The organism is Clostridium hominis (assembly GCF_014287825.1).
Taxonomy (GTDB): Bacteria; Bacillota; Clostridia; order Clostridiales; family Clostridiaceae; genus Clostridium; species Clostridium hominis.
Window position 1 is genome coordinate 57672 of record NZ_JACOOO010000016.1, and the last position, 57671, is coordinate 115342.

Annotated in this window: 51 protein-coding genes, 1 pseudogene and 1 other annotated feature (2 of these 53 cut by a window edge); of the genes and pseudogenes, 9 read left to right on the plus strand and 43 right to left on the minus strand. The window is 28.9% G+C overall.

The features are described from left to right. The 3 genes from H8S20_RS08500 to gdhA form a co-directional block, all read right to left on the minus strand. Positions 1 to 994 carry the 5' portion of a DNA topoisomerase IV subunit A gene (locus H8S20_RS08500; RefSeq protein ID WP_186859851.1) on the minus strand. Its footprint begins 1922 nt before the window's first position, so only the first 994 of its 2916 coding nucleotides appear in the window; its start codon is at positions 992 to 994; its stop codon lies off the left edge, out of view. A gap of 22 nt (positions 995 to 1016) precedes the next feature. Continuing rightward, positions 1017 to 2966 carry a DNA gyrase/topoisomerase IV subunit B gene (locus tag H8S20_RS08505; protein WP_032117676.1) on the minus strand — a complete coding sequence of 650 codons (1950 nt, stop codon included), beginning with the start codon at positions 2964 to 2966 and terminating at the stop codon, positions 1017 to 1019. A gap of 370 nt (positions 2967 to 3336) precedes the next feature. Next, the gene (gdhA, locus tag H8S20_RS08510) at positions 3337 to 4683 is read right to left on the minus strand and encodes an NADP-specific glutamate dehydrogenase (RefSeq protein WP_186859852.1); all 1347 of its coding nucleotides are present in this window, start codon (positions 4681 to 4683) and stop codon (positions 3337 to 3339) included. Positions 4684 to 4926: 243 nt separating this feature from the next. Between gdhA and uvsE the strand changes: the two genes are divergently transcribed. Next, positions 4927 to 6165, plus strand: coding sequence for a UV DNA damage repair endonuclease UvsE (uvsE, locus tag H8S20_RS08515; protein WP_186859853.1), 1239 nt, complete (start codon positions 4927 to 4929; stop codon positions 6163 to 6165). 276 nt (positions 6166 to 6441) lie between these two features. Here uvsE and H8S20_RS08520 read toward each other — a convergent pair whose 3' ends face one another. From H8S20_RS08520 to H8S20_RS08535, 4 genes are read right to left on the minus strand one after another with little or no spacing between them, the layout of a single operon-like run. Beyond that, positions 6442 to 7056, minus strand: a complete 615-nt coding sequence (locus tag H8S20_RS08520; RefSeq protein WP_186859854.1) for a DUF2238 domain-containing protein — start codon at positions 7054 to 7056, stop codon at positions 6442 to 6444. A 41-nt stretch (positions 7057 to 7097) separates the two neighbouring features. Continuing rightward, positions 7098 to 8078: a rhomboid family intramembrane serine protease gene (locus H8S20_RS08525; RefSeq protein ID WP_186859855.1), complete on the minus strand. Its 981-nt coding sequence runs from the start codon at positions 8076 to 8078 to the stop codon at positions 7098 to 7100. 1 nt (position 8079) lies between these two features. Next, positions 8080 to 9891, minus strand: a complete 1812-nt coding sequence (pepF, locus tag H8S20_RS08530) for an oligoendopeptidase F (RefSeq protein WP_243177585.1) — start codon at positions 9889 to 9891, stop codon at positions 8080 to 8082. A 16-nt stretch (positions 9892 to 9907) separates the two neighbouring features. After that, positions 9908 to 10306 carry a DUF6762 family protein gene (locus H8S20_RS08535; RefSeq protein ID WP_032117671.1) on the minus strand — a complete coding sequence of 133 codons (399 nt, stop codon included), beginning with the start codon at positions 10304 to 10306 and terminating at the stop codon, positions 9908 to 9910. A gap of 148 nt (positions 10307 to 10454) precedes the next feature. Between H8S20_RS08535 and H8S20_RS08540 the strand changes: the two genes are divergently transcribed. After that, positions 10455 to 10868 (plus strand): hypothetical protein, encoded by a 414-nt coding sequence (locus H8S20_RS08540; RefSeq protein ID WP_032117670.1) that lies wholly within the window; start codon positions 10455 to 10457, stop codon positions 10866 to 10868. Between the two features lie 50 nt (positions 10869 to 10918). Here H8S20_RS08540 and H8S20_RS08545 read toward each other — a convergent pair whose 3' ends face one another. The 5 genes from H8S20_RS08545 to H8S20_RS08565 form a co-directional block, all read right to left on the minus strand. Next, positions 10919 to 11191 carry a hypothetical protein gene (locus H8S20_RS08545; protein ID WP_032117669.1) on the minus strand — a complete coding sequence of 91 codons (273 nt, stop codon included), beginning with the start codon at positions 11189 to 11191 and terminating at the stop codon, positions 10919 to 10921. Beyond that, on the minus strand, positions 11188 to 12459 hold the full coding sequence (locus H8S20_RS08550) for a sensor histidine kinase (protein ID WP_186859856.1): 1272 nt from the start codon (positions 12457 to 12459) through the stop codon (positions 11188 to 11190). Before H8S20_RS08550 ends, H8S20_RS08545 begins: the two co-directional genes overlap by 4 nt. A 4-nt stretch (positions 12460 to 12463) precedes the next feature. Next, on the minus strand, positions 12464 to 13165 hold the full coding sequence (locus H8S20_RS08555) for a response regulator transcription factor (protein ID WP_032117668.1): 702 nt from the start codon (positions 13163 to 13165) through the stop codon (positions 12464 to 12466). 121 nt (positions 13166 to 13286) lie between these two features. Then, positions 13287 to 15794 (minus strand): ABC transporter permease, encoded by a 2508-nt coding sequence (locus H8S20_RS08560; RefSeq protein WP_186859857.1) that lies wholly within the window; start codon positions 15792 to 15794, stop codon positions 13287 to 13289. Next, entirely contained in the window at positions 15794 to 16474 is a 681-nt protein-coding gene (locus H8S20_RS08565; RefSeq protein WP_186859858.1) for an ABC transporter ATP-binding protein, read from the minus strand. Before H8S20_RS08565 ends, H8S20_RS08560 begins: the two co-directional genes overlap by 1 nt. A gap of 187 nt (positions 16475 to 16661) precedes the next feature. Between H8S20_RS08565 and H8S20_RS08570 the strand changes: the two genes are divergently transcribed. Then, positions 16662 to 17339 (plus strand): DUF5680 domain-containing protein, encoded by a 678-nt coding sequence (locus tag H8S20_RS08570; RefSeq protein WP_186859859.1) that lies wholly within the window; start codon positions 16662 to 16664, stop codon positions 17337 to 17339. Positions 17340 to 17543: 204 nt separating this feature from the next. Here the strand turns inward: H8S20_RS08570 and H8S20_RS08575 are convergent, their stop codons facing one another. Next, positions 17544 to 17810, minus strand: a complete 267-nt coding sequence (locus tag H8S20_RS08575) for a hypothetical protein (RefSeq protein ID WP_141395434.1) — start codon at positions 17808 to 17810, stop codon at positions 17544 to 17546. A gap of 345 nt (positions 17811 to 18155) precedes the next feature. Between H8S20_RS08575 and H8S20_RS08580 the strand changes: the two genes are divergently transcribed. Beyond that, a complete protein-coding gene (locus H8S20_RS08580; RefSeq protein WP_032117663.1) occupies positions 18156 to 18500 on the plus strand; it encodes a PadR family transcriptional regulator in 345 nt (114 codons plus the stop codon). Beyond that, complete coding sequence (locus tag H8S20_RS08585; RefSeq protein ID WP_186859860.1) at positions 18488 to 19798, plus strand: FtsW/RodA/SpoVE family cell cycle protein; 1311 nt, start codon at positions 18488 to 18490, stop codon at positions 19796 to 19798. Before H8S20_RS08580 ends, H8S20_RS08585 begins: the two co-directional genes overlap by 13 nt. Positions 19799 to 19869: 71 nt before the next feature. Here the strand turns inward: H8S20_RS08585 and H8S20_RS08590 are convergent, their stop codons facing one another. The 3 genes from H8S20_RS08590 to H8S20_RS08600 form a co-directional block, all read right to left on the minus strand. Then, positions 19870 to 21300, minus strand: a complete 1431-nt coding sequence (locus H8S20_RS08590; RefSeq protein ID WP_186859861.1) for a DUF4179 domain-containing protein — start codon at positions 21298 to 21300, stop codon at positions 19870 to 19872. A 5-nt stretch (positions 21301 to 21305) separates the two neighbouring features. Beyond that, positions 21306 to 21833: an RNA polymerase sigma factor gene (locus H8S20_RS08595; protein WP_186859862.1), complete on the minus strand. Its 528-nt coding sequence runs from the start codon at positions 21831 to 21833 to the stop codon at positions 21306 to 21308. Between the two features lie 160 nt (positions 21834 to 21993). Then, complete coding sequence (locus tag H8S20_RS08600; protein ID WP_032117659.1) at positions 21994 to 22551, minus strand: manganese efflux pump MntP; 558 nt, start codon at positions 22549 to 22551, stop codon at positions 21994 to 21996. 223 nt (positions 22552 to 22774) lie between these two features. Here H8S20_RS08600 and H8S20_RS08605 point away from each other — a divergent pair, with 223 nt between their 5' ends. Next, on the plus strand, positions 22775 to 23992 hold the full coding sequence (locus H8S20_RS08605; protein ID WP_032117658.1) for a 6-phosphofructokinase: 1218 nt from the start codon (positions 22775 to 22777) through the stop codon (positions 23990 to 23992). A 54-nt stretch (positions 23993 to 24046) separates the two neighbouring features. Here the strand turns inward: H8S20_RS08605 and H8S20_RS08610 are convergent, their stop codons facing one another. Then, entirely contained in the window at positions 24047 to 25351 is a 1305-nt protein-coding gene (locus H8S20_RS08610; RefSeq protein ID WP_032117657.1) for an aminotransferase class V-fold PLP-dependent enzyme, read from the minus strand. Positions 25352 to 25499: 148 nt separating this feature from the next. On the opposite strand from H8S20_RS08610, the gene H8S20_RS08615 reads away from it, so the two are divergent. Continuing rightward, positions 25500 to 26150, plus strand: coding sequence for a hypothetical protein (locus H8S20_RS08615; protein WP_186859863.1), 651 nt, complete (start codon positions 25500 to 25502; stop codon positions 26148 to 26150). A 4-nt stretch (positions 26151 to 26154) separates the two neighbouring features. Next, positions 26155 to 26769, plus strand: coding sequence for a DUF4397 domain-containing protein (locus H8S20_RS08620; protein ID WP_032117656.1), 615 nt, complete (start codon positions 26155 to 26157; stop codon positions 26767 to 26769). A 155-nt stretch (positions 26770 to 26924) separates the two neighbouring features. Here the strand turns inward: H8S20_RS08620 and H8S20_RS08625 are convergent, their stop codons facing one another. Further along, positions 26925 to 27377: a helix-turn-helix domain-containing protein gene (locus tag H8S20_RS08625; RefSeq protein ID WP_032117655.1), complete on the minus strand. Its 453-nt coding sequence runs from the start codon at positions 27375 to 27377 to the stop codon at positions 26925 to 26927. Between the two features lie 238 nt (positions 27378 to 27615). Between H8S20_RS08625 and abc-f the strand changes: the two genes are divergently transcribed. After that, a complete protein-coding gene (gene abc-f, locus H8S20_RS08630) occupies positions 27616 to 29532 on the plus strand; it encodes a ribosomal protection-like ABC-F family protein (protein WP_186859864.1) in 1917 nt (638 codons plus the stop codon). A 34-nt stretch (positions 29533 to 29566) separates the two neighbouring features. Here the strand turns inward: abc-f and tyrS are convergent, their stop codons facing one another. The 25 genes and pseudogenes from tyrS to H8S20_RS08755 form a co-directional block, all read right to left on the minus strand. Next, a complete protein-coding gene (gene tyrS, locus H8S20_RS08635; protein WP_186859865.1) occupies positions 29567 to 30760 on the minus strand; it encodes a tyrosine--tRNA ligase in 1194 nt (397 codons plus the stop codon). 263 nt (positions 30761 to 31023) lie between these two features. Continuing rightward, positions 31024 to 31289, minus strand: a binding site (T-box leader). Between the two features lie 115 nt (positions 31290 to 31404). Continuing rightward, positions 31405 to 33456: an FtsX-like permease family protein gene (locus tag H8S20_RS08640; RefSeq protein ID WP_186859866.1), complete on the minus strand. Its 2052-nt coding sequence runs from the start codon at positions 33454 to 33456 to the stop codon at positions 31405 to 31407. Then, positions 33446 to 34213 (minus strand): ABC transporter ATP-binding protein, encoded by a 768-nt coding sequence (locus tag H8S20_RS08645; protein WP_186859867.1) that lies wholly within the window; start codon positions 34211 to 34213, stop codon positions 33446 to 33448. The genes H8S20_RS08640 and H8S20_RS08645 overlap by 11 nt, the downstream gene beginning before the upstream one ends. Positions 34214 to 34366: 153 nt before the next feature. Continuing rightward, a complete protein-coding gene (locus H8S20_RS08650) occupies positions 34367 to 35389 on the minus strand; it encodes a sensor histidine kinase (RefSeq protein WP_186859868.1) in 1023 nt (340 codons plus the stop codon). After that, complete coding sequence (locus H8S20_RS08655) at positions 35386 to 36054, minus strand: response regulator transcription factor (RefSeq protein WP_186859869.1); 669 nt, start codon at positions 36052 to 36054, stop codon at positions 35386 to 35388. The genes H8S20_RS08650 and H8S20_RS08655 overlap by 4 nt, the downstream gene beginning before the upstream one ends. Before the next feature lie 267 nt (positions 36055 to 36321). After that, positions 36322 to 36969: a hypothetical protein gene (locus H8S20_RS08660; RefSeq protein ID WP_186859870.1), complete on the minus strand. Its 648-nt coding sequence runs from the start codon at positions 36967 to 36969 to the stop codon at positions 36322 to 36324. Positions 36970 to 36998: 29 nt separating this feature from the next. Continuing rightward, entirely contained in the window at positions 36999 to 37859 is an 861-nt protein-coding gene (locus H8S20_RS08665; protein WP_186859871.1) for an SDR family oxidoreductase, read from the minus strand. Positions 37860 to 37895: 36 nt separating this feature from the next. Then, complete coding sequence (locus H8S20_RS08670) at positions 37896 to 38747, minus strand: NAD(P)-dependent oxidoreductase (RefSeq protein WP_186859872.1); 852 nt, start codon at positions 38745 to 38747, stop codon at positions 37896 to 37898. 382 nt (positions 38748 to 39129) lie between these two features. Beyond that, positions 39130 to 40365 (minus strand): Gfo/Idh/MocA family protein, encoded by a 1236-nt coding sequence (locus H8S20_RS08675; RefSeq protein ID WP_186859873.1) that lies wholly within the window; start codon positions 40363 to 40365, stop codon positions 39130 to 39132. Positions 40366 to 40497: 132 nt separating this feature from the next. Next, positions 40498 to 41379, minus strand: a complete 882-nt coding sequence (locus tag H8S20_RS08680; protein WP_042281298.1) for a GGDEF domain-containing protein — start codon at positions 41377 to 41379, stop codon at positions 40498 to 40500. 187 nt (positions 41380 to 41566) lie between these two features. Then, positions 41567 to 42253, minus strand: a complete 687-nt coding sequence (locus H8S20_RS08685; protein WP_186859874.1) for a pseudouridine synthase — start codon at positions 42251 to 42253, stop codon at positions 41567 to 41569. Further along, a complete protein-coding gene (locus H8S20_RS08690) occupies positions 42240 to 43706 on the minus strand; it encodes an aminotransferase-like domain-containing protein (RefSeq protein WP_366456025.1) in 1467 nt (488 codons plus the stop codon). The genes H8S20_RS08685 and H8S20_RS08690 overlap by 14 nt, the downstream gene beginning before the upstream one ends. Before the next feature lie 14 nt (positions 43707 to 43720). Continuing rightward, a complete protein-coding gene (locus tag H8S20_RS08695) occupies positions 43721 to 44620 on the minus strand; it encodes a D-alanine--D-alanine ligase (RefSeq protein ID WP_186859876.1) in 900 nt (299 codons plus the stop codon). A gap of 944 nt (positions 44621 to 45564) precedes the next feature. Beyond that, on the minus strand, positions 45565 to 45729 hold the full coding sequence (locus H8S20_RS20860; RefSeq protein WP_436231595.1) for a GrpB family protein: 165 nt from the start codon (positions 45727 to 45729) through the stop codon (positions 45565 to 45567). 3 nt (positions 45730 to 45732) lie between these two features. Further along, positions 45733 to 46236, minus strand: a complete 504-nt coding sequence (locus H8S20_RS08705; RefSeq protein WP_186859877.1) for a GNAT family N-acetyltransferase — start codon at positions 46234 to 46236, stop codon at positions 45733 to 45735. A gap of 224 nt (positions 46237 to 46460) precedes the next feature. Continuing rightward, on the minus strand, positions 46461 to 46919 hold the full coding sequence (locus H8S20_RS08710) for a hypothetical protein (RefSeq protein WP_186859878.1): 459 nt from the start codon (positions 46917 to 46919) through the stop codon (positions 46461 to 46463). Positions 46920 to 47142: 223 nt separating this feature from the next. After that, positions 47143 to 47646, minus strand: a complete 504-nt coding sequence (locus tag H8S20_RS08715; RefSeq protein WP_032117637.1) for a hypothetical protein — start codon at positions 47644 to 47646, stop codon at positions 47143 to 47145. Positions 47647 to 48005: 359 nt separating this feature from the next. Beyond that, positions 48006 to 48683: pseudogene (locus tag H8S20_RS08720) on the minus strand (S8 family serine peptidase); the annotation flags it as partial. A gap of 83 nt (positions 48684 to 48766) precedes the next feature. After that, positions 48767 to 49579: an alpha/beta fold hydrolase gene (locus H8S20_RS08725; protein WP_186859880.1), complete on the minus strand. Its 813-nt coding sequence runs from the start codon at positions 49577 to 49579 to the stop codon at positions 48767 to 48769. A gap of 258 nt (positions 49580 to 49837) precedes the next feature. Continuing rightward, positions 49838 to 50071: a hypothetical protein gene (locus tag H8S20_RS08730; protein ID WP_186859881.1), complete on the minus strand. Its 234-nt coding sequence runs from the start codon at positions 50069 to 50071 to the stop codon at positions 49838 to 49840. Positions 50072 to 50367: 296 nt separating this feature from the next. Then, complete coding sequence (locus H8S20_RS08735; RefSeq protein WP_186860050.1) at positions 50368 to 51585, minus strand: L-cysteine desulfidase family protein; 1218 nt, start codon at positions 51583 to 51585, stop codon at positions 50368 to 50370. 225 nt (positions 51586 to 51810) lie between these two features. Continuing rightward, entirely contained in the window at positions 51811 to 53028 is a 1218-nt protein-coding gene (gene pepT, locus H8S20_RS08740) for a peptidase T (RefSeq protein WP_186859882.1), read from the minus strand. Between the two features lie 263 nt (positions 53029 to 53291). Then, on the minus strand, positions 53292 to 55277 hold the full coding sequence (locus tag H8S20_RS08745) for an alpha-amylase family protein (protein WP_186859883.1): 1986 nt from the start codon (positions 55275 to 55277) through the stop codon (positions 53292 to 53294). A 13-nt stretch (positions 55278 to 55290) separates the two neighbouring features. Next, positions 55291 to 56643, minus strand: coding sequence for a GH1 family beta-glucosidase (locus tag H8S20_RS08750; RefSeq protein ID WP_032117631.1), 1353 nt, complete (start codon positions 56641 to 56643; stop codon positions 55291 to 55293). An 88-nt stretch (positions 56644 to 56731) separates the two neighbouring features. Beyond that, a protein-coding gene (locus tag H8S20_RS08755) for a PTS sugar transporter subunit IIC (protein ID WP_186859884.1) crosses the window boundary here: on the minus strand, positions 56732 to 57671 show its 3' portion. It continues 476 nt past the right edge of the window; only the last 940 of its 1416 coding nucleotides appear in the window; its start codon lies beyond the right edge, outside the window — the gene reads right to left on this strand; its stop codon occupies positions 56732 to 56734.

Sequence of the window (57671 nt, forward strand, 5' to 3'; positions counted from 1 at the left end):
GATACTTTAATATTTTATCTGCTGTTTCTCTGTCTGCTACTTTTTTAAGTTCAACAACAGCTCTAACACCGGTTCTATCTGACTCATCTCTTATATCTGCAATAGCTTCTAATGCTTTTTGATGCTTTTTATCTCCAGTCATTTCAGATATTGTTTGAAGTATCTTTGATTTATTTCTTCTATAAGGGAATTCTGTTATAACTATTCCCCATCTACCATTCTCTAACTTTTCTATATCAGTCTTAGCTCTTAATGTAACTTTTCCCTCACCAGTTTCATAAGCAGATAGTAGAGAATTTTTTCCTATTAATACTCCACCTGTTGGAAGGTCTGGTGCTTTTATATACTCCATTAAGTCTTTTGTAGTTATCTCTGGGTTATCAATATATGCAAGTACACCATCTGTTACTTCCCCTAAATTATGTGGTGGGATATTTGTTGCTAATCCAACCGCTATCCCAAATGTACCATTAACTAAAAGATTTGGATATCTAGCTGGTAACACTTTAGGCTCCATTTCAGAATCAGAATAGTTTGGAACCATATCAACGGTGTTCTTATCTATATCTCTTAGCATTTCCATAGCTATCTTAGAAAGTCTAGCTTCTGTATAACGCATTGCCGCAGCTCCATCACCATCCATAGAACCAAAGTTTCCATGTCCATCAAATAAAGGCTCTCTTGTAGAAAAGTTTTGAGCCATTAATACCATAGCATCATAAACTGATGAATCTCCATGTGGATGGAATTTACCTAGTACGTCCCCTACTATTCTTGCAGATTTATAATATGGTCTATCTGGAAAAGCCTTTAGCATATATGCGCCATAAAGTATTCTTCTATGTACAGGCTTTAAACCATCTCTAACATCTGGTAACGCTCTATCCTTAGCAACTTCTACTGCATAAGGAAGATAGTTATCAGGCATAGCCTCTTCAAGAGGTACTCTTAAAATATTATTATCTCTTGGAATATTGTGTTCCTTTTTAGCCATTAAAAATCTCCTTTCGTACTATTTAAAATTCCGCATACTTATACATATAATTTTTTCTTGGTTCAACTACATCTCCCATTAATAGAGATACCATCTTTTCGGCCTTAGCGGCATCTTCTATGGTCACTTGGAAAAGAGTTCTAGTCTCAGGATTTAATGTTGTATCCCAAAGTTGATCTGGATTCATTTCTCCAAGTCCTTTATATCTTTGAATCAACGCACCTTTACCAATTTCTTTTTTAACACTTTCTAACTCATCATCACTATAGGCATATTTATGAACTTCTTTGCCCTTAACAGTTTTATAAACCTTGTATAATGGTGGTTGTGCTAAATAAAGATGTCCATTTTGTATAAGAGGTCTCATATATCTATAAATGTATGTCATCCATAATGTTCTTATATGATATCCATCAACATCGGCATCACTCATGATTATTATTTTGTCATACTTTAAATCTTCTTCTCTATAGTTATCTAAGGTTCCTGTCCCTACCGCAATGTTAAATATCTTCAGTTCTTCAGAAGCTAATACATTTTCAAGCTTTTGCTTTTCAGTATTCATTATCTTACCTTTTGATGGCATTATAGTTTGGAATCTTCTATCTCTGGCTTGCTTTGCAGAACCTCCCGCAGAATCTCCCTCAACCACGATAAACTCATTAACTGTATTATCCTTCAATGTACATACAGCAACTTTACCGGCTAACGGTGCAGTACCTTTACCTATTTTCTTCTTTTCAGCTTCATTTATCTTTTTTATCTTTTCTCTTCTTTGAGCTGTAGCTAATGCATTATTTATAATTGTTGTTGCAAGCTCTTTATTATCTTCTATCCATTCACCAAGTCTAGTATAGGCTAATTCATTCATCATTGTATAAGCTTCTGAACTTCCTAACTTAGTCTTAGTTTGTCCTTCAAAGATAGGATTAGTAATTTTAATTCTAACTATAGCAGTCATACCTTCTCTAAGGTCATCACCTTCAAAATCCTTATCCTTTTCTTTTACAAGGCCTAGTTTTCTTGCCCACTCTTTAAAAGCTCTTGTCATACCTGTTTTAAATCCAGCTTCATGAGTTCCTGCCTCAGTAGTTGGAATATTATTAACATAACTTGCTATATATTCTGTAGTTGAATCTGTAAATTGAATACATACCTCACCAAACATTTGAATATTATCTACAGTTCTTTCGCCTTCAAATATGATTGGATTTTGGTGCAACACTGATTTACTTTCATTTAGATATTCAATGAAATCTAGCAATCCTCTTTCAGAATAATATTCTTTAACTACTTCTTCATCTTTTCTTCTATCTATAAGCTCTAAGCGTATCCCCTTATTTTGGAATGCTAATTCCTTTAATCTTTCATCTATAATATCAAACTTAAAATCTGTAGTTGAAAAAATTTCATTATCAGGTTTAAATGTTACTCTAGTTCCTGTAGTTTTAGTTTTTCCTACTACCTCTAAAGTTGTCACTGGAGTCCCTGGCATATCTTTCTTAAGGCTCTTATCATATGCAAACTCAAACCTTTGTTTATATATATTTCCATTTTGGTGCACTTCAACTTCTAACCACTTAGATAATGCATTAACTACAGCAGCACCAACACCGTGTAGTCCGCCAGATGTTTTATAATTCTTATTATTAAACTTCCCACCTGTATGCAATTCTGTGAATACCATTTCAACTCCCGATTTCTTTTTCGTTGGGTGCATTCCTGTTGGTATCCCTCTTCCATTATCTATAACAGTTATACTTTTATCTTTATTAATAATTATTGTTGCTTTATCCCCATAACCATTTGAAATTTCATCAATGGAGTTATCTAAAATTTCCCATATACAATGATGTAATCCCTTAGTTCCAGTAGAACCAATGTACATACCTGGTCTTACTCTAACTGGCTCAAGCTTTTCTAAAGACGTCAGATCAGTTACATCATATCTATTATCTATATTATTACTCATATAAACCTCCAAGAAAAATCTATATAAAACCTACCTTTTTTCAAAGTTAATTTTTATCACATCTTTTAATTTTACATAAACATACTTTCGATTGCAAATTTATTTCTAAAAATGTTCAAAAACCAGCTCAAAGCTGGTAGAATTTTTAACATTCATTTACATACTTATCTTATCCCCTATTTCATAAATTAGCAAAGTTTTTTTCACAACAAAGTTGTTAAGTTAAGCTTATATAGTATAAATTTAACTTTAACCTATCATAATAATCTTATAATTTTTCAATTCACTCAATGATCTTTCACCTGACATAATCACCTTTCAACAAAATCAAAAAGTCAACGTCCATATAAAACGTTGACTTTTTATTCTTCTATACTATTCCTTGAGCCATCATTGCTTCTGCAACTTTATTGAATCCAGCAATATTTGATCCCATTAATATATTACCTTCTTCTCCATACTCTTTTGCTGCTTTTGCAGATTGGCTATATATATTAACCATTATATCTTTTAATTTATTATCAACTTCTTCAAATGTCCATGATAGTCTCATGCTATTTTGTGACATTTCTAATGCTGAACAAGCAACTCCACCAGCGTTTGCAGCTTTTGCAGGCCCAAATAATACACCATTTCCTTGGAACACTTTTATAGCTTCTAAGCTTGAAGGCATATTAGCACCTTCTGCAACTACTTTAGTTCCATTTTCAACTAAAATTTTAGCAGATGCTTCATCTATTTCACCTTGTGTTGCACATGGAAGAGCTACATCACACTTAATAGTCCATATTCCTCTGCATCCTTCAACATACTTAGCTGATGGAACATAGTTTAAGTAATCTTTAATTCTACCTCTTTTAACTTCTTTAATTTCCTTAACTGCATCTAAGTTAATTCCGTTTTCATCATAGATATATCCATTAGAATCACTTAAGGCCACTACCTTCGCCCCTAATTCAGTAGCCTTCTTTGTTGCGTATATAGCAACATTTCCTGATCCTGATATAACTACAATTTTACCTGCTAATGATGAGTTATTATCCTTCATCATCTCTTCTGTAAAGTATATTAATCCATATCCTGTTGCTTCAGTTCTTGTTAAGCTTCCACCATAAGTTAAGCCTTTACCAGTTAAAACTCCAGGATCGTTTGCTCCTCTTAGCTTTTTATAATATCCATACATATAACCAATTTCTCTTCCACCTACACCTATATCTCCTGCAGGTACATCTGTATCTTGACCTATATGTCTATAAAGTTCTGCCATAAAGCTTTGACAGAATCTCATTACTTCTCCATTGGATTTTCCTTTAGGATCAAAATCTGATCCACCTTTTCCTCCACCTATTGGAAGTCCAGTTAAAGAATTTTTAAATATTTGTTCAAATCCTAAGAATTTAATTATGCTTGCGTTAACTGTTGGATGGAATCTAAGTCCTCCCTTATAAGGCCCTATTGCACTATTAAATTGTACTCTGAATCCCCTATTCACTTTAACATTTCCATTATCATCTACCCATGGAACTCTAAACATGATTTGTCTTTCTGGTTCAACAATTCTTTCTAATAGCCCTGCTTCAATATATTCAGGATGTTTATCAAAAACTGGTGCAAGAGATAATAGTACCTCTTTTACTGCATCTAAAAACTCTTTTTCTCCTGAATTTCTATTGCTAACTTCTTCTAAAACTTTTAATACATACTCTCTTCCATTCATCTGTATCGCCCCTAACATTTTTCTTTTATTAAATAATACACTATTTTTTTAACAAATTCTATATTTTTTCATCCTTTTTTATCGAACTATTAAAAGTTTAACATATTATTTAAATTTATTTTATGAATATATCAACTTTTATATTAAAATACTAATACTAAGTCTAAAATAAAATACTATTTTATATAATTTCAATCTAAAAAAATTTATAATTTTTGAAAATCATATACAAGGAGACTAGTTATGAAAATTGGATATGCATGTACTCCACTTATGGTTCCATATAAGACAACAAGAAAATTGACTCTTTCTAATTATTCAGAAGAAAAAATAGCCTTATTAATAAAAGATAATCTAGAAGACTTATATTCTATACTTCGTTATAACAATTCTAAAAACATTAAATTATTTAGAATAAGCTCAGATATAATTCCCTTAGGTAGCCATAAAATTAATAATTATAACTGGTGGGATATTAACAAAGAGCTTTTAACCAAAATAGGTAATTATATAAAATCTAATAATATGAGAGTATCCATGCACCCGGGTCAATACACACTTCTAAACTCTCCTAAAAAAGATGTAGTAGAAAAATCAATACTAGACCTTAGCTTTCATTGCAAATTTTTAGATAGCTTAAACTTACCATCTAGTCATAAAATAATTCTTCATGTTGGTGGTGTTTATAACGATAAAGAGAATGCTATTAATAGATTTGTAAGTGAATATAACAATTTGGATAGCGCCATTAAGAAAAGATTAATAATAGAAAATGATGAAAGATTTTTTTCTATATATGATTTATTAGAAATAAATAGTCGTTGTAATATACCTATTATCTTTGATAATCTACATTATGAATGTTATGGTGATACATCCACCTCCATTCCTAAGCTACTTCCCATAATAAAAAAAACATGGAAAGATAGCGACGGTGATATGAAAGTACACTACAGTATACAAGATGCTACAAAAAAACGTGGTGCTCATTCCCCAACAATATTTATAGATACTTTTTTAGAATATTTAAAAAGCTATGACTTTTCAAATATAGATATAATGTTAGAGGTTAAAGATAAGGAAGTTTCTGCAATTAAAACTATAAATTCTATAAACTTTCTTAAGGGTAACTTCTCTAACATAAATTTTTCAACTGACATTGAATCATATAAATTATTTGTATTAGAAAAGTTAGATTATGATGGTTTGTCAAAATTAAAAGATATTGGCTCACAAAACAATTTTATAAAACTTTATAACTTCACAGACTCTTTAATCTATGAAGAATACAATGAAATATCATTTAGGCGAGCCTTAAACCAAAGCTTTGAATCTATTAGACATGAACTAAACTCAAAAGAAATTAATCACTACAACAAAAACTATAAAGAGCAATCCTACTTAAAGTGTAAAGAATACCTTAAAAAAATAAGTGATAAATACAATTTACCACTTAATAACACATTTTACTTTGTATATTAGTTTGCTATGCTCACTAAGAGAAATGTTTTGCTCGCGCAAAAGATAAATATGAGATTTTGTCTCAGAGAAATATTCAGAAAATTGAAGAGAATTATATAGCTAACGCTACAGATAAATATCTTATTTTATTATAGAAAAATGCCTGAAGCATAATCTATATCTGCTTCAGGCATACTTTTTTTCATTTAGTATGAATAATTATCTTCCGTAGTAATATTTCTCTACACTTATTGTATATTTCTCCATTCAAAGGATATATTTCTCCCTGCGAAGAAACTATCTTCTAATATCTTCAACTAATTTTTCTATAAACCTTACTTTCTTTCCTTTTATATACATAGCTATTGGAATATTAGCTAAGATTCCCATAACTGTTCCACATATTATGTCCATCATAGTATCTATTAAACTATTATTTTGTGATGTAAATCCCAATAATTGGTCTGTACTAAACTCCCATATTTCCCATGCTCCTGCTGCTGCAATTGAGAATATTATAGAAAATACTACTCCCATCATAGGATTAACAGCTTCTTTATCATCAGTTTTAACTAATGTTAAATAGAATATAAATCCTATGTACGCTATTATTATCCCTGAAATTAAATGAAGTATCTTATCATATCCTGGAATTATTATATAGAAATCTAATACACTTCCTAAATACATCGCAGCAAATACAAATATAAATATTAAATAAAAACTTATTCTTGATCTTCTTAAGAATGTTTTCTTATAAACAAAGAACATAATCCATGCAGTTACTGCTGCTAATCCTATTCTAAATGTATGAACACCTTCTTTAGCCATCATATCATATACCAAAGTTATAGCTAATATGGCCATATACACTAAATTAATAATTAGTGCTTTATCTTTTTTCAAATCCAAAGCTAATGCCTCCTCTATTGCTTCAATATAGATAAAACTTATTATTTAAATGATTTTTCCAAATTACTTTTAACTATTAAAGCAGTTACTCCTCCTACTATCAATCCCCCAAGGTGTGCAAAATTATCTATATTACTTAATGAAACACCTATAATTATATTAATAATTATAACTTGAACAATATTCATCATATAGCTTTTTCCTATTTTATCTCTATGTTTAATTCCAAATATCAGCATAGCTCCTAAAAGACCAAAAATAGCTCCTGAAGCTCCTACAGAAATAGAGTATGGACTAAAGATATAACTAAATATACTTCCTCCAAGCGCTGCCATTAAATATATTATTAAATATTTTTTACGTCCAAAAACATATTCAACTTCTGAACCTATTATCTTCAATGCATACATATTAAAAGCTAAGTGCATAATTCCACCATGTAAAAAGGCACAAGTTAACAATCGCCAAACTTGTCCATGATTAATTAATTCATTAACCTTTGCACCTAATCTTATCAACACATAAGTGTTGCTATCTAATAAACTTCTAGACATTATTGCTGTTAATATATAAATTAATACATTTAATCCTATCAATATATAAGTAAGTTTATTATCTTTAAATCTATTTTTATGCTTCTTCTCTTTTTCACCCATATATTCACATACTTTAAGGAGAGGCTTACAGCCATCTCCGCTGTAAACCGCTCTTTCTTCAGTTAATGAATAAATAAGTTTATTGTATTGTCCTAAATACTCTTGTGATATTTCATCTCTTTTAGTTGCAATAACTACATTTATAGCTACAGGCTTAGTAAACATTTTGCTTAGTTGTTCATAAGCTTCGGTATAAAGCACATTTGCATTATTTTCATCACACACTATAACACAATAAGCATAGTTATCATTTTCAGATATGGCAACCCATTTATTTTCATTATTAGATTGACTAAAATAGTCTTTTATATAAAACCCATATCTATTAATTAATATATTAAAAAACTTATCTTCAAACTTTTTCATCTTAAATATCTTTCTCTAACATATCTAATAATTCATTAAATCTCTCAATAGTAGCTTCTAAAGGCTTAGGTGTTGTCATATCAACTCCAGCTTTCTTTAATATTTCTATTGGATAATTACTTCCACCACTCTTTAAGAAACCAGTATATTTCTCAACAGCATTTGGCTCTTTATCTAAAATTGATTTAGCAAAAGCTGATGCAGCTGCATAACCTGTTGCATATTGATATACGTAGAAATCATTATAGAAGTGAGGTATTCTTGCCCACTCAACATCTATTTCATTATCTACAATTATATCTTCACCAAAATATTTTTGGTTTAATTCGTGCCATTTAGCATTATAGTCCTCTGCTGTTAAAGGCATACCTTTTTCAAAGCTTTCATGAGTGTAAAGTTCAAATTCTGCAAACATTATTTGTCTAAATACTGTTGTTCTTATTTGCTCTAACTCTTGATTTATTAAATAAAGCTTCTTCTTTTCATCAGTTTCTTTATTTATTAAATGATGAATAAGTAACGCTTCATTAGTTGTTGAAGCAACTTCTGCACAGAATATTGAATATCCAGCATAATAATAGCTTTGCTCTTTTCTTGAATAGTAAGAATGAATTGAGTGACCCATTTCATGAACTAATGTAGATACATCATTTAAATCGTAATTATAATTTAATAATACGAATGGTTTTGTATCATATCCACCCCATGAATATGCTCCACCTCTTTTTCCTTTATTGATGTATTTATCTATCCATCCACCTTCAATTCCACCTTTAAATATTTCTAAATATTCTTCTCCTAGTGGATTAAGTCCTTCTATAGCCATTTCAACGCCTTTATCAAATTCTACATGTTCTTTATCAATTTCTATAACTGGAACATATAAATCATACATATGCATTTCATCAAGTCCAAGTAATTTCTTCTTTACTCTTACGTATCTATGAAGTGATTCAATATTATCATTTATAGTTTTAATAGCATTCTTATAAACCTCAAGTGGAATATCCTCAGGCTTTAAGGCTGCTTCTAAAGCACTATTATACTTTCTTACTCTTGCAGAGAAATTAAAGGCTTTTATAGAGCTAGAAAGTGTTGTAGCTAAAGTATTTTCAAAATCCTTATAATGTCCAAATAAATCTTTAAATGCAGCTTCTCTGACACTTCTATCTTTAGATTTTATAAACGAAGAGTAATTTCCTTCTGTTAATTCTACTTCATGACCATCTTCATCTTTAATATTTCCAAACTTCATATCAGCATTAGTCATTATATTATGAATTGATGATGGTGCATCAAGACAATCAGATGCTGCAGCTAAAAGTTCCTCTTCTTCCTTACTTAATACATGAGGTTTTTCTTTAATTATGTTAGTTAATAAAAATTCATATGGCTTTAATCCATCTAATCTTTTTATCTCTTCCTCTATAAATCCGTCTGGTAAACTTAATAGTTCAGGAACTAAATAAGCTGAATATGTTGCATACTCTGCCATATAAGCATCAATCTTATTCATCATACTTTGATACTTAGGATTTGATGTATCTTCATCTGATTTTAAATGTGCATAAACATATATCTTTTCAGCTTTTCTAGAAATTTCTTCGTTTAATTCTAAGTATTCTATTAATACCTCTCCATTTTTAAGTTTTCCTTCAAACCACTTAAGCTTTGGCGCTTCTTCTTGAAGTTCTTTATATTCTTTTTCCCAAACTTCATCACTAGAATAAACTTCGTTAACACTCCATTTATCTATTTCTTGAATGTCCTCTCTCTTCTTTAAAACCTTACTTTCCATAGCATTATTAACCATTATAGGCTACTCCTTTCTACTTATATTCTTCTTGTTTTCCTTCTATATCATTGAAGGCCTTTTCCATAGCTTCATGGATTAATTCTAAAGCTAAAGATAGTTTCTCATTAATATATCCATGATCATCCTCATATTTAAATGTAATTAAGAATGTTGGATTGTATTCATCATCAACATCTTCAATCTTAAATCCTTCCTCTTCAAATATAGAATAATTAAATACATCGTATATAGCAGAGTATTCCCACTCTTCAACATCTTTATTTGTGTCAAATTTTAAATAAACCGTATCTCCCTTTACATAAAAGCCTTTTACATATTCAGCTTCAACAGATACTTGATAACTTCCTAATTCTTTTGTAACAAATCCTGTTTCAACATCTCTTTCCATTAATATTAAACTTGAGTAATCCATATTTATGTTCTCCTTCTATTCTTCCATTGTTTTCATTTTTTTGTCTTATCCTTATTATATGTTTCCTTCTTTAAATATACAATATCCACTTTACATATTTACAATTTATGGTAATATATTAACATAGAGTTTTTTTGGGGGCGATTTTATGGTGCAAAAGCGTTCTAAAAAAAATAGGACATACACTAGAGTCCAACGCTTAAAAAAACGTAGAAAAAAGTTATTTACAATAATTTTTCCTATAGTTCTTATTGTGTTATTGGTTACTGGTGGAGTCTTATTAAAAGGAAAGTACGTTTCATACAAATGTAGTAATTTAACTTATGCAATTGACTACTACTTCACTAATTGGAAAGATAAAGATCTAAGAATCAACAGAGTTCAAACTATGACTTTCGTCGATAAGACTGAAGATAAGGTTGTAGTTGAAGCTTTTGGGCTTAGTCATACTGAACCACATCAAAGCACTACATTAGTAGGTGAATTAACAAAAGATCCTAATGGCTCATGGGTAATGAAGTCCTTAGCAAAAAAGGATAGCTCACAAGAAAATGTAGAATAAATCAAAGACAGTAGATAAGTTACATAACCTTTCTACTGTCTTTTTTCCTGCTATTTATCAGCTAATATATGATCGAATCTTCTTCCCATTTCAAAGCTATGGTAGTTAACTCCATCCTTTGAGTGATTATCTATAAAATCTTGTAACTCTATTTCGTAAGTTTCACAACCATCTAATTCGATTGTTATCATATCTTCATCATCAATTTCAAAATTAGTTATTTCACCGTTATCAATTTCTTCGTTACCATAGTGGAAAACTACTCCACAATCTACTAACTCAGTGTACAATTCTAATAGTTCTTCTCTTGTGTCTCTTGTCATATTTCATTCTCCTTTGCATAATCAGACCTTACCTTTAAAAAAGTTATGTAAAAGGTGGTGCCTACTAAAACTTCACTTTCTGCAACTATACTACCATTATGAGCTTCTATTATCTTTTTACTTAAAGATAATCCTATTCCAATACTTTTAGGATTTAAAGAATTCTTTCCCTTATAAAATCTTTTAAATATATTTTTAAGGTCTTTCTTTTCTATACCTTCCCCATTATCGCTTATAGTTACTGTGACACTTAATGGAGTTTCTTCAAGACAAACTTTTATACTTCCTCCTAAAGCTGTGTGCTCTATAGAATTTTTAATAATATTACTAAAAGCTTCTCCGATCCATTTCTCATCATGAAAGTAAAGGCCCTCACCCTTAAAATCTAATATAATATTTTGTTTCATTTCATCAGCTTTAACTTTTAAAGGCTGCATACAATAATTTATAGTATCTTTTAAAGAATGTAAAGACTTATTATAATTAATTGCATTACTTTCTATTCTAGCGTATTTTAACAAAGTAGTAATAAGCCAATCCATCCTGTCTAACTGGTCTGATGTTGAGTCTATAAACTTAGTTCTAGTTTCACTATCCATATTATTATGATTCTTTAAAATATCATTATACGTAATCAATGCAGAAAGTGGAGTTTTTAATTGATGGGATATATCATTAATAATATTTTTTAAGTTAACCTTTTCTGCTTTAAGATCACTTAAGGCTCCTTCAAGCCGTTCTCCCATATCTATAAACTTATTATAAAATACTGCTAATTCACCTTCATTTAATGCTAACTGCTTATTATTAAACTTTCCTTCAACCATATTATCTGCAATTTGTCCAAGAGTATTTAAGTTTTTAAAAATAGGTTTAATTATATATATAAATAAAGTTAATAATATAGCCCAAACTATTCCTACGAAGCCTATCCATATTTTTTTAAAATTATCATATTCATTTTTTATAACAGCATTCTTATATGGCAATATATTATCATTATAATAGTATTTATCCATCACTACTTTTCCAGCATCGTAATACTTACCATACTCACCTTTTGTAATAATAGGTATTATCTTTTCCTCGAGCTCAGGATTTTGTTCTAATATAGCTCCTACTAAGGCTATATTCTGTTCTCCATATCTTGAACTAATATTATTAAACCAATTATTTAAAAATAACATTGATATTAAAGTAAATATTATAAAAGAAATAGCTGAAAGTATTATTATATTTTTAATCTCCCTATTTTTTAAAAGATTCATATAATTATCCCTCCACTATTCTTTCTGCCCATCTATATCCTATACCTCTTACAGTTTCTATATACTGCGGATTTTTAATATCATCTTCTATCTTTTCTCTTAATCTCTTTATATAAACAGTAAGTGAATTTCCATCAACAAAATTTCCATCAACATCCCATAGCTTTTCTAACAATGTAACTCTTTCAATAGCATTACCTTTATTCTTGATAAGAATTAATAACAATTTATATTCTATGGCTGTTAAATCTATATTAAGTCCATTCTTATAGACCTTATACTTTAAAGGTTCTATAAGTATATTCCCAGTTTTTATTATTTCTTCAGAAGACTTAGTATTTGTTATTCCTTTTCTTCTTAGTACAGCATTTATTCTTGAAATAAGCTCTTTAACTCTAATAGGTTTAGTTACATAATCATCTCCACCCATATCTAAACCTAAAACAACATTAACCTCTTCATCGCAAGCTGTCATAAAAATTATTGGTACCTCACTTTCTTTCCTTATTTCCCTACAAAAATCATATCCACTACCATCAGGTAACATTACATCAAGTAAAATTATATTAAAATCTAAGGATTTATATTTTTCCCTAGCCTCTTCTAAATTCTTTGCATGTATAACATCAAACCCTTCTTGCTTTAGCGTATACTCAATTCCTAAAGCTAATGGCAAATCGTCCTCTACAAATAAAATCTTAATCATATTCTCTCCCTCAATTTATAAATTCTAAAAAAGGAGCAGATAACCATCTACTCCTCTATATCCTTCTTACTTCAGTATTAACACCTATATTATAAACCACTTCTCAACAGTTATAAACCATTTATTCCTCATTTCGTATAGCCTCAACTAAACTTATTTTTCTTAATTTTCTTAAAGGAATTAAACTTGCAACTAGACTAATACCAATAATGCTTATAAATCCAACTATAAATGGTGCTACAGGAATACTGTAACTCAAACTTACTCCGTTATCTAAAACTTTAACCATAACACTTACTAGTATCACCGAGATAATTCCACCCCAGAAGGATGCTATTACTCCATATAAGCTTCCTTCTAAAAGTATCATCTTATTAACTTTATTTTTATCCATACCAATAGTGCTTAAAGTTGCTAATTCTCTTCTTTTTAAAAGTATATTTAATGATATTGTGCTTATAATATTAACAACACTGATTAAAGTTACCATAATAATAAATCCATAAATGAACGTATTTATTACCATCCACATCTCTTCACTTCTTTTATTATTATAATAATAATTATCGAAAGCATAGCCATACTTGGATAAAGATCCTTCAACTTCATTTAATATTTTTTCAATATTATTGTCGGCTGAACTGTCTATGCTTACTCCTAATATCATGCTTGAATATGCATCAGCATCTAAAACCTCATACATTTGTTTAGATAGTATCATTCCAAAGCTTCCTTGATATCCATATTCACTTAATATATCTTTTTCTATAATTTTCTTAACCACTACCTCATATACATTCTCTTCTTCTATATCGTTAGCAATATTATTTCTAAATTGCTCTGACTCTATATATTCATATGCTTCTTCATTATCTACATTTAATCCAGTTAAAGATTTAGGTATTTTAATAGTATCTCCAACCTTATAATTAGTAATTTCAATATTCCTCTTAGAGCTTCCATCATTGACTACTATATTATTAACTAATATAACACCATTTTCACCTAACTCTTCTTCTGACAATCCCATCTCATTTAAAGCATCATCATTATAATAATATACGAATGAGTTAGTTAATAGCTTATAATTTGTAATAATATCTTTCGCAGAATATAACTCATCATTACTATTTAACTTATCTTTATCAATTACTAAAGGAATTCTCATACTAGCCTTTTCATATACATTATCTACACCCTTGATATTAGAAATATCTTTTTTCATATTATTAGAATCTTCTTTATTTGTATAGGATAAAAAATCAATAACACTAGATTCCTTTAAATATGATAACTCTTGATTTTGTTTTATATTTAAGACATTGAAAACCACAAACATCACTAATGAAATAGTCAGTGAAAGTATTGTTACAGTGAAGCTTTTTTTATTTTTTCTTATATTCTTATAAGCTATCCACCCTTCAATACCAAATATCTTTCTAATAGAATTTCCTTTAACAAACTTTTCTTTATATTTGCTTACATATCCATTATTTTTTAGTATATCTACTGGTGATATTTTCCCTGCCTTTTTTGCAGGTCCATAAGTTGCTATTAAAATAGTTATTATACCTAATATTAAGGTTATTAATATTACTTGAGGATAAAATGACATTACAAACTCTGTTTCTAACATACTTAATAATTCATCTTTAAGAATTCTTGTTGTAATATCTACTCCTAAAAATCCAAATAATACTCCAAAAGGTACTGCTATAAGACACATAATTAGACCTTCTTTTAATACTATGTTTCTTATTTGCTTTGGTGTAGCTCCAATGCTTCTTAGAATACCAAACTGATTAATTCTTTCAGCTAGTGATATATTAATAAAATTATATATAAGAAATACTGTTGCCATTACTATAATTGTTACCACTATGGTTATCAAACCTATTATTGCTGTATTAATTCCTAAATATGAGCTTTGTCCCTTAAGTGCTAGTAACTCATCATTTATATCTACCATTGATACACTTTGTAATTTTTCAGCTTTTTCATATATTAAATTTACCTTGTCTTTTTGGTCTTTTAAAGAAAAATAGAAGTTATACTCATTTCCATATATATTATCTGAACCAATAACTTTAGCATCATAGGAACTACCACTTGCCATATCAGGGTAATAAAACCCAACTATTTCATAAGTTAGCTTCTCTCCATTTTCTAATCCAACTAAATTTATCTTATCACCTATACTTATATTGTTATTAACCTTAAATCTATTGTCTATCATTATTTCTTGAGAATTTTCAGGTACCCTACCTTCTATAACCTTGCTACTAAATACATTTTTGATTCCTTCAGCATCATAATTATTAATATCTATGCTTATCTCTTCATTTATATCTGTTTTATAACCTCCCTTATACCCCTCAGTAGCTGTATTATATAAATCTACATCATTTTTAAGTAATTGCGAATCTTCTTCAGTAACTCCCCAATACTCAGCTTCATAATTTCCTTTTTGAAGCATTGCTCTATTTACCATTACATTCTTAAAGCTATATCCAAAAAATCCAACGCCACTTATTAGAGCTAAAGAAAGTATAAGTCCTATTATAGTAAATATACTTCTTTTCTTATTCTCTTTAATATATCTAAATGTAATATCAGAATAATTTCTCATTATATCATCACCTCATCAGCAGTGATTTTTCCATCTTCAATAGTTATGACTCTATCAGCAGCTCTTGCTATATTTATATCATGCGTAATTAAAATTAAAGTTTGCTTATATTTTTTAGCTGAATATTTTAGAAGTTCTAATATTTCCTTTGAATTTTGAGAATCAAGGTTCCCTGTTGGTTCATCTGCTAATATAACTGCTGGTTTATTAGCTAAAGCTCTACCTATAGAAACTCTTTGTTGTTGTCCTCCAGATAATTCTGATGGATGATGCTTCCTTCTATTTTCTAATCCTAAAAGTTTTAAAAGATCCTCTAGATATTCCTTATCTATTTTCCCTCCATCAAGAAGTACTGGCATTTCTATATTTTCTTCTGCAGTTAAAACCGGTATTAAATTAAAGAATTGAAATACAAATCCTATTTTTCTTCTTCTTAAAACTGATAACTCCTTCTCCTTTAATTTATAAACACTCTCACCTTTTATAATAACTTCACCTGAAGTTGGTTTATCAACACCACCTAGCAAGTGAAGTAGTGTACTCTTCCCTGACCCTGATGGTCCTACTATGGCTACGAATTCACCTTGCTCTATTTCTAAATTTATATCTTTTAATGCTTCAACCTTAGCTTCTCCACTACCATAAACTTTACATAAATTCTTTACTTCTATAAGTGCCATAATTATATCTCCCCTTAAGCTTTTATTATTATGATTTTATTATAAATTAACAATATTAATTTTATATAAATTCAAATATTACAATTTAGTAATATTTCGTGACAACTTCTAGTTGTCAAAATCGAAACCTTTAATTGGTAGTATAAAGTTTTTTCATAATATATACTTTATCTATGAGGTGATGATTATGAATTTTAATGATAAACTACAAAAACTTAGAAAAGATAAAGGTCTTTCACAAGAGGCTCTGGCTGAATTAGTTAATGTCTCTAGACAAGCTGTTGCAAAATGGGAATTAGGATGTTCTTACCCTGATATAGATAATCTAATTACACTAAGTGAAATTTTTAAGGTATCTATTGATAAACTTTTAAAACCTTCAGATGAATGCTCATTAAATACTGACAATACATCTGAATTTGAATCTTCAGAACTACTTATAAAATTCTTATGTAGAGCTAAAAAATCTACTTATGCTGGAAAAGGCCCTAAATCCCCATCTTCTAGACCTAACTCACACGACTTACAATATAACGAAGATAATTTATTATATATAGATACATTTTTAGGCGGGGAAAGTTTTGCTGGTGAAGAAGGCCTGTGGATAGACTCAACTCCAGTTTGGTCTATGAATTATATGGGTAGAGTCTTAAGTGAAGAATTCTCAGGTTCATTCTTAAAAGAAGTTCTATCATTAGTGCCTGAAGATAATCCTTACAGAGGTCCAATTGTATATGAAAATGGTGACTATAAATATCACTGTATTGTTAATGGTTCTTTTGAATGGTTCAATGGCTATGAAGAGATTTTTTATAAAGACAAAAAAGTATTTGAATGTATGTTTCATGGTGGCTTAGTAAAATAAATATATTAATAACAAGTAATTTTTAAAATTAATTAGTAATAAAATTTTATTTATAATTTAATTATAGTCTATGCATATATTTTTATTTTTGAAAAGGAAGATTTACTATAAATGGTCTTTATACAACTTAGAATTAAAAATACCGTATATTCGTTTGAATAATACGGTATTTTAACAAATTTATTATTTCAAGAAATATAAAGTTTAAATATACATTAAGTATATAAGTATTAATGAAGTTAAGCTAAAAATAATAAAATCAATAATAGCTAATTTATATTCTTTCTTTATAAGCGATATTACAAGTACAACAATACTTAATGCTATATTAATACCAGCTAAAATAAAGTTAGTAAATAGTCCCCTAATAAATATAGATTCTAATATATACATTCCTGTAATGATAAATAGAATAATATGCATTATCTTAATCCCATTACTTTTGTTAAAAAAGATGTTATTAATCATCATATCTCCCCTCCTTATATAACTTTTAATACAGCAGTGCTTTAAGGTTATTCGGCTTAAATTGATAATTCTTTTTAGGAGTAATATCAATTATTGAAGCTTTATTATTAACTACTGTGAATTACTATTGTATTTTCCAGAATATAATTATATAACAAACAAACTATAATCACATTAATTTCTTATAACTTAAAATGTCGTATATCCACTTTAAAATAATACAGTATTTCTAATAGTTTAATTTTTATATCTAATTTCTTTCTAACATATTGCATATTATAAGTTAATAGTTATATAATTATACCTAGATATACTATGTATCGTATTACTATGTAAAGAGGTGAATTTATGAAAATTAACAAAGAACTTTTAAAAGGTAGTACAACAGTACTAATATTAAGTCTTCTTAATCGCAAAGATATGTATGGTTATGAAATGATTAAAGAAATGGAAGAAAGATCAAAAAATATATTTTCTTTTAAGGAAGGTACTCTTTATCCTATACTTCATAGTTTAGAAAATGAAAATTATATTGAAGCTTATTGGGATTCTAGTAACGGTAACAGAAAAAGAAAGTATTATAAGATAACAGACGCTGGTAAAAAAGTGCTTCTTGAAAAAGAAAAAGAGTGGAAGCTATTCAGCTCTACAGTGAATAATGTGTTATGGGAGGGTGAATTATGTCTGCAATAGGAAATAAAAAAATTGATAATTATATAGATGATGTGTGTAGTCGTGTTAAAAATAAAAAGGTTCATAAGTTAATAAAAGTAGAACTGTTGTGTCACTTTGATGATATTATAGAAGATTGCTTAGATAAAGGTATGTCCAAAGACGATGCCATAAAGCAAGCTATTTTACAGATGGGCTCTTCCGAAGTTATAGGAGATGATTTAAATAAAGCTCATAAAACAAACTCTGATTTGTTACTTTTAGTAATAACAGCTATATTAGTTTTCTTTGGAATGTTCACATTGGGTTTTGTTCAAAAAAATTCTCCTATGAACTCTTTGGAATACTATCCAAATCTTTTAGGTAAATCTTTTGTTTATTTAATAATAAGTATTGCTATATCGTTATTATTTGTAAAATTAGATTATAGAAAACTAAAAAAATACTCAAAGTTTATTTATGCTTTTTCAATATTATTAATGATATTAACTACTTTTATCTCCTCTCCTGTTAACGGGGTTATAGGTTATATTCAAATAGGGAATTTCTCATTTAATTTATTAACTATAAACACTTTACTTTTAGTAGTAGCTCTTTCTGGTATTTTTGATAATTATAATTGGAATAGCAAAAAGCATTGCTTTATTGGTATTTTATTATTAATAGCACCTTCCTTAATATTTATTATTACACCTTCATTATCTAATGCAAGTATATATTTATTAAGTGCTTTTACAATAATGATTATATCTGGTTTTAAAGTTAGATACTTAATACTAACTATTTCAAGTTTATTTGCAATTTTTTTAGCCTTTTTATTAAGTGAAGCATATAGAATAGAACGATTTTTTGCTTTTTCAAATCCTAGTAAGGATCCATCAGGAGCTGGATGGATATATAATCAATTGTCTTCATTAAATCTTTCTGCTGGAATTTTAGGTCAAGGTAATAATCTTACTTCAATTACTCTTCCTGAGGCACATACAGACTTTGTGTTTACATCAATTATTTATAGCTTTGGTTGGATAGCCGGAATAATCTTATTAGCTGTAATTCTAGGATTTATTATTAGGATTGGGTTTATTGGAGCTAATACTAAAGATAGTTATGGCAAACTATTAGTTAGTGGAATTTGTTCACTATTTGCAGTGCAATTTTTACTAAGTATCTTAGCAAATCTTTCACTATCACCTATACTTAGTGTTAATATGCCTTTTATAAGCTACGGTGGAAGCCAACTATTAATAAATATTTTATCTATTGCTATTATTAATAATGTTTATAAACAAAGAAATACACCTTTAATTTCAACATTTTAAAGCATAAAAAATAGCCATCATATACGTTAGTTATGGTGGCTATTTTGATACTTTTTTATATTTTGAAACTATTATTTAACATCTACTTTAATAGCTTTATCAAATAGATATATATCATTTCTTGAATTATCTAAATAAGTAATTGAATATTTTCCTTCAACTAGAGCCTTGTGAAACTCAATTACAAACTCACCTGTTTCAGCGTTGTATTTAGTAGTTGATTCTTCATTTCTATAATAATCATCTACTGGATAACTTATATTTAATTCATTTTCATCTTCTACTATCATTTTTAAATCTCTATAAATACCTATTGTAGGCTTATAATATACTAATGTCTTATCTTCTTTAACTTCAACTTTTGTAATAGTTCCATACTCTTCCCCATACTTAGTTTTAATAATAGTTTCTCCATCTAAGTTTAATGGAACCTTGATTTCTTGAGGCGCTTCCCATTTTATATCATTAGGACTCTCTTCATAATCACTAGGTGGATTAGAAATAACATGTATATTAGGAATTATTGTAATGCTTTCTGTATCTTCATATATTTCCTTATATCTTCTCATAAATATATTACCATATCTACTTTCTGTATTTTCATTTCTATAAGCTGAAGCTTTATTTTCAAGAGTTCTACCTTTATCGTCTATAATTAAATAATCTAAAAAATTATAACCATCATAATCAGTTCTTCCTAAGATAGCTGTATTTATTGGAGTTAAAATAACATCTTCTAAAATAAGCCCTTCTTGAATACTGCTTAAATCAGCATTTATCTCTATTTCACTTACTCCATTTTTAAGCTTCTCGTTACTTACAGGAATATCAAAGTTCCAATCCCCTTTTATACTTCCATTTTCGACTAAGCTTATTTCATTTATTTCTAAAGTAAGAATAAATTCATCTGGAACCTCAATAATATCTCCTTTATAATTTGTCGGCAGCATATTGCCCGAATTAATAAGATAATTGCTACTTCCTACATATACCTTTCCTTCTTCATCATATTTAGCAGAACCAATCCCGCCAATAAAAAGTTCCTCTCCATTAACCTTAAAACTTTCATTATGAAAGTATATACTATTAAGCTTTTTATTTATTATTTTATCCCCCTCTACTGTATAAAAAATTTCCAAATCTATACCATCGTAAATAACTTTATTAATCGTTATTCCAATACCGTTACTTTCCTTAGTTATATTTATATCTGATGCATATTTATCATAATTTTCATAAGTTTTTCTATTAAAGGTTTCATATATATTTCTTAATACTGGAATATTTTTTGCATATGGTGTTACAGAAAAACCAAATAATCCTGCACTTAAAAATATAGATACTATACCTGCTATCTTTTTGTAATTTCTCTTTTTCTTTGTAGCTTGTACTTTCAGTAATGCTTCATCAAAGGCTTTATTAATATTATCTGGAACAAAATTAACTTCTTCCTTTAGCCTCTCTTTTACTTCTTTATCAAATTCATTATCATTTCTATCCATAAAACTTATACCTCCTTCATCCTTTCTCTAAGCTTTTCTCTTGCTCTTGAAAGTCTCGATCTTACAGTTCCCTCTGGAATTTCTAAAGTTTTAGCAATTTCTACAGTACTCATATCTTCAAAATAATAAAGTACTGTAATATTTCTTAAATCCTCGTTTAATGATTTTACTGCATTTATTAAATCCATATTTTTATATTTATCATCATACTTTTCTTTTTCTATACTATCCTGTAAAGACACTACTCTCTTATTTTTTCTTAATATATCATTACATTCATTAATTAAAATCCTTATTATCCAAGTTCTAAAAAAATCATCATTTTTCAAAGTTGATATTTTTTCAAAAGCTTTTATAACTGTATTTTGTATAGCATCTTCAATGTCATATTCATTTTTTAATATGCCTTTAGCTACCCTATATATATTTAATCTATTTTCATTAATAAGCTCAATAAAAGCTTCTTTATCACCATTTTTAGCTTTTGCTACATTTGACTTTTTCTTATAATTGAAAAGTGATATTAACTCCATTTTTCCTCCTAAAATTATTACCTAGCTAAGTTTTATACTTATTAGATGGATAACAGTATTAATCCGCTCCCATTATAAATAATTTTTTATAAATAAAAAAAGATATAAACTTAGTTTTAATTTTCAAGTTTATACCTTTTAAATATTATCATTTATCAAATTAAAAGAATATCATTTTAATAGCAAAAATAATCAATATTATCCCACCTAAAAAATCTGCATATCTAGTTACGAAGTCAAGCCTTCTTATATACCTACATAAGAAAAATCCTGTTGTACAAATTAGCAATGTTATTAATCCAATCATAACTGCATTTAATACCATAAGGAGGCATATGCAAGCTCTATGTGATGCTGTAAACCCAATAACAAGTGCATCTATGCTAACAGATATTCCTAGAATTATTGGCATCCCTTTTTTAAGTAGTAATTCATCATCCTTCTCCTCAGACTCAACTCCTTCTTTAAACATCATAATTCCAACAATTCCAATAGCTATTCCTCCTATTATATTAGGTATTGCAACTACATATCTCTCAAATAAATATCCAAATACTCCACCTAAAAAGAAAAATAAAAACTGAAAAAAACCAAAGGAAATTATATATTTTATCTTACTATCTCTTCTAACTCTAGGGTTTAAACCTATACTTAATGTAACACCTAATGCATCCATAGCTAAAGCTATTCCAATAATAATTAAATGTCTTAAATCCATATCCACTCTCCTAATTAGCAACTTACTTCTATATAATTGTATTAATAATTTTCTTTACATATGAATTATATTATTTAATTATTAGAATTTATTAATTACCACTTTATTTTTCATACTTTTTATTGTATAGTATATATTGTATTTTAAATAATGACTAAATTGTGTATCACATTTAATATATTTTATAATTATTTTTAAATTTCACATAAAGGGGAGTAACATAATGGCAAATTGTATCATAGCTCAATCTGGTGGTCCTACATCTGTAATTAACTCTAGTGTTGTTGGATTAGTAGATGCTAATAAAGATTTAAAGATTTTTGATAAAGTTTATGCTGGTTTAAACGGAATAGAAGGTATACTTAATGGAAATATCATAGAGCTATCTAGCTTTAGTGATGAAGAGATTAACTCATTTAGATATACTCCTTCATCTGGGTTAGGTTCTTGCAGATATAAAATGAAAAAGTTAGAAGAATCAACAGAGGAATATGATAAACTATTAGAAATTTTAAAGGCTAATGATATAAAAGCTTTCTTTTATGTTGGTGGAAATGATTCAATGGACACTACTGCAAAACTTGGTAAGTACGCTAAAGAAACAGGTCTAGATATTAAATTTATAGGTATTCCAAAAACTATAGATAATGATTTAATGTATACAGATCATACTCCTGGTTTTGGATCAGCTGCAAAGTTTATTGCAACAACAGTTCTTGAAACATACTTAGATTCATCAGTATACATAAATAACGGAATATTTATTGTAGAAACTATGGGGCGTGATACTGGATGGCTTGCAGCATCATCTGCTTTAGCTAAGCTTAACGGTAAACAAGTTGCTGATTTTATATACTTACCTGAATCTGCTTTTGATGTAGATAAGTTTTTACATGATGTAAAACTAAAATTTGAAGAACAAAATCAAGTATACATAGTTGTATCTGAAGGAATTAGAACTGCTGATGGTACATTTGTTGCTGAAACATCTTCACAAGCTCACGATAAATTTGGACATGCTCAACTTGGTGGAGTTGGTATGTATTTAAAGAATTTAATAATTCAATCTGGAATTACAAAAAGAGTTAAAGCTTTAGAACTTGGAGTTCTTCAAAGATGCGCTATGCACTGTGCTTCAAGCTTAGATTTAGAAGAAGCTCATCAGGCTGGTTATGAAGCATTAAAGTATGCTAATATGGGGCATAGTGGATATATGGTTGCTATAAAAAGAGAATCAAATGTTCCTTACTCAAGCTCATATTTCTTAGTGGAAGCTGATAAAATAGCTAATAATGTTAAATACTTCCCTAAGGAATGGATTAACGAAGAAGGTAATGGTATAACTGAAGAAGCTATTGAATACCTGGCTCCGCTTGTATCATCACTTCCATCAATTTTAACTCAGTCACCTATGCCTAATTTTAAGGTGTTTAATAAATAAAAATAAATGCTTAATGATAGCTACACCCATGGCATCATTAAGCATTTTACCTTTTTATTTATTTTTAGGTAAATACCTTCTACATATATACTCTATAGTATCTAAGAAAATATCTACTTCTTTTTCGGTATTATATATTCCAAGACTTACTCTAACCATCCCTGGAATTCCATTCTTACCTATATATTCATCAAGGTCTTTATCATTAATTCCTAATAATCTCCTTGTATATGGATGTGCACAGAAACCTCCTTGCCTAACTGCAATACCTCTTATATTAGCAAGTCTTTCTCCAACCTCTTCATAGCTCATTCCATCTATATTAAATACCATTATTCCTAACCTATCATCTATATTTTTACAATCTCCGTATAAACGAATATTGTCTATACTTTTCATACCTTGTAATAATCTTGAAAATATATTTTTCTCATTTTCTTCTATTGTCCTAAATCCTATTGTTTCCATATCCTTTATAGCTTGCGCCATAGCTACTGCACCAAAAAAATTAGGTGTTCCCGGTTCATTTTTCTCTGGAGTATCTAAATAAACCTGACCATCATCCCTAACCATATATACTATTCCTCCTCCTAGAATATCAGGAGGATAATAATTAAAAGTTTTCTTCAGGCCAATTATTGCCCCACTACCAAAGGGAGCATACATCTTATGTGCTGAAAACACTAAATAATCTATATTTTCATCACTTTTCACTCCAAGCATGGATATCTTCTTATGAGCTACTAACTGAGCTCCATCAACAATTATATGGGCTCCATATTTATGAGCAAGTCTTGCTGCTCTTCTTATATCATTTAAATATCCAGTAACATTAGATGCACCACTTATAGTAACATACTTTACCTTCCCACAATATTTTATTAGCATTTCTTCAAGGTCATCTATTTTTACTCTTCCATTGTCGTCCACTTCTAAATATTTTAAGTTGCATTTTCCTCTCCAAGGCAAATCGTTTGAGTGATGTTCCATTCTAGTTGTAATAACAACATCGTCTCTATCTTTAATTAATATATTGGATAATCTATTTATCCCCATTGTAGTATTGTCTGTAAAAATAGCTGTATATAAATCTTGAGGTGCATTAAAATAATTCATTATATACTTTCGGCATTCCTCATAAGTATCACTACAAAATTGCGATTTTTGCCCATCACCTCTAGCTATTGATCCATACATTTCACTACATTCTATTACTCTTTTCAACACTCTTTTAAATGCCGGAGTGGTAGCTGCATTATCAAAATTTATAGGAACAATTTTGCCTCTTCCTTCAACTGTAACTTTTCTATCTATCCCTACAAATAAATCTCTTATCTTTTCCATACTAGCTTTATGCATAACAATCCCTCCCCCTACATTCTATTCTTATAAGTAATTTAGTGTTCTTTTTATCGTACTAAATTGCCTCCTTACATCATATTCTATAAAGTAACATATGTCCCAAAATAGACATATATTGGTAATAAATTATACTTGGAGGATATAAATGGATTCAAATAAAAACCCAAAAAACAAAAAAGATAATGATTTAACTTTTGCTCCTATGAATATTCAAGATGCTCTTAAGCCTGCGAATTTTCCTACTCCTAATATTACTGGAGGCCCTATGAGTAATGGGACAATGTATATGTGCTTTCCTGCTCCATCAATCAACATGATGAATCCAGCAATGAATACAGATAATATGACAAACATTGTACCATCAACTCCATACCCTTCAAATATTCCTGATATTGAAAAAACAGAGATGAATAATCCTAAAAATACTATTAATTCAAATACTACACAAAATGTTCCTAGTAATTTGCCAAGCAATTCTAGCCAACTTGAATATCCATCAGAGGTGAATTCAGAAGATTTGTATTCCTATAATAAACCTAGGCTAAATGATAATTACGATACTAACTTAATAAACCCTTTAGATATTTTAAGAAATTTCTCATTTGAAGATATTCAATTATCTGATGGTTGTCGAGGTGACAGCAAAGAGGATGATGTAGAGGAAATATTTAAAAAGATAGAAGAAAATAATTCTGTCGTATTAGCTACTATGAAAGCTTACAGAATTCCGTATCCTATAGCTAAGTTACTAATAAAAAATATAATTAAACTTACTCTTGAGTATAAAGGAAGGTGATATTATGACTTATCTAAGAGTAAATGCACCTAACGTTAACTCTGGTTTTAGAGTGCTTCACGCAGTGCCAAATGCTCCTAATGTAGATGTTTATGCTAATGGAAGTTTACTAGTATCAAATCTATCCTTTAGTTCAATATCTACCTATTTAAGTTTAACTCCTGGAACTTATGAACTTCAAATATATAGATCAGGATTCTATGATACTCCATTAGCTACACAGAATGTTCAACTAGCACCAAGTGCTAATTATACTATTTCTGTAGTTACATTAGGCGGATTATTTCTATTTAAATTAAGAGATGCTCCAATTGCAGTTTCCCCTAATTCTAGTTATTTAAGATTTATGAATCTTTCACAAACTGCCCCACTACTTAATCTAAATTTACCTAATGGAACTCAACTTTTTAATTCTGTTGAATACTTAGAAACAACAGGCTACTATACAACTTCTCCTGGAATATATAACTTTGTAGTTGAGTTCTCTGGTGGAACAGCTGTAAACAAAAATCTAAAAGACTTAACACTAGAAGGTGGAAAGCTTTATACAATCTATGTTATAGGCGTATTTGACGGCAAACCGCCTCTTGGATACTTGTTTGTTGAGGATGAGAGATAGAAATATTAATATTCTGTGGTTTTTAGATTTCAAAGGACAGTAGATAGCCATCTACTGTCCTTCAAATTTTTAATATTTATCTATTCTACAAATTTAAATTTAACAATTAGAACAATATTTCAATTATACATTTAAAATAATGAGAAAACTAAACTTTATTTTATTTTGCTTCGTTTTTTTGATATTTTAAATTTTTGATAAAGAATATCCTTTAAAACCAAAGCAGTATCCTCATCATTAAAATTGAACTCATTTTTACAATCATCATACAACTGAGATATTTTTTCACAATAACTGTTTATTCCTTGCATACCTTGATAAGATGCTAAAATTGGATACTTCTTGCTCCATGCACTAGTCCAGTCAATTTCATCCACTATCATTTCTATACTTGTAATATCACCACTAAGATTACTTTCATTTATAAGATAGTCATAACTTACATTATATAGTTGGCTTAACAACTTGACCTTAATTAACTCAGGAATTGTTTGGTCCATTTCCCATTTGCTCACTGTTTGCCTTGATACACCTAATTTATCAGCAACATCTTCTTGAGATAACCCTGCTTTTTTGCGTAAATCTAGTAATTTATCACCTAATGACATAATAATCACACACCTTTCAATTATTCTGAGCTTACTTGTATCTAAAGTATACTTGAAATATAAAGTGCTTTCTAGCAATTAAACTTGGAATTTTGTCAACTATAATTAACATTTTTAATATAAGTATTCCCCACTTGATATAAACTCCCCAATACCTTCCTGTAATTTTTTCTCCTATTTGAATAAACATAATGTTAATAGTATAATTATATGGAAACTTCGGGATATGGAGGAGAATATGATAGTTTTAAGTTGTAAAGATATATGTAAAAGTTATGGAATTAGAGATGTACTTAAAAAAGTTACATTTTCAATAAATGAAGGTGATAAGGTTGGTATTATCGGAGCTAACGGTGAAGGTAAATCGACTCTATTTAAGATAATATGTAAAGAATTATCTCAAGACTCTGGAGAAATTTTTATAGATAAAAATAAAACTCTTGGGTACTTATCTCAGAATCTTAATTTAGATACAGATAAAAATATCTACGAAGAAACACTTTCTGTATTTGATGAGCTTATTAACATAGAAAATAAATTATCTACATTAGAAATAAAAATGAATGAGCCTTATGATGAATCTAAAGCAGAATATCATGAAAAGTTAATTAAAGATTATACTACACTTCAAGATATTTATTCTCATAAAGGTGGATACGTATATAAAGGTGAAATATCTAGAGTATTAAAAGGTCTTGGGTTTACTGAAAATGATTTTTATAAAGATATAAATACTTTAAGTGGTGGACAAAAAACTAGAGTAGCTCTTTGTAAGCTATTATTAAGAAAACCAGATATATTACTTCTAGATGAACCTACTAACCACCTTGATTTAGAAGCTATAGCTTGGCTAGAAGAGTATATGAAAACTTATAAAGGTACAGTCTTAGTAATTTCCCATGATAGATTCTTCTTAGATTCAGTTACTAACAATACTTTTGAAGTAATAAATGGTGAGGTTGAATGTTATAACGTTCCTTATACTAAGTTTATTGAATTAAGAAAGAAAAACTATGAGGCTAAGTTAAAAGCTTACAACCTTCAGCAAGCAGAAATAAAAAGACAAGAAGCTATAATTGAAAAGTTCCGTTCGTTTAACAGAGAAAAAAGTATAAGAGCCGCTGAGAGTAGAGAAAAAGCTTTAGATAAAATGGAGAGAATAGATGCTCCTACTCATGAAAAAGAAGGTTCTAAAATTAAATTTGAAGCTTCAATAAAAAGTGGATACGATGTACTTCACATTGAAAAAATGAGTAAAGCTTATGGTGATAAAGTACTGTTTAAAAATCTTAATATGGATCTAAAACGCGGTGAAAAAATAGCTTTAATAGGTGAAAATGGTAGAGGTAAAACTACCCTATTCAAAATAATAATGGATGTTGTTGAAGCTGATACTGGAGTTAAAGTTCTTGGAACTAACGTTAATGTTGGTTACTATGACCAAGAACAATCTGACTTAGATTTAAATAAAACAATTTTAGATGAAGTATGGGATGCTTTTCCTAATATGACTACAACAAAGCTTAGAAATGCTCTAGCATCTTTCCTATTTACAGGTGATGATGTATTTAAAGTTATAAATACTCTAAGTGGCGGTGAAAAGTGTAGAATTAATTTATTAAAGCTTATGCTTTCTAAATCTAACCTATTACTAATGGATGAACCTACTAACCACCTTGATATTATTTCTAGAGAAGCTTTAGAAGACGCTATATTGGAATATGATGGAACATTAATGATAATTTCCCATGATAGATATTTCTTGAATAAAGTAATTGGAAGAATTTTAGAGCTTAATGAAGATGGTGTAACTGAGTATCTTGGTAACTATAATTACTATCAAGAAAAGAAGCTTAACCCAAGTAGATTTGAAGATTACGAAGAGATAGCTAATGGAAAAACTAAAACTCAAATTAAAGAAGATAAGAAAAAGAAAAGAGAAGCTGAAAAAGAAGCTAAGTCTATGCAGCTTAAATTAAAAAATATCGAAAAAACAATAGCTGAAAAAGAAGACCAATTAGTTAAGCTTCAAGAAGATCTTTGCTTAGAAGAAATTTACTCTAATCCAACAGAAAGCCAAAGAGTAAATAATGAGATTAAAGATTTAGAAGAAGAAATAGCTAACCTTTATGAAGAATGGGAAAATATGGTCTAGCGCATAAAAAATGGTGGCATAAAGCCACCATTTTTTAATTTATAATTATTTTAATAAACTTCTTCTTTCCAATTTGAATTATAAGTTCAGGTACTAGTAAAACCTCATCAATATTATTTATTCTTTCCCCATTTACTTTGACTCCACCTTGGTCGATTAACCTTCTAAATTCTTTTTTGCTTGGAACTAACTTATTCTCTAAAACTATATCGGCTAAATTAAAATCACCTGAGTTAACTTCTACAGTTTTTATATCTTCAGGAATTTCTCCTTTTTGAAAGACCTTTCTAAACCTTTCTTCTGCAGCTGTCGCTTCTTCTCTTCCATGGTATAACTCTACTATTTCTTTAGCTAAAGAAATTTTCACATCTCTAGGATTTACTTTATCTTCTTCAAGATCCTTCTTTATCTTTTCAACTACATCTGGATGAATATCTGCAACTAATTCAAAGTATTTAATTATTAAGTTATCTGGTATAGTCATAGCTTTTTCAAACATAATTGCTGCATCCTCATCTATGCCAATGTAGTTTCCTAAGCTTTTGCTCATCTTATTTTCACCATCAAGACCTTCTAATAATGGCATAATTATTATTGATTGTGGCTCTTGCCCAAATTCTTTTTGAAGCATTCTTCCCATTAAAACATTAAATCTTTGGTCAGTTCCTCCCATTTCAATATCAGCTTTAATCTCTACTGAATCAAATCCTTGCATTAATGGATAGAAAAACTCATGAAGAGATATGGACATATTACTTTCGTATCTCTTTTTAAAATCCTCTCTTTCTAGCATTCTTGCAACTGTAGATTTTGCAGCTAGTTTTATTACTTCTTCAAAAGTCATCTTAGATAGCCATTCACTATTAAACTTAACTTCTGTTTTATCTCTATCAAGTATCTTAAATATTTGCGTCTCATAAGTTTTTGCATTTTCAAGTACTTGTTCTGTTGTTAACGGCTTTCTAGCCTTTGATTTCCCTGTTGGATCTCCTATCTTCCCTGTAAAATCTCCAATTATTATAACTACCTTGTGTCCTAAATCCTGTATTTGCTTTAGTTTTCTTAAAACTACAGTATGACCTAAATGAATATCTGGAGCACTTGGATCTAATCCTAATTTAACTACTAACTCTTTTTTACTTTTTAATTTCTCCTTTAATTCTTCAAGTCCTATTATTTCATCTACACCTTTGCTTATTATCTTTATTTGTTCATCTATATTAATCATCTTTATTCCTCCAAAATTTTCTTTGTTTTCTTATATAATTTTATAAGGAAACACACTACTCATATACATTCGTAGGTGTACACTTCCAGTGTAACTTCAATCTACCAAATCATAAATTTGGATTTTCAGTTAAGTTCGGTTACCTAAATTACATGTGCGCCCTGTGGGTGAAATTTAGAACCTCACTTATAGTAACTCATAACTTTCTCTATACTTAAAAATCCGCGCGTATATTTTTAAATATAAAAAAGCCCCCGTCCTACTAAAAGGACGAGAGCATAAAACTCACGTGTTACCACCTAATTTCATTGTTAACTCACACTAACAACCTCTTCAGGTACGCCAAATAAGATACTTTGGTTATACCCTAGCACTATAACGGGTGCGAATCCGACATCTGCCTACTGGTTGTAATCTTTCGGAGTGCTGCTCAGAGACGTATTCAAATTAACTCGTTATGTCCTTCTCACCAACCAGGACCTCTCTTTATAACTCTATTAATTCTACTCTTTCTCTTCAAAGCTTTAACAATTCAATTCTTATTTATTATTATATGCTTGTTTTTTTCTTTGTCAACATAAACCTAGTTTAAAAGTTGAACTTTTACGCTTAGTAGTTTAGTAAACTTTCAATTCCTATTTGTTTTAATTATTAACATTTCTTTTAAATGTATAGTATGTTCCTAAAAAATAACTTAAATAAACAATAAGCATTAAAACAATACCAAAGCTTATACTTAAAATAAATATTTTTTCTCCTACAAACACTGTAATTATATCTTTATAAAAAATATAAAAATTATATATAAATATTGCAACTCCAATCATTGCTATAGCAATAGGAACTATAAAATATATTGAAATTTGCTTTAATATTATCTTACTTATCTCCTTATCCTCAACACCTAATTTTCTAAGTATATTAAATCTATCTTTATGTTCAATAGACTCAGCTAGTTGACTTAATGATAAAACAGTTAAACTTATCATAAGTAGTACCACACCTAAATATATGCCGAGGATTCTCATAGCTAAAGTTGTAACTAAAATATTATTAGTCTCTAACGATTTAACACTTGTATCAATTACCCTATATGTTATATCCCATTCATTACTATACTTTTCTACGAATTTAGAATTATTTTTTCTAAACCACTCATTTACGTAGTTGTTTTGGAATTCATTAGCCTCTTCATAACTCATTTCACTATTAATATTAGCTACAAAATTAGTTTCTAAAAATTCAAGATTATCACATATTTCATCTGGTAAAATCATAATACTATCTGAAAATGGACTATAAAAACCTTCTCCAATAGATTCTTTATAATTTGATTTTTCACTTATTTTTAAAACTTCACCATCAATATTAAAAGTAGAGTGATTTTTAATATAATTGTTTATTTCTTCATCAGTTACGGCACTATACCATTGAGTGGTAAACTCATTATCCTTTAACTCTATTTCTTCATATCCTAACATACTTCTTAGTTGATTAAAGTCACTTAATCTAATTGCTAAAGTTGATTCACTATTTTCATCTGCTTTTACAATATATTTTTCTACCTGGCAATAACTATCTGCATCATATCCCTTATCCTTTAAGTAATCTATTATCTCTATATAATCTAATTGGGGTAGTTCTTGTACATCATTTATATTAGCTTGTTCTAAAAGACTTGTAGTATAATTATTCCTTATATCTATATCATAAGGAACCCTCATATCTAAATATCCAAGTGCCCATTGAGCCATTACAAGAGTTATTATAAAACTAATCATAGCCCCTAAAAAAGTCATTGATATTGTAGCCATTAATATTGGTGCTGTCTTTATTTTAGATACTATTGATCCTATTAAAAATAAATTTGTTCCTTCATATTTAAAGTTAGTCCACTTATTTTTTATATAAATCATTATATAAGCAATTGAATAGAATAACGCATAAGTTCCAAGTATGAAAGTAATTAGAGAAATACCTATATACATAAGCATTCTTACACTATAGTCAATTTTTGAATTCATTAATTTAATAGTACAGCTGCCACAAATAACGTATAAAATAATAGCTAGTATAAATATTACACTATACACTTTGCCACTTCTCTTAAATTTGAATTCTACTTGCTTATGTGCATTTAACATATCTATTAGCTTTATTTTTCTTAAAACTATAACGTTATGCACTCCTATTATACAAAATATAGCTATAAAAAATATAAAAGTAATTAAAACTGTATCCATATACAATCTTAAATTAAAAACTACTTCTTGTTTAGCACTTATTAAGATTATTGCTGTAATTACTTGTGAAAATAAAGTCCCTACAAATATCCCAGATATTATTGCTAAAATTCCAATTACAATAGTTTCAATAAAAAACATCAAAGCTACACTTTTTTGTTCTGCTCCAAGTAATACATAGGTTGCAAATTCTCTTTTTCGTCTTCTTATCATATATTTGTTTACATAAGCTACAAGTAAAATAAGAATAGCTGTAATTATATAAGTTGAATATTTTAATATTAAATTTAAGGCTTTAAAATTATAAGATTCCTCAGTGATTAATTCATAACTTGAACTAGAAAGCGATGTGATTGCATAAAACAAACTTACACATATTGTTATCGTTATAAAATAAATTAAGTAATCCTTAATAGATTTTTTCGCATTACTTTTAGCTAATTTAGCGTACATCTCTAACATCACCACCTAATAATGCTACTACATCTAATATTTTATTAAAGAACTGTCTACGTGTGTTTTCACCTTTTAATAATTCTGTAAATATTTTTCCATCTTTAATAAATAATATTCTGTCACAATAACTAGCAGTAAAGGAATCGTGAGTTACCATTAATATGGTTGCATCTAAATTCTTATTTAAACTTGATATCATCTCTATTAGCATTTGAGCTGATTTTGAATCTAGTGCTCCTGTAGGTTCATCAGCTAATATAAGCTTAGGATTTGTTACTAATGCTCTTGCACAAGCAGTTCTTTGCTTTTGTCCACCAGATATTTCATAAGGATATTTTGAAAGTAAATCCTCTATTCCAAGCTCCTTTGCAACCTCCAACACAATCTTGTCTATATCACTTTTTTTAGTTTTATTTATTGTTAGTGCTAAAGCTATATTTTCATGAATTGTCAATGTATCTAATAAATTAAAATCTTGAAATATAAATCCTAAATTTTCTCTTCTAAACCTTGCTATATTTTTTTGATTTAGCTCTGTTATATCTTTTCCATCTAAATAAATATTTCCTGAACTGACATCATCTATTGTAGCTATTAAATTTAGTAATGTTGTCTTACCTGATCCTGATGGTCCCATTACCCCTACAAATTCACCTTTTTTTACTGAAAAGCTTATGTCATCAATTGCTTTAACTATATTCCCTTTATTTCCATAATATTTTTCAATATTATTTATTTTTAATACTTCGTTCATTATTATCACCTCAAGGATATTTTAACTTATATAGCTCATTGTTGATTCGATTTAATATTACTTTTAGGTGACAATGTTGTAACATTACTAAATTAGAACCTGATTGACACTCTAAATCTCTGAATTAGCTAGTGGAAGTTACCTCTACTAACTTTAATGAGTAGTTAGTTTCATTATAAAGCTTCCTATAGGAAAAGTAATACTAACCTTTGTATAACTACTTATTTCTGATTCTATATCTATTATTAATCCTAACTTATCACATAATTTTTTACATAAATATAATCCTATCCCTGTAGATTTATTATTTATTCGTCCTACATTTCCTGTAAATCCTTTTTCAAATACTCTATCTAATTCATCTGAAGGTATTCCAATTCCATTATCCTCAATAATTAATTTGATTCCATTCTTCACATCACTTACATATATTTTCACTATTGCACCTTCATTGCTTCTATATTTTATAGCATTTACTATTATCTGATTTAAAATAAATTCAAGCCATTTACTATCGCAATATACCATACTATCTATATTATAAATTTCTATATCTATATTATTTAAAATAAAGCCTTGCTTATTTCTAGTAATTACAGTATTAACACAATTTTGCAAGCTTATTTCCTTAATTAGATAATCCTTATCTACCTCTTCACTTCTTGCATAAAATAGTGCTTGCTCAATATACCTATCAATTTCTTCTAATTGCATAAGTATTGCTGAACTTTTTGTTGTCCTATTATTTTCTTCTATTAATTTTATGAGAGATATAGGAGTCTTTACTTCATGAACCCATTGTTCTATATACTCTTTATAATTTTTAAGTCTTAACTTTTCTTTATTTATTTCTTCCCTCATTGATTTGCTTGATTTTTTTAAAAGATAATAATATGGCTCCGCTTCAATAAAAGGTGGTAGCTCTAAAACTTCACTTATTAAATATTTTTTATCTATCTTTGATACAGATTTCTTTATTAATTCAAAATAAACTTTTCTTTTTCTATAAGCACTAAAAAAATATATAGATAAAATAACAATCCACCATAAACCTATTATCATTATTGCTTTTAATTCATTGCCTATACTTAAAAGGAATACAGACAAGACTATAAGAGCTATACTATTTAATGCTATTGTTCCTATCTTACTTCTTAAGTAATCTTTTAAACTCATATTATATATCCTTGCCCTCTTTTAGTTTTAATAAAATCCTCTAATCCTATTTCTTCAACTTTATTTCTTATCCTTGTAATATTTACTGTAAGTGTATTATCATTTACAAACATAGAACTGTCCCATAAATACTCCATTATTTCGGCTCTAGATACAATTTTTCCTTTATTAATTAATAAATAATACAATATTTTTAGTTCATTTTTAGTAAGCTCTTTACTATTTCCATTATGCTCAATCGTACTAGTTAAAATATTTAATTTTAACCCATTATGCTCGATTATATCTAAATTTGACTCATTAGGATATGCTCTTTTAATAAGTGCATTTATTCTAGCCAAAAGTATCTGAGTATTATATGGCTTTGTAATAAAATCATCTCCACCTAAAGTAATTGCCATAAGCTCATCTATATTTGTATTTCTGCTTGTTATAAAAATTATAGGCACTTTTGAAAAACTACGTATTTCTGTACATATCTTAAACCCATCATCATTTGGTAAATTTATATCTAATAAAATTAACTCTGGACTATTGTCTTTTACTATTTGTGGTATCTTATCAAAAGCTTTTGGCTTTAAAACTGAATAGCCATTTATAGTTAATAAATTTCCAATTTCATTTTGAAGTTGTTCATTATCATCTATTATCATTACTGTAAACATGCTTTATCTCCATTTATAATTTTTTCTCTTATGAACTATTTTATCTTACTTATTAAATAACTTCAAAAAAGTTTTTCATACTACTTATAACAAAATTCTCACCGATAAATTCACAATAAAATAACAAAACAAAAGTCGGCAGATTGCCGACTTTTTAGTTTTCATAATTTTAATATGGCTCAAATCTATCAGTAAAAAATACATCTCTGATAGTTAATTTTGCAACGCCTTCTTTTCTAATATTCTACCAGTTTCTATATATTCTTTCTAAGGCATCATACCTTCTAAATTAAACTTATTACTAAAATCTTTTCCATTGATAGTTAAGATGATCTCTATTTCACCAGTAGCTTCTGTTATAGGAACTTCAGCTACGTAATGAATTTTTCTAGTTTCTAGTGGTTTTATTGAAGCATAGTTTTCTAAATCAGAACCATCAGCACTTTCTACCACTGAAAAACACGTATACTCATTACTGTTAATTTTTATCTTTGCAGTTATTATGTCGTCTGACATTTTAGCTTCATTCATTAAATTTTTTACACCTAGAATTACATCTATATAAATATTACCTTCAGTTTTTACATTATAGTCGGAATAGGTTCCAGTTATAATTGAAGGCTCAATTCTTGGCGTAACCTCAAGTCCATCTAAATAATATTCACAAATGTCCTGCACTTTATTAGTACCACCTGCAACAACGAACACCCCATTTTTAGTTTCATCTTCTTGAGTATCTTGTTGTGTATTTTTTTGTACGTCATCATCCTCTTGTTTGCTTTCTACTGCATTTTCGATAGATGGAGATGTAGTTTTTTCACCTTCTTCTCCTGATGAATTGTTTTCCTTTCCACATGAGACAAGTGATAGAGCTAATAACAATACTCCTAATTTTAAAAATAGCCTTTTATTCATTTCAAAATAACCTGTTACCTTCCTTGCAATTATCTATTGAATTCTTTTATACATCTTGATATAGCTTCTCCAGTATTATCAAAATAAATTCCATTATCTCTTAGCTTTTTGTTATTAATTCTAAGATCTCTTTTCTTATCCTTAAATCTTTCTGTGTCTTTAATAATTATATCTTCAATTCTGTTCTGTAACCCTAAATTTTCAAGGACACTACATCCAATATCATAGGTACAAATATCATTTTCAGAACCAAAATTATAATCTCCAAAAGGTATATTCATTAGCTTTTCTATATTTTCTATAACTTCATAAACATAGCTAATACCTCTATATTCATTAGTTGCTAATGATATTTTTCCTCCCTTTAATGCTGCATTTAAAATATTGGTAATTATGTTTGTATTAACTCTTTTATTTCTCTCAGCATATGAAAACATCCAAGTTAATCTTAAATTATAATATTTTTCAAGTATGTTTTTAATTTCTTTTTCAGCTTCTAATTTTGTATCCCCATATATATTATTAGGTCTTAAAATAATATCTTCTTTATAAGGCCCTTCCTCTTCATTTCCTGCATAAAGCTGGTCACTGCTTGCAAAAATTAATGTTGAGTTATTTAACTCACATCCTTTTGCTATATTTATAGTTCCATCAACATTTATATTTTTAGCTAATTCAATCTCTCTTTGACACCTACCAGTATCTGATATGGATGCAGAATGAAAAACAATATCAATGTTATTATTTTTAAAGAAATCATAAACCTGATTTTCATTAGTTATATCTAACTCTTTATGGCTTAAAGCTAAGATATCATATTTATCTTTATAATACTCATTAAATCTCGATGCTAAAAATCCATTACTCCCTGTAACTAATACCTTTTTCATATCCTCTTCCCCTTAACCTTCAACTTTTCTTTTATCTTATTTGTAATATTCAATAATAGCTTGAGTTCCTTCATCCTCTAATCCATTCTCTGCAAGATTTTCATATAGGTCTAATACTTTATTTAAAACTGGAAGCTCTTCACTTTTACTTTCCATAGTATCTCTTGCTATCTTTAGGTCTTTAATAAAATGCTTAATAAAAAATCCTGGTTCATAATCAGAATTTAACATTTTAGGTGCATTATTATCCATTTGCCAGCTTCCTGCAGCACCTTTAGAAATAGCATTTAATACAGTATTGCCATCTAATCCAACACTTTTTGCATAATGCATAGCTTCAGCAGCAGCTGCTATTGTCCCTGCTATAGCAATTTGATTACAGGCCTTGCAGTTTTGCCCACTTCCTGCTTTCCCTAAGTAAATTATATTTTTACCCATAGCTTCAAATACGGGAGTTAAATAATCAAAATCCTCTTTTTCTCCACCAACCATTATTGATAAAGTTCCATTTTTAGCTCCTATATCTCCACCTGAAACTGGTGCATCTAACACATGAAACTTAGTACCTATTTCAGATAATTTTTTAGCTAAGGCTGGTGAAGATGTTGTCATATCAACTATATATGACCCTTCTTTGGCATTAGCAAATATACCATAATCACTTAAATATACTTCCTCAACATCCTTAGGGTATCCAACTATAGTAAATATAGCATCTGCATCATTTACACATTCTTTAATTGTACTACAAACCTTGATTCCATCGCCTTCTAAACCTTCACACTTTGATAAAGTTCTATTGTATACACTAACTGAATGTCCTGCCTTCTTTAAATTTAGAGCCATAGATCTACCCATTACCCCTACACCTATCCATGCAATTTTCATAACAAATCCTCCTGTATTAAAACTATTTTTTATTTATCTACCTACTATGCTTAGTTAAATATTTTATCTCTAGAAATATTTATATTAAACTATTATATATTTCTAATTTTAACACTAATTATAATATCTTAATATGATAAATTTTATAGTCTTTTATTTAACAAGAGTTTATACTTCTCCTGCATACTTAAATTATTATCATTAAAAATACTATTATTGATAAAGATAACTTAAATGAACACTTACTATATATCAAATCAATAAAAAAGCTGGTGCCATATTAGGTAGATATTTAGTTTCAGACTCATTAGAAGACTATTTTCAAGTTTGGATTAAAATAATATAGCCAATAGAAACTAATTCTATTGGCTAATTTTAATAATTATTTTATTTTTACCACTGTATTATTAACTCTTGCGTCTTCAGCTCCAAAAGCCATAAGATGACTTTGTAATGATTTTGCTCCACTTGAAAGTGACTCGATTGACTTGTTTTCTAATAGTCTAAATAGCTCATTCATTAAGCCATTATCTCCGCCACCATGTCCACCTACTGGAATCTCAATCTTATGAACTGTTATATCTTTATCTTGTTTTACATTTGATCTGAACTTAACTACTTCAATCTCTCTTTTACCTTCATGTCCTCTTATTTCACCTTTAGTTCCCATTATCTTTATAGTTCTTGAGATTTCATCAGTAAAAGCAGAAAGACTAAACGTAGCTGTAACACCGTTTTTAAATTTAATTATAGTGCTTTGATGATCACAAACATTGTTATCACAATTAAATACACATCTACCATATGCATTTTCTGATATAGCATTTAAGATACCTTCTTCTGTTTGAACTTCACTTACTACAGTTGATGGCCATCCACCTTTCATTGGTGGATATATCTTTCTTGCATCAAATACACAATCTTCAACCTTACAGTTTACACATCTATCTGCTGCCCCTTCTGGCTTATTATCATTATTAAAGAAACTCAATTCTCCAAAGGAAGAAATACTTTCACATTCATCATCTACAAGCCATGATAGTATGTCCATATCATGACAGCTCTTTTGCAATATTATTGGAGAGCTTTCATCAGAATTTCTCCAATTTCCTCTTACAAAACTATGAGCCATATGGAAAGCACCTACATTTTCGTTGTGTTGAATGCTAACTACCTTTCCAATTTCCCCACTATCTATTATTTCTTTTAATTTTGTAAAGAATGGTGTATATCTTAAAACATGACATACCATAAGTAATAAGTTCTTTTCCTCAGCCTTCTTAACCATATCAACACATTCTTCTTTATTTATAGACATAGGTTTTTCTAATAAAATATTATAACCTTTATCTAAAGCTTTCATTGTTGGTTCATAATGTAATCTATCCATTGTAGATATTATAGCTAAATCAGCTAACTTTTCTCTTTTAAAGAAATCATCCCAATTAGTAAATACATTTTCCCTTGGAATATCATGCTCTCTTACTAAAGTTTCTCTTCTAAAGTCATTTGGTTCAACTACAGCAACAACCTTCCCCATTTCACTATGATTTTTAATGAAATTTGCATAAATATCTTGTCCTCTTTGACCTGCACCTATTATTGCAACAGTTTTCATAATCTTTGCCCCCTTATTATTATGTATTACATTAACATATTACATCTTTTTGGTTTTATTTTCCACATTTTATCTTTTTATTGCTAAAAAAGTCCACAATATCCTTACAAATATTGTGGACTAAATATCTATTTATTTTATAATCATATTTTTCCCTAATTCTTTTGCTTTATATAAATTCTTATCTGCAGCTGCTATAAGTGCATTCATCTCATTTATTTCATCTGATAATTCTACTACTCCAAAGCTTGCAGTCACATTTATATCTAAATCATTATATATAAACTTGTATGCTTCGATAGTCTTACGAATTCTTTCTGTAGAGCGTAATGCATTTTCATTATCTATATTTTTAAATGCTATTAGAAATTCTTCTCCACCAAACCTAGATACCCAATCATATTCTTTTCTAATATTATCTCTTATTATTTTCCCTATTTCCTTTAAAACATAATCTCCAACTTGATGGCTATATTTATCATTTATATTTTTAAAATTATCTATATCCATAACTACAATTGATAATCCCTCGCCATTTTCTTGAGATTCACTTATCTCTAAAGGTAATCTTTCATTAAGATATCTTCTGTTATAGCATCCTGTTAATTCATCTGTAATAACTAATTCATTTAACTTTTTAATCTTATTGTAAATATCATCTATAGATATGCTACCCATCTCGTCTATAAGCATAGATTCAGTTATATCTTTAATACATTCAATAACATATCGCTCTCCATTTTTATTAGTTGGTGTAGCTGTAACTGAATATATTCTAGCATCTTTATATTCTACCTTTATAAAAGTTTTATTTTCATTAAATGCTCTTATAGATATACAATTTTCACACATGCTTTTTCGCTTCCAAATATTATAGCATTTACTTTTACTTACAGTAACTCCTTCATGAGGTAAATCTACGATCTCATTATTTAAAGGATTTATCACTCTTACTTTATCAAATAGGTCTTTTAAAAGCTCACATTCTGATAACACATTGCATCTATTCTCCAAAATACTTTATCCATCCTTCCTACCCCATTACTTTAATTATAATATTATTTTACCATATTATAAATAGCTTTTATTTAAAGTAGCTATCTTTGCTAATATATTTATTGCTTTTCCATATTAATAAAAATTTAAAGGATTCATAAATGAACCCTTTCTTCAATAATATCCTATATTAATACTATAAAACTTATTTGGTATTTTCTCTTAATTCTTTAACCTCTTCTTCTGTTAGATTTCTCCACTTTCCATATTCTATTCCATCAATCTTTATATTCATTATCCTAATTCTATCTAGCTTCACTACATTAAACCCAAAAGCTTTACTCATTCTTCTAATCTGCTTATTTAATCCTTGAGTCAAAATAATATTAAAGGTATTATCATTTACTCTAGTTACCTTACAAGGTCTAGTAGTAGCATCACCAATATCTACTCCCTTTGACATTCCTTCAATGAATTTATCATCAAACTCTTTATCTACTGTTACTATGTATTCTTTTTCTTTATTGTTATCTGCCTCTAATATTCCATTAGCTAAATCACCATCGTTTGTCATCAAAATTAGTCCCTGTGACGGTTTATCTAATCTTCCTACTGGAAATATATACTCTGGATAATTCATGTACTGAATTACATTATCCTCAACATCATTTGCTGCTGTGCAAGTTATTCCTACAGGCTTATTTAAAGCTATATAAATTCTTTCCTTTGGTTTTAATTTCTCTCCATCTAAAAGAATATCATCATACTCTTCTACCCACTGCCCCGGAAAAGCTAACTCACCATTTACTATAACTCTACCTTCTTCAATTATCCTATTAGCTTCTTTTCTTGAGCAAACTCCATAATTGCTAAGAAGTTTATTTATCCTCATTAAATCTTATCCTTTCTCTTAGCTCTTTAACCTTTTCTCCAATTATCCTTATTCCCTCTTCAATCTGTTCTAAGTTTAATCTTGTTAATCCTATCCTAAGAGTGTTTTCGCAAGAATTATCTACAGAGAAGATATCTCCTGGAGTAAATATAACATTTTTCTTATAACATTCTTTTAGAAGTTCTCTTGATTTTACTCCTTCTATTCCAATATAAATATGAAGAGCCCCTTCTCCCCATATAAAATCAGGCTTAATATATTTATTAATACAATTTAATGCAAAATCATATTTTTCTCTATAAACCTTTCTTATCCTCTTTACATTTTTATCAAAGGCTCCACTATTTAAATATTCATATAAAATACCTTGATCTAAAAATGAAGTATGGATATTTTTACATCTCTTAACACTTTCTAAAACATCTATTATTCTTTTATCTGCTAATATCCACCCCACTCTCAATCCTGGGAAAAGTATTTTAGAGAAGCTACTTATATAAATTACTCCATTTCCACCTTTATCTATAGAAGATAAAGGTGAAATATGAGTACTATTATATAAAAGCTCCTCATTAAAGCCATCTTCAATTATAGGAATGTTATACTTTCTAAATAAATTATATACTCGCTGTCTCTTTTCAGCTTTCATAACTATTCCAGTTGGGTTATGATATGATGGAATTAAATATCCAAACTTAATTTTATTATTCTTTAACTTATTTTCTAGTTCTTCTATATCAATTCCATCCTGATTCATTTTTACTCCAATTATATCTAAGCCAAGAACCTTCATTATCTTTATAGATGTATTATGTGTTGGATTTTCACATAATATCTTATCACCGAAATTACAAAAGGTGTCTAAAATCATTTCTAATCCTTCAGTAAATCCGTTTGTAATTATAATATCCTTATTTTCTACACTAACTCCTTTTTGTTTCATATACTCTAAAAGATAGTCTATTAGAGGTTTATATCCTTGAGCATATCCGTAGTTTAAGATCTTATCTTCTTCTAAAGATATTCTGTTTAAAAAAGACTTTTTAAACTCATCAATATCAAACAAGGCACCATCTGGTGAAATACTTTTAAAAGAAATCATTCCCTTTTCCCAAGGTATTTCTGTTTTAACTATATCTAGCTCCTCAGCTAATCTTCCATAGCTATTTATCATATTATCCCAAGATAAGTTCCATCCATTTTTATAATCCTCTTTACTTTTAGATACAAAGGTTCCTCTTCCTTTTATAGTATACACAATACCATCTGCTTCTAAGTTTTCATAAGCAACTATTACAGAATTTCTACTTACTCCTAAAATCTTGCTTAAATCCCTTGATGATGGAAGCTTTGCGTCAGTAACTACCATATTATTTTTTATCATATATTTTATATAATTTTCAATTTGTAGATATATAGGTTCATTATTATTAAATTCTAAGCTAGAAAAAATCACTCTTTCAACTCCTATTCTAAGGAATACTCTATTATCCTATCTAATAATTCTGTAAAACTCATACCTACCGCTTCTGCACTCTTAGGAATTAAACTTGATGTTGTCATTCCTGGTAAAGTATTTACCTCTAAAAGATATGGTTCTCCATTACTTATTATCATATCAATTCGTGCATAACCCTTGCAACCTAATAAACTCCATATTTCTTTAGATATATTATTTACTTTTTCCTGCATTTCATCATTTAAAGTTACTATTTCTTCATTAGCTCCACCATCATCGTATTTAGAAGCATAATCAAAAAACTCACCTTTATTTGCTTTTATTAATATAGTTGGAAAAACCTCTCCATTTAAAACAAAAGAAGTTATTTCTTCTCCTTCTATATATTTTTCTATCATTACCTCATTATCATATTTAAGACCTTCTCTAACTGCATTCTCTACACTATTCTCATCTTTAATAAAAAATGTTGATACGCTAGATCCTCCATTATTAGGCTTTATAAATACAGGATACTCCATCTCTCTAATTTTTGAATAATCTATTTCTTCTATTGATTTTACAGTAATCCACTGTGCTGTCTTAATTCCTACAGTTTTAACTAACCTCTTAGTTAATCCTTTATTCATACATATTGCGCTAGTTAGTACATTGCATCCACTATACGGTATTCCTAAAGTTTCAAGTACCCCTTGAATAGTACCATCTTCACCAAATCTACCATGCATTGCTATAAAAGCAAAATCTATATCCTTCGTTTTTTCAATTACATCCTTTTTAGAATCAATTACTATTGGAATTATCTCCTCATACTTATCCTTATTTAAATACTTAACAACTTCTGCTCCAGATTTTATTGATACCTCCCTCTCAGAAGATACCCCTCCCATAATTACGCCTATTTTCATATCCCAAACACTCCTTCTTTTCTTTATCCTATACTTCCATTCTATGAATTTAAGTAAAAATAAAAAGAACCATACTAGTATAACTTTTATACTAATGTGGCTCCTTATTATTAAATACTCAACTTTTTCTTAATAACAATATCACTACCTATAACGGTTAATAATATTATAACTTGTATTATTATTTTAATTTCATATGCAATATAGAAAATGGATTACCTTATTCATAAAACTCAGATTTTTTAAAAACTTGAAATCCCATATGTTTATAAAATCCTACTAAAACATCTACCTTATCGTTCCTTACAAACTATACTTTGATATTATTGCAGTTTTTGCTTGGAGCTAAATTAATTAATTTTATTTTCGTAATAGTTTACGAATTTAATTTTTCTTTAAACCCTATAAAAAGCAAGCATATCCAGCCTAAACTCAAGCAAAAAATCGTTATGATTAGAAATGTAAAAACAGTAATAATTAAATTAGGGTCCTCAAAAAAATAATATCTTATTAATAAATTTATGATAACGGAAGCAATACATGCTATAGCAATCGGTATTTTGTTCTTACTGACAATCCTCTTTCCACAATATTTACAGACAAAATGTCGTGCAAATAGATTTTTAGGTTTGTGTTTACAATAATTTTCCACCATAATCACCTCGTACAATTATTTAGATTTAGTATAAAATATAAATAATCTGTTATTTGCCATATAATACAATTGCTACTTAACTCTCATTGATAACATTATACTTTTAAAGCACAAAACAATACTTTTGTTAATTCAATCTAATTGCTAAATTGGAATTTATCCATTTCTCCAATTTAAAGCCTTTTTTCTAACTGTTTCACAAACTCATCTTCTCCATCACAATATTTTTTCTATATCATATGGATATTCTAATGCTAATCGTTCTTTCAATTCTCCATATTGTTTTTTACTATCTTCTTCCGATAATCCCAAACTCGCCTAAATATTCATAGCCAATTTGTTCAAACTCATTTGCTACTTTGTCAACTTCATCTAAGATATCCACTACCGGCATAATATCAATAATAGGTTTAGATTTTAAGCCTTTTACTGCTGTGCTGCAAATTGTATTTATTTCTTATAAATCTTTACAATACATCACCTCAATAGCATTACTAAATTTCTTAGATTTTTCAGTTAAGACAAAACCTTGATTTTCATAAAATTTACGTGCTCTATTATTTTCTTTAAACACCCATAACATTACCTTACTAAATCCTGCATTTTTGATATCTCTTAAGATATAGTTCATCATTACTGTTCCATATCCTTTTCCCCAATTATCGCATAAACTATGAATACAAATAATTTCTGAATATCCTTCCATTTCATCATCTCTTGTTTTATCCCAATATGCTATACAATGAGGCTTTTCATCAATTGTAAGTATGAAACCATTGCCAATATTTTCACTTAACAACATATTATATAATTCTATTGCTCTATTCACATCAGTATATTTATCTAAATCTTCTTTAGATAAAATTCTATTAAATGCACTTTTCCATGATTCTGTTTGTATATAGGCTAATGTATTAGCGTCACCAGCATCTACTTTTCGTATATTAATAACCTTCCCCATAATCCTCCTCCTTTTAAATTTCACTCTATTTTCATTACAATTCAATATAATTACGAGTTGATTATAACATATTTTGTAAATAGCCTACTATTCAATTTTCAAAGAACTTTTTTTATTAATTGCTTCGCAATAATTTCAGAATGCGTAATATTTTTGAATTGCGCATTAAAAAATTCCGTATATTCTTTTTGAATAATACGGCATTCCTATAATATATTTAAAAGTTATTCTCTTTTTCCATTTAACTTCAACACTTTTTTACTAGCAATCATAAGTATTATTATATATAAAGGTATAATTATAAATGATATATTAAATAAATTTAATGTGTATATACAATCAAAAATAAAAACAAAAGGTACTATTAAAACGTTGCTTAATATCAAAATACTATATGGAAATATTATATCTGGTGTGCTTTGAATATATGATGAATAAAAATAATCCTTATCAATAATAAGTATTATAAATATTCCTAAAATAATTAATAAATACTTGATAATACTATTTTCTTTAACCTTGAATTGCTTAATTAAAATTAAAAATAGCATTGTATTAACTAATAATATTACCCATGAAAATTCATTAACATATCTATATGGTTTTTCAGTTATTACACCTATACCCAATGCAGAAATAAACAATATTAGGTGGATTATTGTTAATTTATATCTATCTTTCATTTTCTTACCTCTCATTTTATGCTGTAATATATCTTACAATGTATATAATAAATAAATTATAACATATACTTCCAATACCATACTATTCAATTTTAAAAGATCATTTTTTATTACGCAATATAATCAGAATGCGTAATATATTTGAATTTCAAATTAAAAAATACCGCATATTCACCTTTGAATAATGCGATATTTTCACTTTAACTTTAAATTGTAGCTACCTTTACTTTCCAATAAATGTTGCAGCTCCATTATCTCCACTATATGGCGGAGCCCCTTTAACTGTTACATAACAAATTATTAGGTTATACTCTTTTCCTTTAGGAATATCTTGGCTAAAGGTTAATACAAATGTTTTTGATGAACCATCTTTTGAATTAATTTTAACTAGGTTATCAGTAAGTGAATTATTTTCATTTACCTTATCATTCTTACCAAGAGTAGCTATATATTCTGGTGTAGCATTCTTTGTATCTTGAACCCAGTAATTAGTTGCTTTTGTACCAAGATCCATATCCACATCCATATCATAACTTATCTGAATTTGATTAGACGAAATTTGTTTAAGCTTTGCTAGTTTAGGAATAGGAGATTCTTCACTATTGGTACATCTTAATGAATTAGTAGGTTCCTCAATAAAATGTTCAGCACTTACCTCACTGCACCAAAGTGACTGTAACATCATTAAGGTACATGTAATTAAAAAACAACTTAAATATTTTTTCATAATTTCCTCCTGATTATATCCAATTATTGTTGCAAAGTTATTTTTCCCTAAATTCATTGGATATATTAATCTAAGATAATTTATCTTGTACCGCACTATTCAATTTTCTTAACTAATTTGAAGTAATTTCATATTGCGTAATATTTCTGAGTTACGCAATAAAAAATACCGTATAATTCAAATGAATATACGGTATTTTAATTAATTTAATATTTAATTTATGCTTTACAATAATTTAAAATTGTTCAAAAAGTCTAATTGCTAAACTAGACTTTATACATTAACTATATGCTTTATTTAACTAAATATTAGTTGACCTATTTTAAGTTCATAAAAAATCACTACATTTTATTGCTCTATTATTTGATTAATTTTTCAATAGTAATACTACTATCAACTTGACATGCTAAGGTATATAATCCAGCTACATAGGGAACTATAGAACTCATCCCACCCCATGATACATAAGCATAGTCTTCCTCACCTAAAGAAGATGCGTAGGTTATTTTATCTGTGGGAACATATATATTTTTATCATATGGCTCATACAAATATGGCATATAATTATTAATATCATTAACATCCTCATAAGATACTCTAGTTAAGCTTGAGAAATCATTAATTTCATTCCCTGGTATTAAGCATAATACTGCAATGTTATTTTCTTCAGCTTTTTTTATAGCTTCTGTCAATTCATCAGCACCTAGTACAGATTCCTTATCTGAATAACCACTCGAAATTGAAATTACTCTAATTTTATTTTTCAAGGACTTATTTAGTTCAATAATATTTAAAATATCTTCAGCATAATTTGTGAAATCCACCTTTTTTTGTTCAAAATTATAAACATCATCAGCTACAAAATAAAGGTCAGCTTTAGGCGCAACGCCTATATTCTTTCCAACTGCAATAGAAGTCATTGCTACTCCATGCATCTCGGCAATGTCCTTTTCGCGACTAAGAGCTTTATAAAACTTTAGATTATCTTTTATCTCCACATGATCCACTAGTAATGTAGCATCTATAATAGCAATTGCAACACCAGAACCATCATATCCGTTCTCATGTAATTTGTTTAAGTTTAGTGTTTTTTATTAAGACATTCTATGTTGCCAAAACTTTATTCTTCAATAAATTTAGTCAATTCCTTGTTAAATTTATCACGTTCATCATAGAATGTCGCATGACCACTGTATTTAAATGGTATAAGTTTTGAATTTTTAATGCTTTGGTTTTGTACTTCACCTAGTTCAAATGGAACAACCTTATCATGAATTCCATGAATAATTAAAGTAGGAACATTTATTGTTTCTAAATCAGAAAATAGTACTTCATTTATCCAAGTATTTGCAATGGCTGCAGTTGCCCAGCCTGCTGCCTGTAATCCCAACTGAAAAAACCAATCAGACAATGGTTCAGTTATATACTGAAAGAAAAATGTGTCCCCGAAATCCCTAAGCATTTTAGGACGATCGGTAAATGTTCCTTCAATAATTTTGATTACATCTTCTTTTTCTAAACCATACGGGAAATTTTGACGCTTTATAACAGTAGGAGCTGCCGCATCAATAAGAACAAGTTTAGATACACCATGACCTTTATGTCGGGACATATATCGAACAGCCATCGCTCCCCCTGTTGAATGTCCTGCCAGTGTGAAATCCCTAAGATTTAGAGTTTCTACTACGCATCTAACATCATCCGATAAACGGTCATAGTTATATCCATTATAAGGCTTATCAGACTCCCCAAAGCCTCTAGTATCTATTCCGATACATCTGTACCCATACTTTGGAAGCTGATCAAACTGATATTCAAACAACTTATGACTTCCAGGCCAACCGTGTAGAAACAAGATTGTTTTAGTACCCTCAGGATTAAGATCCTCAACATAAATATTTACCCTAGCTTCTACTTTAATATAATAACCCATTCATAACCTCCAACAAACAATTAACTATTAGTAGAATATTCTAAAATTTATAAATTTATGAATGGCTCAACTGATTCTTCAATACCGCATTATTCAAGGGTGAATATGCAGCTCTTACAAGTTGCTCTCTATATTCATTGTTTTCAACACTATCATAAGTGCAGTATATTTTATTATCATCTATATAAATACTGTTATCAAAAAAACTTTATCTAGAATATAAACTTCAATCTTATCATTAATTAATTTATTAAATTTCTAAATACTTTTAATATCATCTTTCATTAACTTTAATGCATTATCTGCTTGCTCTTCATAAAATATTGATTCTTGCATATTCACTGTAATAGGACCTTTTGTTTTCTGATACATTTCTAATTTTATACCCCATATATCATTTTTATCGAAAGTAATTAGTTGATATTTATCATTACTACAACTAACTAAAAACAACATCATACATAAAGTCAAACTTCTCAAAACTCTTTTCATATTTTCCTCTCTTACCCTATAAATTTGATTAATATATGATACACTGGTCAACTGTTTTAAAAAATGAGCTTCAATAACTGAAACTCATTTAAAACGTAAATACTTTGGCGAAAAGTTTGACTTCATCAAAAGGGAAAAGGCCACTGACATGACAGGGAAACTATTGCCTCTGGCAATAGTGAAAAGTACTATCATAGATACTTTTCACTTTAACTTCAGTTAACTTTTCCCTGCTGCCTAGCAGCCTTTTCATCTCGACAAAGTCGAATTTTCACCTACGAGCTTCGCTTGTAATATTACTCTTCTAGCATTATATCTAAAATCTTTTTATCTGTTTCTTTCATACCTTCTTTTCCGAGTTTACCGACAGCAGTTATAGTATCTTCTATATCCTCTTTAAGTATTCCTGTATTAGCACGATATGCCTGATCTGACATAGCAAGATAGTGTGCCATCATAGCCGCATCTATACTTGTTGCTATTTTAGCTGCACATGAAGCTTTAGCCCCATCACATACTATTCCTGATACATTTGCAAGAGTGTTTGTTACTGTTTTATTAATTTGCTCTAGTGATCCACCTTCTAAATACGTTATAGCAGCTCCACTAGCACATCCTGCACTAACAGCACCACAGAATGCTGAAAGTCTACCTATTCCTGTTTTTTGGTGAATAGTCATAAGGTTAGAGAATACTAATCCTCTATATAATTGTTCATCTGTAAGACCTTTTTCCTTAGCATAAATTATAACTGGAATAGAGGTTGTCATACCTTGATTTCCACTTCCGCTATTAGTCATAACAGGTAGTGAACTTCCAGTCATTCTAGCTTCAGAGGCTGCTGCTGCATAAGCCTTTAATTTAGTAACTACAGAATCTCCTGGGAAGCTTTCTAAAATAACCTTCCCTATTCCTATACCATAAGTACCTTTTAAGCCCTCTTCTGCTATGCTTATATTATAAGCTATTTGCTTATCTAAAAGTTCTTTAACATCTTCAATTTTAACTGTATTTGCAAATTCATATATATCTTTTACATTTAATATACCTCTATCAACAAATACCCCTAAGTATTTATCTGGAGATTCTTCCACCTCAAGTAAAACTTCCTCATCTTTAGTTATCTTACAGATATTTGTATGTGCAAACTTAGTTTCTACAGTTGCCTTATTATTCTCTCCATATGCTTCTACTAAAATATGAAGTTGAACTTCTGTATCTAACCTCTTAACTTCACAGTAATCTGTATTAACTAGTTCATTAGCTTTTTCAATACTAGCATCATCAACAACATTGATAACTTCTAATCCTTTACTAGCATCACCAGCTAAAACTCCAATTATAGCACTTGCCTTTATCCCTACTAAATTTCCTGTATTCGGAACAGTTACACATTTAGCATTTTTTATTATATTACCACTACACCAAACTATAACCTTTTTAGGCATTTCACCTAAAACCTCTTTAGCTTTAGCTGCTGCATAAGCTATAGCTATTGGTTCAGTACATCCCATTGCAGGTACTATTTCTTCTTTAAGTATTTCTAAATATCCATCGTATATCTTTTTATCTACCAAAAATAACACTCCTAACTCTTCCGTCGATAGACTTATTTATTTCATCCTAGTAACTTTTATCTTCCATAGAACATTTATATTTTAGTCGTAATCAACATTTTATCCTTTGTATATTAAAATTCTTAATTTTATTACAGATAATCTGTTCCTCTGCCGCAGGCACTATTTAGCATAGTTTTTAACTATATTTACAACAACTTGAACAGCTTTTTCCATTGATTCTATAGCTATATATTCATATTTACCGTGGAAGTTTTCTCCTCCAGTAAACATATTAGGTGTTGGTAATCCCATATATGAAAGTCTTGATCCGTCTGTTCCACCTCTTATAGGTCTAATTTCTGGTATAACGTCAGCCTCTTCCATAGCTTTTTTAGCATTGTCAACTATGTGCATTGCTGGTTCAACCATTTCTTTCATATTTCTATATTGCTCTTTTATATCTACAGTTACTGTTCCTTCACCATATTTATTATTTAAAGTTTTTTCTATTTCTTTTAATTTTTCTTGTCTCTTAATAAAAGTATCATCAAAGAAATCTCTTATTATATATTGCATTGATGTATTTTCAACTGTTCCATTAAGCTCTATAAGATGATAGAATCCTTCGTAGCCAGAAGTCTTTTCTGGAACTTCATCTGCAGGCACCATAGAAGCAAATTCATTTGCAATAGTTATTGAGTTTACCATCTTATTTTTTGCATATCCAGGGTGAACATTAACACCTTTAATAGTTACTTTAACTCCAGCAGCATGGAAGTTTTCATATTCTAACTCACCTATAGCTCCTCCATCAAGAGTATAAGCGAAGTCTGCACCAAAGTATTTAACATCAAAATGGTCTGCGCCTTCTCCTATTTCTTCATCTGGAGTAAATCCTATCTTAATGTCCCCATGTTCTATTTCTGGATGATTAATTAAATATTCTACAGCTGTCATTATTTCAGCTATACCAGCTTTATCATCAGCTCCTAAAAGAGTATTTCCGTCTGTAGTTATTAATGTTTTTCCTACATAGTTTTTAAGCTCTGGTGAAAACTTTGGAGATAATACAGTATCTTCATTAAGTTTTATATCTCCACCATCATAATTCTTAACTATTTGAGGATTTACATCCTTTCCACTATAATCTGGAGCTGTATCCATATGAGCTATGAATCCTATAGTTGGAATATTTTTATTACAATTTTTTTCTAATGTTGCATAAACATATCCATACTCACTTATAGTTACATCATTTAATCCCATTTCCTTAAGTTCTTTAGCAAGAATATCTGCTAAAACAAGTTGTCCTTTTGTACTTGGAGTTGTTCCTGTTGTAGTATCACTTTTTGTATCGATTTTAACATATTCTAAAAATCTTTCTTCAACCTTTTTCATATTAATCCTCCATTCTGTAACGAAAATCCAAATCTCCGATTTGGTAGTTTGAAGTTAAGAAAATTCAAATTTAAATTTGGACATTTGGACTTACACTGTAAGTGTACTCCTACGAATGTATATGAGTAGTGAGTTTCCTTAACTATAACTATATTATAGACTTTATTTAATGCGATATAAATATTTTCTTTCTTATATTTTTAATATAAAAAAATATATTATGCTATAAAAATACTAGAAGTACTTTTATAGCATAAATAATTTTAATATTCTATCTCTATCATTTGATGACCTTCTATTTTTTCAACGGCAAACTTAACTCTTCCATCCTCTAATTTCCACTTCAATTCTGTATTATTTGGCACAAGCTTTATGCCTTTTATATCTTTGTTAAGCGCTAGGCTAAACTCTGAATTATATAGTGGTATCTTATCTTCAATTATATCTATAGTTGATCCTTTTCTTTGAGCTATATAATGTAGTACATGCAATATAAATCTATTTTCCTTCTTTTGCTCATTTAAATTAATTAAAGCTGTAGATGGTAAATTACTTACTACAATACTATCTCCAATAAGCATCTTAATTGCATTACTCACTAAAATCTTACACCATTTTGGAGCATTAGCTTCGTACTGCGAAAATATAGGATGAGAGAAGTATATAGAACTTTCTGTACCTACAATTGCAGGATATGCTCTTTCACCTGATGACGGTGTATGAAGATGCGAACAAAAATGTTCCCATGTTCTATTAAAATATGGATTATTAGCATAACTTAAAGGTTGTCCAATTAAAGTATTTTCAACCTTTAACCCTTTCATATACATTGTATATTCCATATTGTAAAGCCCTTCTCCAATTTTACCTTCTGGAACTATGAAATCTGGACTATACTCTGCCTCAGATATAAATCTAACACCTAATGAATCTAATTCAAATTTATTACTTTCTTTATCTAATCCTGATTTATAAGATGCAATTATCTTTCCGCCATTTTTAATATAATTATCTATTTTTTCTTTTAACTCACTGTTAACAACAATATTATCAGGCATAATAATTAGCTTATATTTACTAAAATCACTTAAAGAATCAATTATACTAAATTGTTGCCCTAATTCTTGAAGCATTCTTGTAGCTCCAACCAAATCATCCATAACTAATTTTTTATCATATGGAAGATATTCTTCTGTAGCCATAACAGCAATATCAGTTACAGCTTCTGCACCTATGCACCAAGGTTCTTTCTTTTCTACTTCCCTATAAACATCTCCAATTAATTCATAAGAATTTTTGCATAGTCTTCCCCTAGGATGTAGTTGATCTCCTATGCTACAACCAGCATTAGTAGCTAACATATTAAAACATTCAAACTCTAAAGCTTCTTTATTCTTTATTGAGTGGAAATCTCCCCATGCTGTATGGAATTTCCCTGTCATTCCAATACATTCTAGTCCTAACTCTTTTGCATATCTTATAGTTACAGGATAGTGCATATATCCCCATTTACCACTTGGAAGAGACTCTATCTCTAAATGTGTAAATGTCTCAATTGCTTTTCTATGCTTAGTTCCTATGTGATCTACGTTATAAAAAATATCACAATCTGAATCATACTCTCTTATAAATTCAGTCATTTCTTTTTTGAATCTATCAAGTTTAAATTGAGCAAACTTTATTCTTTCTGCTCTATCTTCAGCATTTATACCTTTACTTCTCATTTCCGAGATACAGTATTTACAACAACAATCTTTAATATTTAATATATCTATAAATAATCCATCTACAGGACTAAACTCTTCGATTATTTCTTTTATTTGTTCTTTTAAGAAATCAAAATAAGGAGTATTTACGCAAATTGCATTATAAAACCCTGCATCAAATACCTTTTGAACTGGAGCTCCATTTTCATCTATTATTACCCACTCTGGATGCTCTTTTGCAGTATATTCATCCCATTCAACAGGTAAATATATTGGAACCCTTATTCCCTTTTCATGACATACTTCTATTTGCTCTTTTAAAATATTTTTATTTTTTAAATGTGGATGTATTCTTTCAGGAAACTTTTTTGAATCATAATAAAGGTAACCATGATGACATCTAGAAAAACATGTTATTGAATTTACCCTAGCTTTTTCTAATATTTCTCCAAATTCTTCTTTATCAAATTCTACTCCTATTTCAGGAATATCTCCTGAAGTATGAAAATCTAAATGTATTTGTCTATACGGTAAATTTTTCATAATTCTTATCTCCTTATTCTTCTAAGCCATTATTTTCTGTAACTTTCTTATACCATTTTCCACTCTTTTTTATCTTTCTTTCTAAAGTATCAAAATCTACATGAATTAATCCATATCTCTTTGTATATCCATTAGTCCATGATAAAATATCTATAGCTGACCATACATAATATCCTTTAATCTCTATACCATTTTCTATACACTTATGCATAGCTTTTATATGACGCTTAATATAGTCAATTCTATAGTCATCATTTATTTCACCATTTTCATCTATCTTATCTATAGCTCCCATTCCGTTTTCTGTTATATAAATTGGCATCTCACCATATTCTTTTCTTATATCATCTAATAACTCATATAATCCTTCAGGATATATCTCCCAGCCCCAATCTGTATATAATCCATCTGGAACTTTTACAAATTTAAATTGCTCGTTAATTTTTTCATAATTTCCACTTTCATTATGAGCTGCTACTCTTCTCATGTAGTAGTTAATTCCTAAGAAATCCATCTTATTTTCTTTTAAGAACTCTAAATCACCATCTTCTATAATTGGAGACTTATATCTCTCTATACATTCTGTTAGCATTGCTTTTGGATACTCCCCAACCATAACTGGAGCAACATACCATCTAGTAAAATAATCATATGCTTTTTCTGCAGCTACCTTATCTTCATTACTCTCACTGGCTGGATGTACTGGCATTGGATTTAAAACTATACCTATTTCACCCTTCATATTCATTTCTCTAAATAATTTAACTATCATAGCATGTCCCATATTCATATTATGTGAAACTTGGAATGCTTTTGCTAAGTTCTTTTCTAGTGGTGGATGTGCTCCTTGAACAAATCCTCCCATTACCTCTGAAGCAGGTTCATTTATTGTAGTCCAAATATCAACTCTATCTCCGAAGTTTTCAAATAAACATTTAGCATAATCAACAAAATGTTTTAAGTTATCCCTATTTAACCATCCACCTTGATCTAATAAATTTTGTGGTAAATCCCAGTGATAAATAGTTACATTCGGCTTAATTCCATTAGCTATTAATTCATTTATAAGATCATTATAAAAATCTAATCCTTCTTGATTTATTTCTCCATACCCATTTGGAAAAATTCTAGCCCAAGATATAGATAATCTATAAGTGTTATGTCCCATTTCTTTTAATAATTTAATATCTTCTTTATATCTATGGTAATGATCTGCTGCTACATCACCTGTATATCCTCTATCCTCACTGTGGTAATATGTATCCCATACTGTTACCCCCTTACCACCTTCATTAACTCCACCTTCAACTTGGTAAGAAGCTGTTGCTGAACCCCATAAAAAGTTCTTTGGAAACTTATATTTCATATTTTTGTCCTCCTTTATTCCCCTATAACATTTTGGTGCTACCTAAATTTACTTTAGGTACCACCAAATAAAAATTTATATATTCTAATTAAAGTACTGTATCTTCAAGATTTAAATTATCATTTTCTGCATTTAATTCTTCTCTATTTAATTGATTTTCATATGCTCTTAAGAATGGGAAGTATAATACCATATCTAATAATAGTAATAGTATTATAGCAACACCAGCTTTCCAATCCATAGTTGAAAGGAATCCCCCAAGAGGTGCCGGTGTAGTCCATGGTACTGATGCAAATGTCTTACCAATTAAACCAGTCTTCATAGCGAAATACATTATTACTCCATTAACAGTTTGTACACCTATAAATGGAATAGCCATTATTGGATTTAATACAAGTGGTGCACCAAAAATTACTGGTTCATTAATATTAAATAAACTTGGAACTAAAGATAATTTACCTATAGCCTTTAAGTGTGCTGATTTACTTCTACACATTAGTAATACTAATGCCAGTGTTGCTCCTGCTCCTCCAATTATCATAAAGAATGCTCTAAATGGAGTTGTATAAACATAAGGTAGTGCTTCTGCTCCTGCTGATACAGCTTCTGCATTCATAGCTAAGTTTGTTGCTTCAAAGGCTCCAATAACTCCAGAAACTATAGATGATCCATGAAGTCCTACTAGCCATAATAATTGAGTTACAATTGAGATAAGGATAATTCCCCATACGCTATCAACTGCTTTAACTAATGGAGCTAATGAATCCATTATTAATTGAGGTATTAATTTTCCTGTTGCACTTTGTGCAAATAAACTTAATCCATAGAAAAGTACTACATTTATTAATAAAGGTATAATTGCTGAAAATGATGCTGATACTGCTGGCGGTACGCTATCTGGCATTCTAATTTCAATTTTGTTTTTCTTAAGTATTCTGGTAATTTCTACTGTTACTATACCTATTATCATTGCAGTAAATACACCTTTTGCATCTAAGTATGTAGCTGGCATTGCCATGACTTTATTA

Bases quoted from the DNA above. Each gene is read 5' to 3' on its own strand.
- H8S20_RS08505 (WP_032117676.1), bottom strand. From the start codon at position 2,966: ATGAGTAATAATATAGATAATAGATATGATGTAACTGATCTGACGTCT.
- gdhA (WP_186859852.1), bottom strand. From the start codon at position 4,683: ATGAATGGAAGAGAGTATGTATTAAAAGTTTTAGAAGAAGTTAGCAAT.
- uvsE (WP_186859853.1), top strand. From the start codon at position 4,927: ATGAAAATTGGATATGCATGTACTCCACTTATGGTTCCATATAAGACA.
- H8S20_RS08525 (WP_186859855.1), bottom strand. From the start codon at position 8,078: ATGAAAAAGTTTGAAGATAAGTTTTTTAATATATTAATTAATAGATAT.
- pepF (WP_243177585.1), bottom strand. From the start codon at position 9,891: ATGGTTAATAATGCTATGGAAAGTAAGGTTTTAAAGAAGAGAGAGGAC.
- H8S20_RS08535 (WP_032117671.1), bottom strand. From the start codon at position 10,306: ATGGATTACTCAAGTTTAATATTAATGGAAAGAGATGTTGAAACAGGA.
- H8S20_RS08540 (WP_032117670.1), top strand. From the start codon at position 10,455: ATGGTGCAAAAGCGTTCTAAAAAAAATAGGACATACACTAGAGTCCAA.
- H8S20_RS08545 (WP_032117669.1), bottom strand. From the start codon at position 11,191: ATGACAAGAGACACAAGAGAAGAACTATTAGAATTGTACACTGAGTTA.
- H8S20_RS08550 (WP_186859856.1), bottom strand. From the start codon at position 12,459: ATGAATCTTTTAAAAAATAGGGAGATTAAAAATATAATAATACTTTCA.
- H8S20_RS08555 (WP_032117668.1), bottom strand. From the start codon at position 13,165: ATGATTAAGATTTTATTTGTAGAGGACGATTTGCCATTAGCTTTAGGA.
- H8S20_RS08560 (WP_186859857.1), bottom strand. From the start codon at position 15,794: ATGAGAAATTATTCTGATATTACATTTAGATATATTAAAGAGAATAAG.
- H8S20_RS08565 (WP_186859858.1), bottom strand. From the start codon at position 16,474: ATGGCACTTATAGAAGTAAAGAATTTATGTAAAGTTTATGGTAGTGGA.
- H8S20_RS08570 (WP_186859859.1), top strand. From the start codon at position 16,662: ATGAATTTTAATGATAAACTACAAAAACTTAGAAAAGATAAAGGTCTT.
- H8S20_RS08575 (WP_141395434.1), bottom strand. From the start codon at position 17,810: ATGATGATTAATAACATCTTTTTTAACAAAAGTAATGGGATTAAGATA.
- H8S20_RS08580 (WP_032117663.1), top strand. From the start codon at position 18,156: ATGAAAATTAACAAAGAACTTTTAAAAGGTAGTACAACAGTACTAATA.
- H8S20_RS08585 (WP_186859860.1), top strand. From the start codon at position 18,488: ATGTCTGCAATAGGAAATAAAAAAATTGATAATTATATAGATGATGTG.
- H8S20_RS08590 (WP_186859861.1), bottom strand. From the start codon at position 21,300: ATGGATAGAAATGATAATGAATTTGATAAAGAAGTAAAAGAGAGGCTA.
- H8S20_RS08595 (WP_186859862.1), bottom strand. From the start codon at position 21,833: ATGGAGTTAATATCACTTTTCAATTATAAGAAAAAGTCAAATGTAGCA.
- H8S20_RS08600 (WP_032117659.1), bottom strand. From the start codon at position 22,551: ATGGATTTAAGACATTTAATTATTATTGGAATAGCTTTAGCTATGGAT.
- H8S20_RS08605 (WP_032117658.1), top strand. From the start codon at position 22,775: ATGGCAAATTGTATCATAGCTCAATCTGGTGGTCCTACATCTGTAATT.
- H8S20_RS08610 (WP_032117657.1), bottom strand. From the start codon at position 25,351: ATGCATAAAGCTAGTATGGAAAAGATAAGAGATTTATTTGTAGGGATA.
- H8S20_RS08615 (WP_186859863.1), top strand. From the start codon at position 25,500: ATGGATTCAAATAAAAACCCAAAAAACAAAAAAGATAATGATTTAACT.
- H8S20_RS08620 (WP_032117656.1), top strand. From the start codon at position 26,155: ATGACTTATCTAAGAGTAAATGCACCTAACGTTAACTCTGGTTTTAGA.
- H8S20_RS08625 (WP_032117655.1), bottom strand. From the start codon at position 27,377: ATGTCATTAGGTGATAAATTACTAGATTTACGCAAAAAAGCAGGGTTA.
- abc-f (WP_186859864.1), top strand. From the start codon at position 27,616: ATGATAGTTTTAAGTTGTAAAGATATATGTAAAAGTTATGGAATTAGA.
- tyrS (WP_186859865.1), bottom strand. From the start codon at position 30,760: ATGATTAATATAGATGAACAAATAAAGATAATAAGCAAAGGTGTAGAT.
- H8S20_RS08640 (WP_186859866.1), bottom strand. From the start codon at position 33,456: ATGTACGCTAAATTAGCTAAAAGTAATGCGAAAAAATCTATTAAGGAT.
- H8S20_RS08645 (WP_186859867.1), bottom strand. From the start codon at position 34,213: ATGAACGAAGTATTAAAAATAAATAATATTGAAAAATATTATGGAAAT.
- H8S20_RS08650 (WP_186859868.1), bottom strand. From the start codon at position 35,389: ATGAGTTTAAAAGATTACTTAAGAAGTAAGATAGGAACAATAGCATTA.
- H8S20_RS08655 (WP_186859869.1), bottom strand. From the start codon at position 36,054: ATGTTTACAGTAATGATAATAGATGATAATGAACAACTTCAAAATGAA.
- H8S20_RS08660 (WP_186859870.1), bottom strand. From the start codon at position 36,969: ATGAATAAAAGGCTATTTTTAAAATTAGGAGTATTGTTATTAGCTCTA.
- H8S20_RS08665 (WP_186859871.1), bottom strand. From the start codon at position 37,859: ATGAAAAAGGTATTAGTTACAGGGAGTAATGGATTTTTAGCATCGAGA.
- H8S20_RS08670 (WP_186859872.1), bottom strand. From the start codon at position 38,747: ATGAAAATTGCATGGATAGGTGTAGGGGTAATGGGTAGATCTATGGCT.
- H8S20_RS08675 (WP_186859873.1), bottom strand. From the start codon at position 40,365: ATGAAAACTGTTGCAATAATAGGTGCAGGTCAAAGAGGACAAGATATT.
- H8S20_RS08685 (WP_186859874.1), bottom strand. From the start codon at position 42,253: ATGAGGATAAATAAACTTCTTAGCAATTATGGAGTTTGCTCAAGAAAA.
- H8S20_RS08695 (WP_186859876.1), bottom strand. From the start codon at position 44,620: ATGAAAATAGGCGTAATTATGGGAGGGGTATCTTCTGAGAGGGAGGTA.
- H8S20_RS08705 (WP_186859877.1), bottom strand. From the start codon at position 46,236: ATGGGGAAGGTTATTAATATACGAAAAGTAGATGCTGGTGACGCTAAT.
- H8S20_RS08710 (WP_186859878.1), bottom strand. From the start codon at position 46,919: ATGAAAGATAGATATAAATTAACAATAATCCACCTAATATTGTTTATT.
- H8S20_RS08715 (WP_032117637.1), bottom strand. From the start codon at position 47,646: ATGAAAAAATATTTAAGTTGTTTTTTAATTACATGTACCTTAATGATG.
- H8S20_RS08725 (WP_186859880.1), bottom strand. From the start codon at position 49,579: ATGGGTTATTATATTAAAGTAGAAGCTAGGGTAAATATTTATGTTGAG.
- H8S20_RS08730 (WP_186859881.1), bottom strand. From the start codon at position 50,071: ATGAAAAGAGTTTTGAGAAGTTTGACTTTATGTATGATGTTGTTTTTA.
- H8S20_RS08735 (WP_186860050.1), bottom strand. From the start codon at position 51,585: ATGGGATGTACTGAACCAATAGCTATAGCTTATGCAGCAGCTAAAGCT.
- pepT (WP_186859882.1), bottom strand. From the start codon at position 53,028: ATGAAAAAGGTTGAAGAAAGATTTTTAGAATATGTTAAAATCGATACA.
- H8S20_RS08745 (WP_186859883.1), bottom strand. From the start codon at position 55,277: ATGAAAAATTTACCGTATAGACAAATACATTTAGATTTTCATACTTCA.
- H8S20_RS08750 (WP_032117631.1), bottom strand. From the start codon at position 56,643: ATGAAATATAAGTTTCCAAAGAACTTTTTATGGGGTTCAGCAACAGCT.